Source organism: Myxococcus sp. NMCA1, from assembly GCF_026810205.1.
GTDB lineage: Bacteria > Myxococcota > Myxococcia > Myxococcales > Myxococcaceae > Myxococcus > Myxococcus xanthus_A.
The window spans coordinates 8,208,075-8,265,745 of sequence record NZ_CP113950.1; the positions used below are offsets into that span (position 1 = coordinate 8,208,075).

At 70.8% G+C, this 57,671-nt stretch carries 41 protein-coding genes (2 of these 41 cut by a window edge); 14 read left to right on the forward strand and 27 right to left on the reverse strand.

All coding sequences use genetic code 11. From position 1 onward, the window contains the following. A protein-coding gene (locus OZ403_RS33915) for a protein-arginine deiminase family protein (RefSeq protein ID WP_268782697.1) crosses the window boundary here: on the forward strand, positions 1 to 728 show its 3' end. It extends 1,186 nt beyond the left edge of the window; the window shows 728 of its 1,914 coding nt (coding positions 1,187-1,914); its start codon lies off the left edge, out of view; its stop codon occupies positions 726 to 728. Then, the gene (locus OZ403_RS33920) at positions 725 to 1,648 is read left to right on the forward strand and encodes a hypothetical protein (protein WP_268782698.1); all 924 of its coding nucleotides are present in this window, start codon (positions 725 to 727) and stop codon (positions 1,646 to 1,648) included. The genes OZ403_RS33915 and OZ403_RS33920 overlap by 4 nt, the downstream gene beginning before the upstream one ends. A gap of 2 nt (positions 1,649 to 1,650) precedes the next feature. Here the strand turns inward: OZ403_RS33920 and OZ403_RS33925 are convergent, their stop codons facing one another. From OZ403_RS33925 to OZ403_RS33955, 7 genes are all read right to left on the reverse strand, one after another. Further along, on the reverse strand, positions 1,651 to 2,352 hold the full coding sequence (locus OZ403_RS33925; protein ID WP_140795359.1) for a response regulator transcription factor: 702 nt from the start codon (positions 2,350 to 2,352) through the stop codon (positions 1,651 to 1,653). Then, positions 2,349 to 4,172: a sensor histidine kinase gene (locus tag OZ403_RS33930; protein ID WP_268782699.1), complete on the reverse strand. Its 1,824-nt coding sequence runs from the start codon at positions 4,170 to 4,172 to the stop codon at positions 2,349 to 2,351. Before OZ403_RS33930 ends, OZ403_RS33925 begins: the two co-directional genes overlap by 4 nt. A 9-nt stretch (positions 4,173 to 4,181) precedes the next feature. Continuing rightward, positions 4,182 to 5,513 (reverse strand): carboxypeptidase regulatory-like domain-containing protein, encoded by a 1,332-nt coding sequence (locus tag OZ403_RS33935; protein WP_237081570.1) that lies wholly within the window; start codon positions 5,511 to 5,513, stop codon positions 4,182 to 4,184. A 98-nt stretch (positions 5,514 to 5,611) separates the two neighbouring features. Continuing rightward, positions 5,612 to 6,268, reverse strand: a complete 657-nt coding sequence (gene ddpX, locus OZ403_RS33940) for a D-alanyl-D-alanine dipeptidase (RefSeq protein WP_268782700.1) — start codon at positions 6,266 to 6,268, stop codon at positions 5,612 to 5,614. Continuing rightward, positions 6,265 to 6,957, reverse strand: a complete 693-nt coding sequence (gene queC, locus OZ403_RS33945; protein ID WP_140795363.1) for a 7-cyano-7-deazaguanine synthase QueC — start codon at positions 6,955 to 6,957, stop codon at positions 6,265 to 6,267. The genes ddpX and queC overlap by 4 nt, the downstream gene beginning before the upstream one ends. Then, a complete protein-coding gene (locus OZ403_RS33950; RefSeq protein ID WP_140795364.1) occupies positions 6,957 to 7,562 on the reverse strand; it encodes a hypothetical protein in 606 nt (201 codons plus the stop codon). Before OZ403_RS33950 ends, queC begins: the two co-directional genes overlap by 1 nt. Beyond that, positions 7,553 to 17,131: a flagellar hook-length control protein FliK gene (locus OZ403_RS33955; protein WP_268782701.1), complete on the reverse strand. Its 9,579-nt coding sequence runs from the start codon at positions 17,129 to 17,131 to the stop codon at positions 7,553 to 7,555. The genes OZ403_RS33950 and OZ403_RS33955 overlap by 10 nt, the downstream gene beginning before the upstream one ends. Positions 17,132 to 17,354: 223 nt before the next feature. Here OZ403_RS33955 and OZ403_RS33960 point away from each other — a divergent pair, with 223 nt between their 5' ends. Then, a complete protein-coding gene (locus tag OZ403_RS33960; protein ID WP_268782702.1) occupies positions 17,355 to 19,778 on the forward strand; it encodes a protein kinase domain-containing protein in 2,424 nt (807 codons plus the stop codon). A gap of 1 nt (position 19,779) precedes the next feature. Here OZ403_RS33960 and OZ403_RS33965 read toward each other — a convergent pair whose 3' ends face one another. The 3 genes from OZ403_RS33965 to OZ403_RS33975 form a co-directional block, all read right to left on the reverse strand. Beyond that, positions 19,780 to 20,196 carry a hypothetical protein gene (locus tag OZ403_RS33965; protein ID WP_268782703.1) on the reverse strand — a complete coding sequence of 139 codons (417 nt, stop codon included), beginning with the start codon at positions 20,194 to 20,196 and terminating at the stop codon, positions 19,780 to 19,782. Between the two features lie 68 nt (positions 20,197 to 20,264). Then, positions 20,265 to 21,119: a CHAP domain-containing protein gene (locus tag OZ403_RS33970; RefSeq protein WP_328285480.1), complete on the reverse strand. Its 855-nt coding sequence runs from the start codon at positions 21,117 to 21,119 to the stop codon at positions 20,265 to 20,267. 41 nt (positions 21,120 to 21,160) lie between these two features. Beyond that, complete coding sequence (locus tag OZ403_RS33975; protein WP_442929663.1) at positions 21,161 to 26,707, reverse strand: hypothetical protein; 5,547 nt, start codon at positions 26,705 to 26,707, stop codon at positions 21,161 to 21,163. 172 nt (positions 26,708 to 26,879) lie between these two features. Between OZ403_RS33975 and OZ403_RS33980 the strand changes: the two genes are divergently transcribed. Both OZ403_RS33980 and OZ403_RS33985 read left to right on the forward strand, forming a co-directional pair. Beyond that, entirely contained in the window at positions 26,880 to 27,386 is a 507-nt protein-coding gene (locus OZ403_RS33980; RefSeq protein ID WP_268782706.1) for a GNAT family N-acetyltransferase, read from the forward strand. A 130-nt stretch (positions 27,387 to 27,516) separates the two neighbouring features. Continuing rightward, complete coding sequence (locus OZ403_RS33985) at positions 27,517 to 28,239, forward strand: endonuclease III domain-containing protein (RefSeq protein WP_268782707.1); 723 nt, start codon at positions 27,517 to 27,519, stop codon at positions 28,237 to 28,239. A 2-nt stretch (positions 28,240 to 28,241) separates the two neighbouring features. Here the strand turns inward: OZ403_RS33985 and OZ403_RS33990 are convergent, their stop codons facing one another. Then, complete coding sequence (locus OZ403_RS33990) at positions 28,242 to 29,516, reverse strand: phospholipase D-like domain-containing protein (protein ID WP_268782708.1); 1,275 nt, start codon at positions 29,514 to 29,516, stop codon at positions 28,242 to 28,244. A 141-nt stretch (positions 29,517 to 29,657) separates the two neighbouring features. Between OZ403_RS33990 and OZ403_RS33995 the strand changes: the two genes are divergently transcribed. Together OZ403_RS33995 and OZ403_RS34000 are read left to right on the forward strand one after the other, a co-directional pair. Then, positions 29,658 to 31,991 (forward strand): acyl-CoA dehydrogenase family protein, encoded by a 2,334-nt coding sequence (locus tag OZ403_RS33995; protein ID WP_268782709.1) that lies wholly within the window; start codon positions 29,658 to 29,660, stop codon positions 31,989 to 31,991. A 63-nt stretch (positions 31,992 to 32,054) separates the two neighbouring features. Then, positions 32,055 to 32,540: an ester cyclase gene (locus OZ403_RS34000; RefSeq protein ID WP_140800029.1), complete on the forward strand. Its 486-nt coding sequence runs from the start codon at positions 32,055 to 32,057 to the stop codon at positions 32,538 to 32,540. Between the two features lie 8 nt (positions 32,541 to 32,548). On the opposite strand, the gene OZ403_RS34005 is transcribed toward OZ403_RS34000, so the two are convergent. After that, positions 32,549 to 33,175: a hypothetical protein gene (locus tag OZ403_RS34005; protein WP_174258957.1), complete on the reverse strand. Its 627-nt coding sequence runs from the start codon at positions 33,173 to 33,175 to the stop codon at positions 32,549 to 32,551. A gap of 147 nt (positions 33,176 to 33,322) precedes the next feature. Here OZ403_RS34005 and OZ403_RS34010 point away from each other — a divergent pair, with 147 nt between their 5' ends. Continuing rightward, complete coding sequence (locus OZ403_RS34010; protein WP_140795379.1) at positions 33,323 to 34,759, forward strand: M48 family metalloprotease; 1,437 nt, start codon at positions 33,323 to 33,325, stop codon at positions 34,757 to 34,759. Between the two features lie 40 nt (positions 34,760 to 34,799). Here the strand turns inward: OZ403_RS34010 and OZ403_RS34015 are convergent, their stop codons facing one another. Beyond that, positions 34,800 to 35,639 carry a hypothetical protein gene (locus OZ403_RS34015; RefSeq protein WP_237077700.1) on the reverse strand — a complete coding sequence of 280 codons (840 nt, stop codon included), beginning with the start codon at positions 35,637 to 35,639 and terminating at the stop codon, positions 34,800 to 34,802. A gap of 123 nt (positions 35,640 to 35,762) precedes the next feature. On the opposite strand from OZ403_RS34015, the gene OZ403_RS34020 reads away from it, so the two are divergent. Further along, positions 35,763 to 36,227 carry a DUF3293 domain-containing protein gene (locus tag OZ403_RS34020; RefSeq protein WP_237079976.1) on the forward strand — a complete coding sequence of 155 codons (465 nt, stop codon included), beginning with the start codon at positions 35,763 to 35,765 and terminating at the stop codon, positions 36,225 to 36,227. Positions 36,228 to 36,290: 63 nt separating this feature from the next. Here OZ403_RS34020 and OZ403_RS34025 read toward each other — a convergent pair whose 3' ends face one another. The 4 genes from OZ403_RS34025 to OZ403_RS34040 all read right to left on the reverse strand — a co-directional run bounded on the left by OZ403_RS34025 (position 36,291) and on the right by OZ403_RS34040 (position 39,474). Then, on the reverse strand, positions 36,291 to 36,710 hold the full coding sequence (locus OZ403_RS34025) for a hypothetical protein (protein ID WP_140800032.1): 420 nt from the start codon (positions 36,708 to 36,710) through the stop codon (positions 36,291 to 36,293). 145 nt (positions 36,711 to 36,855) lie between these two features. Then, on the reverse strand, positions 36,856 to 37,467 hold the full coding sequence (gene clpP / locus OZ403_RS34030) for an ATP-dependent Clp endopeptidase proteolytic subunit ClpP (RefSeq protein ID WP_140795382.1): 612 nt from the start codon (positions 37,465 to 37,467) through the stop codon (positions 36,856 to 36,858). A gap of 105 nt (positions 37,468 to 37,572) precedes the next feature. Next, positions 37,573 to 38,973, reverse strand: coding sequence for a class II fumarate hydratase (fumC, locus tag OZ403_RS34035; RefSeq protein WP_268782710.1), 1,401 nt, complete (start codon positions 38,971 to 38,973; stop codon positions 37,573 to 37,575). 99 nt (positions 38,974 to 39,072) lie between these two features. Further along, on the reverse strand, positions 39,073 to 39,474 hold the full coding sequence (locus tag OZ403_RS34040; RefSeq protein WP_268782711.1) for a PspC domain-containing protein: 402 nt from the start codon (positions 39,472 to 39,474) through the stop codon (positions 39,073 to 39,075). 200 nt (positions 39,475 to 39,674) lie between these two features. Between OZ403_RS34040 and aceB the strand changes: the two genes are divergently transcribed. The 3 genes from aceB to OZ403_RS34055 all read left to right on the forward strand — a co-directional run bounded on the left by aceB (position 39,675) and on the right by OZ403_RS34055 (position 43,231). Next, positions 39,675 to 41,300 carry a malate synthase A gene (aceB, locus tag OZ403_RS34045; RefSeq protein ID WP_140800034.1) on the forward strand — a complete coding sequence of 542 codons (1,626 nt, stop codon included), beginning with the start codon at positions 39,675 to 39,677 and terminating at the stop codon, positions 41,298 to 41,300. A 57-nt stretch (positions 41,301 to 41,357) separates the two neighbouring features. Next, entirely contained in the window at positions 41,358 to 42,644 is a 1,287-nt protein-coding gene (aceA, locus tag OZ403_RS34050; protein ID WP_140795386.1) for an isocitrate lyase, read from the forward strand. A 179-nt stretch (positions 42,645 to 42,823) separates the two neighbouring features. Continuing rightward, complete coding sequence (locus OZ403_RS34055; RefSeq protein ID WP_174258958.1) at positions 42,824 to 43,231, forward strand: hypothetical protein; 408 nt, start codon at positions 42,824 to 42,826, stop codon at positions 43,229 to 43,231. A 12-nt stretch (positions 43,232 to 43,243) separates the two neighbouring features. On the opposite strand, the gene OZ403_RS34060 is transcribed toward OZ403_RS34055, so the two are convergent. The 8 genes from OZ403_RS34060 to OZ403_RS34095 form a co-directional block, all read right to left on the reverse strand. Continuing rightward, a complete protein-coding gene (locus OZ403_RS34060; protein ID WP_140795388.1) occupies positions 43,244 to 43,486 on the reverse strand; it encodes a hypothetical protein in 243 nt (80 codons plus the stop codon). A gap of 68 nt (positions 43,487 to 43,554) precedes the next feature. Next, a complete protein-coding gene (locus tag OZ403_RS34065) occupies positions 43,555 to 43,893 on the reverse strand; it encodes a hypothetical protein (RefSeq protein WP_140795389.1) in 339 nt (112 codons plus the stop codon). A 66-nt stretch (positions 43,894 to 43,959) separates the two neighbouring features. Beyond that, positions 43,960 to 44,685: a SitI6 family double-CXXCG motif immunity protein gene (sitI6, locus tag OZ403_RS34070; protein ID WP_268782712.1), complete on the reverse strand. Its 726-nt coding sequence runs from the start codon at positions 44,683 to 44,685 to the stop codon at positions 43,960 to 43,962. Between the two features lie 6 nt (positions 44,686 to 44,691). Continuing rightward, positions 44,692 to 45,363, reverse strand: coding sequence for a SitA6 family polymorphic toxin lipoprotein (gene sitA6 / locus OZ403_RS34075; protein ID WP_268782713.1), 672 nt, complete (start codon positions 45,361 to 45,363; stop codon positions 44,692 to 44,694). Positions 45,364 to 45,411: 48 nt separating this feature from the next. After that, on the reverse strand, positions 45,412 to 46,695 hold the full coding sequence (locus OZ403_RS34080; protein WP_090488457.1) for a TIGR04013 family B12-binding domain/radical SAM domain-containing protein: 1,284 nt from the start codon (positions 46,693 to 46,695) through the stop codon (positions 45,412 to 45,414). An 82-nt stretch (positions 46,696 to 46,777) separates the two neighbouring features. Continuing rightward, complete coding sequence (locus OZ403_RS34085; protein WP_268782714.1) at positions 46,778 to 48,361, reverse strand: serine hydrolase domain-containing protein; 1,584 nt, start codon at positions 48,359 to 48,361, stop codon at positions 46,778 to 46,780. A gap of 328 nt (positions 48,362 to 48,689) precedes the next feature. Further along, the gene (locus OZ403_RS34090) at positions 48,690 to 49,268 is read right to left on the reverse strand and encodes a hypothetical protein (RefSeq protein ID WP_140867777.1); all 579 of its coding nucleotides are present in this window, start codon (positions 49,266 to 49,268) and stop codon (positions 48,690 to 48,692) included. Positions 49,269 to 50,065: 797 nt separating this feature from the next. Further along, complete coding sequence (locus OZ403_RS34095) at positions 50,066 to 51,226, reverse strand: polysaccharide lyase (RefSeq protein WP_268784924.1); 1,161 nt, start codon at positions 51,224 to 51,226, stop codon at positions 50,066 to 50,068. A 256-nt stretch (positions 51,227 to 51,482) separates the two neighbouring features. Here OZ403_RS34095 and OZ403_RS34100 point away from each other — a divergent pair, with 256 nt between their 5' ends. After that, positions 51,483 to 52,508, forward strand: a complete 1,026-nt coding sequence (locus OZ403_RS34100) for an arginine N-succinyltransferase (RefSeq protein ID WP_140795395.1) — start codon at positions 51,483 to 51,485, stop codon at positions 52,506 to 52,508. A gap of 9 nt (positions 52,509 to 52,517) precedes the next feature. On the opposite strand, the gene OZ403_RS34105 is transcribed toward OZ403_RS34100, so the two are convergent. After that, the gene (locus tag OZ403_RS34105) at positions 52,518 to 53,543 is read right to left on the reverse strand and encodes a lasso peptide biosynthesis protein (RefSeq protein WP_268782715.1); all 1,026 of its coding nucleotides are present in this window, start codon (positions 53,541 to 53,543) and stop codon (positions 52,518 to 52,520) included. A 62-nt stretch (positions 53,544 to 53,605) separates the two neighbouring features. Here OZ403_RS34105 and OZ403_RS34110 point away from each other — a divergent pair, with 62 nt between their 5' ends. Then, complete coding sequence (locus tag OZ403_RS34110; RefSeq protein WP_268782716.1) at positions 53,606 to 56,752, forward strand: ABC transporter substrate-binding protein; 3,147 nt, start codon at positions 53,606 to 53,608, stop codon at positions 56,750 to 56,752. Between the two features lie 36 nt (positions 56,753 to 56,788). On the opposite strand, the gene OZ403_RS34115 is transcribed toward OZ403_RS34110, so the two are convergent. Next, on the reverse strand, positions 56,789 to 57,671 hold the final stretch of the coding sequence (locus tag OZ403_RS34115; RefSeq protein WP_268782717.1) for a hypothetical protein. 1,391 nt of this gene lie beyond the right edge of the window; only the last 883 of its 2,274 coding nucleotides appear in the window; the start codon falls outside the window, past its right edge — the gene reads right to left on this strand; it ends in the stop codon at positions 56,789 to 56,791.

Sequence of the window (57,671 nt, forward strand, 5' to 3'; positions counted from 1 at the left end):
TGGGCCGGCTGTTCCGGGGCTGGGGGCCGGACTCGCGGCCGGACTATCAGCCCGACCCCAGCTTCACGAAGATGCTGGAGGCGCAGGCCGTGCAGCCTCCCATCTACGTGGACACCTCGTGGCTGTTCGTGGACCACGTGGATGAGACGTTCACCTTCCTGCCCGCACCCACGCCTCGGGGCTGGATTGCCCTGGTGGCCGACCCGGCGCTCGCGCGGCGGATGCTCCAGGACGCGCAGGCCCGGGGGCACGGAGACGCGAAGCTCTTCGCCGGCCTGTCCTGGGCGTACTCCATTCCCGCGGAGGCGAGCATCGCCGAGGTGCTCGACAACCCCGGACTGATGGACGCCAGCGCCGTGGCGGCACTGGAAATCGACACGCAGCTCTCCATCCTCCGCGAGGAGACGGGACTCACGGACGCCGACATCATCCGCGTGCCCTTCCTCTTCCAGAACGCTTCAGACGGCGTGACGGCGTACCAGCCCGCCACGTTGAACCTGCTGTCGTTGACGCCCACGCAGGTCATCGCGCCAGACCCGCACGGACCGCTCATCGATGGGAAGGACCCGTTCAAGACGCGGTTCGAGGATGCGCTCGGAGCCTATGGCATCCGCGTGCACTGGGTGGATGCCTGGGCGCCGTTCCACATCGCCCAGGGCGAAGTCCACTGCGCCACCCAGAGCGCTCGGCAGGTACCCGACGTGAAGTGGTGGGAGGGTGGACGATGAGACGCGCACTGCTTCGCGGCATCAGCACCGCCACGATGCTGGTCTCCCTGAGCGCGGGTGGGACGGAGACGCCCCGCCCGGGTGATGACTGGAGGGCCGGCTTGAAAGCGAACATCTCCCGGGCCCGCCGGGAGAATCCAGCGGCGTTCATCCGGTTCGACACGGCCGCCGCCCAGGTGGACGCGCTGGACGCGAAGAAGCGGGGCACCCTGGCCGCGGTGTCACCGGGGCTTCGTGCGCTGGGGCCGGAGGCGCTGTGGCCCATGGTGGAGCGGCTCGCCTTCCCGCCTCAGGAGACGCCGCGGCTCCCCTCGCGCGAGTCCGCGCGGCTGGCCTTCAAGGTGGGCCTGGTGGAGGCCACGGGGGCGCTGCGTGACCCCCGCCTGGCCCCCTTGTGGAAGAGCCTTCTCGAAAGTCCGGACACCCAGCCCCAGGTCCTTCGCCCGGTCGCTGGAGCGCTGGCACGCCTGGAGACATTGGACGCGGCGAACACGCTCATCGCCATGTCGAAACAGAAGGACGCCCGGGGCGAGGCCGCGATGGAGGCCTTGGGCCTGTGCCGGCGTCTCGTGGCGACACGGGCGTTGGCGGATGCACTGGACGCCCGGCCGGAGCGCGAAGTCATGCGACAGTTGGCCAAGGCCCTGGGGGATGCCGGGTCCGCGTGGGCATGGAAGACGTCCGGCGTGAAGGCGCGCTCGGAGGAAGGCGCCATCCGCCGCGTGGCGGCCGAGGCGCTGGTGCGGGCGTACCTGGACACGGACGGTGACGTGCGGCGCGCCGTCTCCAGCGCCCTGCTGCGCGTGGATGCGCCCCAGACGCCCACGCTCATCGACGCGGCCCGGCTGAGCGCCCCGCCCTCCCAACAGGCGGCGCTGGACGCCCTGGCCGACCGGCTGCGCCACAGCCCGCTGCGCTGACGTCAGGCCGCTTCGATTTCCATCCGGTACCCCACACCGCGCACCGTCTGGATGGCGAAGCGGGACGTGCTGTTCCAGCCCAGCTTCTTCTTCAGGCTGGAGATGAAGTTGTCCACGGTGTGAGGGTCCACGACGACGTCCCGGCCCCACACCGCGTCCAGGATTTCGTCGCGGCGCAGCACGCGCTCGCGCTCCCGCACCAGGAACGCGAGCAGGTCGAACTCCGTCCGCGTCAACTCCACCGCGACTCCAGCAGGTGTCTCCACCTTCCGGCGGTCCAGGTCCATCCGGAAGCCCGCGAAGCGCAGGCCCTTCACCGGAGCCGCGCCGGAGCGGCGCACCAGCGCGCCCACGCGCGCCAGCAGCTCGCGCAGCCGGTAGGGCTTGCCCAGGTAGTCCTGCGCGCCTGATTCGAAGCCCCGCACCACGTCATCCTCCAGGGTGCGCGCGGTGAGCATCAGGACGGGCGTCGCCACGCCTTCTTCGCGCAGCGCGCGGCACAGCGTGTAGCCGTCACCGTCCGGCAGCATGACGTCCAGCAGGATGAGCTGGAAGTCGCGCCGGCCCAGGTGCTCGCGCGCCTCCCGCACGCAGGTGGCTTCCTCCACCGCGTAGCCGCCCTGGTTCTCCAGGTTGTCGCGCAGCGCAAGCCGCAGGTTGGCGTCGTCCTCCACCAGGAGGAGCGCCGGAACGGATGAGGTCATGTCGTCACCGTATGAGGAAAGCGAAGCTCGAAAGTGGTGCCCTCGGAGCTGGAGGCAGCCACGCGCAGGGTGCCGCCGTGCACGCGCATGATGCGGCGGCACAGGGCCAGCCCCAGACCACTGCCGGGTGCATCGTGTCTCTGCCCCGGCAGGCGCACGAACTCCTCGAAGGCGCGCTCCCACTGCGCCTGGGGAATGCCCACGCCGTTGTCGGAGAAGCGCACGCGGCCATCTGACAGCGCCTCGATGCGCAGGCGCACCGGGCTGCGGGTGTTGTAGGCACAGGCGTTGCGCGCCAGGTTCGAAAGCAGCAGGCGCAGGAGCTGTCCGTCCGCGCGCAGGGAGAACTCCCCCACGTCCGCCTCCAGCTCCACGGGCACCTTGGACCAGAACTCCAAGTCCCTGCGCAGCTGGGCCACCAGCTCGTCCAGGCGCACCGGCTCCAATTTCGGGACCCAGCGCCCCTTGTCGATGCGGTTGAAGGACAGCAGGTTCTCCACCAGGAAGCCCAGGCCGTCCGCTTCCCGGACGATGCGCGCCGGGTAGTCGCGCGCGTCCGTGCCTTCCGCCAGGCGCCACTCCAGCGTCTCCGCCAGCAGCCGGATGGAGGCCAGTGGCGTGCGCAGCTCGTGCGACACGGTGGCCACGAAGTCGCTCTTCAGCTCCACGAAGCGCAGCTTGCGGTGCTGAGCCACGAAGGCCAGCGCGGCGATGCCCAGCGCCAGCACCGCGCACGCGGCCACCATGCCCGTCTTCAGCCGGTAGCGCCGCTCCAGCGCGCCCTGGGCCCGCGCCCACTCCGGCGTGTCCACCGACAGCGGCAGGTCGGCCAGCGGCAGCACCTCCGCGTCCGCGAGCAGCCGCACCTGTCCGTCCGCTTCCAGCAACCCGCGCTCGCGCATCTCCCGTGTCAGCGACTGGAGCAGCGCGCCCGAGTCCACCGCCACGCCCCGCACGTGATTTCCGCCACGCGGCTCCAGGTACCACCCCGCTCGCACCAGCGCGGGGCCCGGAAGCGTCCTGGGCAACGGCAGCGGCTCGGAAGCGAGCTCGGCGGCGCGGGCCTCGAAGTCCGCCGCCGGCACGCCTGCCTTCGTGGAGAGCGCCACGATGCGCTCGCGCAGGAAGTCGAAGTCCTCCTTCGTGAAGCGCGCGCGGCGCAGCAGGAGCAGCCGCTGCAATCCATCCAGGCGCCCGCTGCGCCCGTCCGCCAGGCCGTCACGCACCAGCGCGTGCATCAACTGGGGCACCGGGTCGCCCCGCTCCGCCAGCGACTCCAGCACCACCAGGAAGCCCGGCACATCGCGCGTGGAGGCCAGCACGTACTGCGAGCGGTGTTGAAGCAGCGCCATCAGCGCCACGGTGGACGCGCGGCGGTCGCCGCGTGACAGCGCCCGGTCCACCTCGCGAATCAGCGCGAGCCGCTCCGCCCAGGGGTCCTCCGCCTCGTCTGCCCGCTCCGTGCCGGCACGCAGGCCCGCGTAACGCGCCTTCGCCAGCGCGTCTTCGCCGGTGTCGTGGAGCGCCAGCCGAGGCAGCAACTGCGTGCCTCGCTCGCGCAGGTAGAGCCCCGTTGCCGGGGCGAGCGGATCCAACGCGGCGGCCTCCAGCGAGGGGCGCGCCGCTTCCAGGCGGTCTCTCAGGGACTGCGCCAGGGAGGCACGTGCGTACTGCTCCAGGGCCTCCCGACGGGAGTCGAGCGAGGCCTGCGCGTCATCCCGCTCGGCGGCGAAGATGCGCTGGAGCGAGCCCAGGCCCCAGGCCAGCCCGGCGAAGCCCAGCAGGAGCGCGATGAGGGTGGGCAGCAACCGGCGGAGCATCGGAGCGGCTCAGTTTCCCAGGGAGGGCACGTCGTCGAAGTCCGAGCTTCCACTGGGCATGAGGCGCTCGAAGCGCTCCTTGCGCGTGTCCAGCGACTGGGCTTTGCGAATGAGCGCCCCGAGCTGCGCCACGTCCTTGCGGGCTCGCAGCGGCTCGCCGATGCCATCCCACAGCGCCAGCAGCCGGGGCCAGTCAAGGGCTCGCGTCCAGAAGGAGCCTCGCAACTTCTCCGCGAACGCGGAGGCCACGTAGGCCAGGCGCGTGGATGGGGCGGCGCGGGCATAGTCGGAGCGCAACGTGCTGGAGGGCATCAACATCTGCACCCGGCGCCAGATGCTCGAGTTGCTCTGCTCGTAACGCACCCGGAGCATCCCGAAGGCGATGGAGGGCCCACGCAGCTTCACCTCGTGGATGGTGGTGACGGATTGGCCGGCGGCCAGCGGGAACAGCGCCGTGTCGTCTCCCGGGTCGAGCGGCTCCGGGTTCGGAGACAGGTACTCGTAGCCCAGCAGCCGGTAGCGGGCGACGGCCTGCCGGCTGAACTCCACCTGGACGCCCACCTCGCGGACCGGTTCGCGAGCCTTCACCGTGATTCGCACCACGTGGTAGCCCTTGCGGCTGGGCGAAGGAAAGCCCTCGACGTAGAGCAGGAAGGGGCCATACGGCTCGCCTTCGTCCCCTGAGTTGAAGCTGTTGATGAAGGCCTCCGTCCGCACCGCGCCCTCCGCGGGGAAGACGTCGCGGGACAGGTGGTCGCGCGCCACCGCATAGGCGCTGGTGTCCACGGCCACGGGGAACTCCGAGACGCGCGACTCCTCCGTGTCGATGGTGGGGTTCACCCCGAAGCCCCGCGTCTCGATGCCAGAGCCCGGCTTGCCCAACGACGCGCGATAGACGGTCTGCCACGCCCCATCCGGCACGAGCACGGGCAGGTGCTGCAACGCCCAGGCGGGTGCCCGCCCCCGGTCATCGTCCACCGGCGCGGGGGCCAGCACGGAGGGGCGCGTCAACAACGCCGCCAAGAGCGCCACGTCCACGGGGGGCGCATGCCCGGCCTTCACCGTGATGTCCGTCCGGATGAGCGCCTGGAAGGACTCCTTCTCGAAGCGGAGTGAATAGACGCCATCCTCCAGTTGGGGAAAGCGGAAGGCGCCATTCGCGTCCGTCACCGTGGAACGGGGCTCCGGCAGGACGGGCGAGGTCGCGGTGACGCGCACCTCCGGAATCGCGCTTCTGTCACTGGCACGCACGACGGTGCCGGAGAGGCCTCCGGCCGCCAGCGCAGGCGCGGACAGCACCAGGAGGACGACACAGAGGGCATTGCAGAGGGTGGGCTTCATCGTGGGTGCCATCCCGGGCCACGCACGCCGTGACCACCCTGGGGAGGTGCCTGCAGCGTGCCGCACGCGGGCCCTCCGTTCATCATGGTTTCATCATGTCATGGCGAGGAGAAGGGCACGTCCAGCACGGGGCGCGTCTTCGCGTCCGGCAAATCGTAGTGCCACCACTCCATGCGGTTGCGCTTGAAGCCCGCGCCTTCCATGGCCTCGCGCAGGATTTCGCGGTGCTTGCGCGACGCCTCGGTGCCGCCCTCGTACCCATGGTGCGCGGCGCGGCTGAAGGTGTCGAAGGGGGTGGGCATCTCCACCTCCTTGCCTTCAAGCGTCGTCAGCGTGAGGTCCACCGCCCCGCCCCGGTTGTGGTTGGAGCCGGTGCGCGGGTTGGCGACGTAGCCGGGCACCGGCATGATTTCCCACATCTGGTACTGCACCGCGCGCGGCCGGTAGCAGTCGTACACCTTCAGCCGGTAGCCCTGGGCACGCAGCACGTCCGCGGCCTTCTTCAGGCGCTCGGCCGACTCGGGCAGCAGCAGGCAGCTCGCCGTGTCCGGGTACACCTTCCGCTTCAGGAAGTTGTCCGCCGTCGCGTAGCGCAGGTCCACGACCAGGTCCGACACCACCGTGGTGGCGTCCACCAGGGAGGCCGCGGCCTTCGGCGTCGACGGGGCCTTCGGCGTTCCCGCGTCGTTGGCCAGCGCGGGCCCGGACGACAGGCCCAGCGCCACCACCACGCCCCAGCCCAGGCGCGGCGTCACGCGGACTCCGTGTAGCGCGTGGGGTCCGGAACGCCGGCTTCCTCGAAGCCCTTCTTGCGCAGCACGCAGCTGTCACAGCGCCCACAGGCGCGGCCCTGGGTGTCCGGGTCGTAGCAGGAGTGCGTCAGGCCGTAGTCCACGCCCAGCTTCACGCCTTCACGGATGATGTCCGCCTTCGTCAGGCCGGACAGCGGCGCGTGCACGGTGAAGCGCGCACCCTCCACGCCCGCCTTGGTGGCCAGGTTGGCCATCGATTCGAAGGAACGGATGAACTCCGGGCGGCAGTCCGGATAGCCGCTGTAGTCCACCGCGTTGACGCCGATGTAGATGTCCGTGCTGCCCACCACCTCCGCCAGCCCCAGCGCCAGCGAGAGGAACAGCGCGTTGCGCGCCGGCACGTACGTCACGGGGATGCCGTGGCTCATCTCATCCGAGGGCCGGTCCTTGGGCACCTCGATGTCCGCCGTCAGCGCGGAGCCGCCCACCTGCCGCAGGTCGATGGACACCACCCGGAAGTCCGTCACGCCCATGGCGGCGGCGACCTTCTTCGCCTGCTCCAGCTCCACGGCGTGCCGCTGTCCGTAGGCCACCGCCAGGCAGACGGGCTCGAAACCCTTCGCCTTGGCCATGGCCAGGCACGTCGTCGAATCCAGGCCGCCCGAAATCAACACCACCGCGCGCTTCACCATCAATCCCTCCGCTCTCCCTGCACGGTGTACACCGTGGTGCAGGTGGTCGGCTGGCAATTGCAGTTGCGGGTCCCCGGCAAGAAGATGTCCGTGAGGGAGCCGCACGCCAGCGACACGTCGTAACCGTTCTCCGTGGGGCCCGGCACCGAACCGTCGGGGATGCCGCCGTCGAACTGGCGGCAGTCCCGGCTGAGGCTGCGCGCCTGGCTGTCGCTGAAGAGCGTCACCCGCAGCGTCTCCTCGATGGCGGAGTCCTCGCAGCCCGTGCCACAGGACGCGCGGGGCGCGACGGCCTTCAGCGTGGACGTGGCCACCTGCCCTTCATAGCCCGCGTCCCGCGAGTAGCCCTGCACGGTGAAGAAGCCCGTGCCCGCGTCCGTGTCGCGCGAGAAGGTGCCCTCGAAGAGGAACACGCCGGCGTCGTTGGTTTGCGCGAAGTCCGGCACCGAGGCGTCGCACGTGGTGCGCGCGGCATCCAGCCGGGCCTCGAAGCGGAACGAACCGAGCACCTGGTCACCCGGGTACACCGGTTCGGAATAGCAGGCCATCGCCACGGCGACGGCCGTGACGGGCAGGGCGGCGAGAGCGAGACGCTTCACGTGCATGGCGGCGCCACGCTACACGGCCAGGCGCCGTCCAGCACGCAAAGGGCCAGCGCCCGGAAGGTGTCGCCACGGGCAAGCACGGCGCCTACATCCACCTGCGCCGGGTCCCCTCCGCGCACCTCCGCGTCGAGCCGCGCCAGGACGCGCCCCGCCGCCAGCGAGGCCGGCACGGCGCGGAAGGCCGCCACCGCCGCCACTTCCATACCCGGCACCGGACCGGGACGGGCCAGCTTGACGCCGCTTTCACCCAGCGCCAGCGCCAGCGCGCACAGGTACCCCAGCTCGGAGGCGCCGAAGCAGGACAGCGCGCCCGCGCCCAGCACCAGCACGTCGCCGCTGGCCAGGTACGCCTCCACCCCGCCCACCGGGTCCATCACGAGCTGCAGCGAGCCCGCACCCAGCGAGGACAGGACGGGACGAAGCGCCGCGGCCAGCCGGGGCAGGCGCTCGGCCGTCACCGGCACCGCGCCGGCGGGCACCGGGTGCTCGAAGCCCGAGGGCACCGGCAGCGCGGACACCGGAGCCTGCGGCGCCGCCGCGTCGCTGGAGGACAGGGCCGCGCCCACGCCGTCCGCGCGCTGCGAGTCCTCCGTCCGGCCCAGCGCCCGCAGGGCCTCCGCGTAGAGCGTCCACCCATCCACGTCCAGCGGGTGCTCCCGGAGCAGGTGCGGCCAGATGCGGACGGCCAGGGACACACCCTCGGGCACCGTGGAGAGATGCTCGGCGGCCATGCGGGTGACTTCAGGGGACAGCTCGCCAGCGTCGAAGAGGCGCGCGGCGAGCCGGGCTCCAGGCGACACCAACTGTGCGTCCAGGTAGCCGCGGAGGATGGCCTCCAACACCGCGGGTTCGTCGGTGAGCCGCTCACGCAGGCGCAGGGCCTCGCCGGTGAGGCCGCGCTCCTCCGCCAACCTCGCGCGGCGGGCCAGCCGTTCGTCCGTCTCCGGCAACCGCTCGAGCTGCGCGGCAGCGTCCGCCACCATGCCCAGCGCCTCGTAGGCGTCCGCCAACCGCTCGCGGTAGGTGTTGCCGGACTCGGCGCCCGCGGCCTGCTCCAGCCGCTCCACCAGCGACACGAAGACAGCGGGCTCCTCGCCCAGGTCCACCAGCGACAACAGGTGCCGTAGGGAATGGAGCTGCGCGGGGTCGTCCTTCAGGGCCTGCTCGAAGGCTTCGCGTGCCTCGGGCAGCTGCTCCAGCGGGCTGAGCAACAGCTCGCCGCGCTCCAGGTGCAGGACGGCGCGAGCCGCCGCGTCCGACTCTTCGTCGGCCAGCTGCGACAGCGTGCGCACGCAGGCCTCGTAGCGGCCCAGCTCCAGCTCCAGCGCGTGACGCTCGCGCAAGAGCGCCTTGCGCCGCGAGGGCCAGCCGTCCGCCGCCATGGCCAGCGCTTCCACCCGCACCGTGCCCGGCTGCGCATGCACTTGCGCCAGCACCGCCTCCGCCAGCGCCTCCGGGAGCTTCTCCAGGGTGGGCAGCAACAGCGTCAGACGGGCCGCGAAGCCCGGCTCGGGCGCCAGCTCTTCCAGCGCGCGCAGGCGAGGCAGTACCGAGGCCGCCGCCGAGCGGAGCACCTCGTCGCGCAGCGCCACCGCGAACGCGGCGTCACGCGCGGCGGACAGGCCCGCGAGCTCCAACAACCCTTCCGCGTCGCCTTCCGCGCGCAGGCCATCCGCCAGGGCCGAGGCATGCGCGGGGTCCGCGTCCGCCAGCGCGGCCAGGGCCCACAGCGCCTCGCGCGTGCGCGCCGCGTCGCCCGCCTGCGCGGCCATGGCCAGCGCGTCGGTCAGGTCGCCCGAGGCCATGGCGGGCGCGAAGCCCACTTCCAGCGCGCGAGCGAAGGCGCCCAGCCGGCCGAAGCGCTCGGCCAGCTCCGAGGGCGCGAGCATGTCCGGCGCCTCGGTGGCGATGCGCTCGAACACCTCCAGCGCCTCACCATGCTCGCCCGCCTTCTCCCAGAGGCCCGCGGCCTCCAGCAGCAGCGGGGGGCGCTCCTCCGGCGCCGCCAGTCGCGCGGCCTGAAGTAGCGCACGCGCCGCGCGAGGCGCCTCGCCCGACGCGCGGTACAGGTGGGCCACCCGCAGGGCGGCGTCGACGTCCGGATCCACCGAGGCGGCGTCCTTCGCCGCCTTCAGGGCCTCCGGCAGCTGTCCGGCGGCCTCGAAGCCCCGCGCGGCCGCCATGAGCAGGACCTGCCGCTCGCGGCCAGAGGCCAGCTCCGCGCGCGCCACCTGCACCTCGGCGCGGCGCGCGGGCGCGTCCTTCAGCAGCGGCTCCAGGGCTTCCAGCGCATCCGCGTAACCCGCGCCCGAGGCGCCACGCGCGGCCACATCCTCCAGTGCCTCGCGCGCCACGTCCTCGCGGCCCGCGGCACGCGCGAGCGCAGCCAGCTCCAGCCGCAGCACCGCGGCCTCGTCGGCGTCCTCGACGCGCGGCACCAACTGCTCCAGCGCCTCCTGCAGCCGCGTGGAATCGCCCCGCTGACGCAGGCCCACCACCAGAGCCTGGAGCGCGGTGAGTTCCTCCGGCGCGGCCTCCGCGGCGCGCTGGGTCAGCGTCCAGGCCGCGTCTTCATCCGCCAGCGAGTTGGAGGCCACCGACGCGGCGGCCAACAGCAGCTCCGCCGCGCGACGGCCACCCGCTGCCTCCGCGCCCGAGGCGTACACGTCCAGCAGGTCGCCATGACGTCCCAGGGCGTGCAGCCCCGCCACGGCCCGGTCGATGACGGACGCATCCGCGGGACGCAGGCGCGCCAGCGGCAACAGCGCGTCGATGGCGTCCTTCGGGTCGTCGAAGAGGTCCGCCGCGCGGCGGTAGAGCACCTCGGCGGTGGCGGCGTCCTCCGCATGGCGCGCCAACTGGAGCGACGCCCGGTAGAGGCCCGGCGCGTTGCCCGTGCGCGAGTGCACCTCGGCCAGAAGCGACAGCGCCTCGCGGCCGCGCTCGCCTTCCGGCTCCAGCGCCACCACGGACTCGAAGGCATCCGCCGCGTCGTGGAACGCGCCCGCGCCAAGCGAGGCATGGCCCAACCGCAACCAGGTCCGCGTTCGCACCGGCACCGGCAGCGCGTCGCCTCCCACGTCCAGCAGGCGGCGGTCATAGGGGCGCGCGGCGACGGGGCCTCCGCCCTTCGCGGCCAGCTCGGCGCGCGCGGACAGGGCGTCCACGTCGTCCCCCGCCAGGGAGAGGTATTCGTCGAAGGCCTCCGCGGCCAGCAGCGCCTCGCCCGCGTCCAGCAGGCGAGAGGCACGCTCGCGCAGCAGCGGCAGGGCCTCCGACGTGGACAGCGCCGCGGCGCGCTGGGACAGCAGGTCCGCCAGCCGGCGCACGTCCCCGGCCGCGCGCTCGCGCACGTGCTCGAAGGCCTCCGCGCTCGCGGGGCTCAGCTCGAAGGCCTGGTCCTCGCACAGCAGCGCCCGCTCGCGGGCACCGGCGGCGCGGAAGGCACGGGCGGCGGACAGGTAGCTCTCCGCGGCGCCCGCGGCATCCTGGCGCTGCGCCCTGCGCAGCATCAGCTCGGCGAGCGCCTGGTGGTCCTCGGCCTCCTCCAGGAAGGCGAGGTGCCGGGCGAAGACGGGCTCGCGGAACGGGTCCGCCTCCAGCAGCACCGCGTCGAACTCCGCGGCGTCCGCGTGGCGCTTCACCTCGTGCAACAGCTCCGCCGCCTGCGCGGTGAGCTCCAGGTCGTCCGGGCGCGCGCCACGCGCCGCGATGAAGGCCGCGGCGGCGGCCTCCGGGCGCCCTGCCCGGTCGCGGTACAGCACGGCGGCGCGCAGGAACAGCTCCGCGCGACGGGCAGCGTCGGGCTCGCCTTCCGCGCACTCCTCGTACCAGGCCGCCAGCTCCGCCAGCCGGCCGTCGCTCTCCAGGAGCTTCTCCAGCAGGCCCTCGGCCTCCGTCAGCGCCCGGTCCTTGCGCAGCGCCGAGCGCAGCAACTCCTCGGCCTTCGCCACGTCCGACAGCACGCCCAGGTTCAGCCGCGCCAGCCGCAGCAACACGGCCGCGGCCTCGCCCGCGTCATCCAACAGCGGCAGCGCGCGCTCCAGCCAACGCGCCTCGGCCTCCGCGTCGTCGCGACGCTCGGCCAGCGCCGCTCCCAGCTTCGCGGTGCCCAGGTCCACGGCCAGGGCGAAGGCGCGCTCCAGCGCGACCTCGGCGCCGGCGGGGTCCAGCTTCACGTCGCGCAGCAGCTTCGCCCGGTAGCGCTCGCACGCGGCGGCCTCGGACTGCTGCCCCCGCGCCTCCAGCAAGTCGCGCGCATCCGCCAGCGCCCGCAGCGCGTCGTCCGCGCGGCCCAGGTCGACCGCGAGCCGGGCCTCTTCCTGATAGGCCTCGAGCGCCGCGTCCGGGTCCCCTGCCTCGAGGCTGAGGGTGGCCACCTGGCGCAGCTCGGCGAGCAACTCCAAGGTGCGGCCAGTCTCCCGGTGCAGCGCCGCCAACCGGCGACGCAGCGGCAGCGGCTCCGACGCCAGCGACGCGGCGCGCGCCAGCAGCGAGGCCGCCACACCCGCGTCCGCGAGCACCTCGCGGGCCCGCGCCGACAGCTCGACGAGCCGCTGCACGGTGTCCTCGGACGGCGCCAATGCGTGCGCGTGGGTGACGCGCACCTCGAAGGCGCCGCGCGGGTCATCCTTCTCCAGCAGCGCGGCCAGACGCATTACGGCGGCCTCGCACAGGGGCCGCTCGGCGAGCAGCTTCCGGTACGCGGCCGCCGCGCGCTTCGTCTCTCCGGTCTGCTCGGCCAGCTCCGCCAGCCGCAGCCACGTGGACTCCGCGGCCTCCGGCGCGCTGTGAAAATCCGCGGCGGCGGCGAGTGCGTCTTGCAGCGGCAGCGCCTCGATGACCGCGCCGCGCAGGTAGAGCAGCTCCGCCAGCGACGCCAGCTCCGCCCCCTGCGCGGGGACCAGCGAGTGGGCCTTGCGCGCCAGCTTCAGCGCCTTGTCCAGGTCGTGCGCGCCGCGCGCATGGCCTGCGCCCTCGCGCAGCAGCAGCGCGGCGTCCTGCGCCGTGGCGCTCTCCGCCGCGGTCTCCAGCAACGCCGCGGCCTCGCGCAGCTCGCCACGCTCCGCCACCAGCGAGACGAGGCGACGGCGAACGGCGGCATCGGACGGGGACAGGCGCAGCGCCTGTCGCAGCGCGGCCTCGGCGGGCACCGGCTGCGACAACCGGTCCAGGTAGAGGCTGGCCAGCTCGGCGTACATCGCGGCCGCCTCGGCGGGCGCCACGTGGGGGGCCTCCGTGGAGAGCAGCTCGGCCAGCGCGGCCCAGTCCTCCCGGGCCCGCAGCACGCGCTGGAGCGCGGCGGTGGCCTGCGCGTGCCGGGGTGCCAACGCGAGCGCTGCCTCCAGGCTCTGCCCCGCGTCCTCCAGGCGGCCGCTGGACTCCAGCAGCGCGGCGCGCGCCAGCAGCGCCTCCACGCGGCGAGGCGCGGGCCCCTGGAGCGCCGCTTCAGCGAGCGCGGTGGCCTCGTCCTCCGGCTTGCCATCACGGCGCGCCAACTCAGCAAGGGAGAAGAAGGCGTCACACCGCTCCGCCGCGGACAGGTCCAGCGCGATGGCCGCGCCCAGGGCCTCGCGCGCGAGGACGCGCTCGTCCTTCTCCACCAGCGTGGCGGACAGGGCCAGCAGGCGCTCGCGAGCGCGGGTGGCGAGGTTGGCGTCAGCGGACACGGCGCGGCGCCAGACGTCCAGCTCCGCGGCCTCGTCGCCCGACTCGCGCGCCAGCTCCGTCAGCGCGAGCAGCAGCGATGCGGGACGACGAGAACCCTTCGCGGCCTCCGAGAAGTCGTCACGCGCGGCGGACACCCGGCCCGCGGCGCGGTGAAGCACGGCGCGCCGGGCCAGCAACTCCGCGCGCGCCTCGCCCGAGGCGGCGGCCACGAGCGTGCTCAGCAACTCCAGCCGCTCCGTCTCCTCCTCTGGCGTGCCGGTGCCGGGCGGAGGCAGCAGGTCCAGCAGCGACTGCGCCGCCCAGGTGTCGTGCGGCTCCTCCAGGCGCAGGCTGCGCAACGCGTCCACCGCGGTGGTGGCGCGCCCCAGGCCCAGCGACAGCTCCGCCAGCTCGCGGCGAGCGGCGCGGCGGGGCTCGCCGGACAGGCGCGGCCACAGCTCCACCAGCAGGTCCGCCAGGGCCTCGCGCGCACCGGCCTTGCGATGCAGCGACGCCAGCTCCACCCGGGCGTCCAGGTCTTCCGGCGCGCGGGCGCTGTACTCGGCCAGCAGGCGGCGGGCGGCATCCGTGCGGTTCGCGCGCACCGCGGCGGTGGCGGCCTTGCGCGTCAGGGCCACGCGCTCGCTCTCACGCGGCGCATCGCTGTCCGCGGGCGGCAGGGCCAGCACCGCCTCGAAGTCCTCCAAGGCGGCGCGGGCATCCGTGGGCAGGCGCAGCTCACCCCGGCGCTGGCGCGCGGGCGCATAGCTCGCGTCACGCTCCAGGGCGTCCGCGAGGAAGGCCTCCTCGCGGCTGGTCCCCGCGGCGAGCAGCGAGGCGCGGAACAGCAGCTTCGCGCCAGCGCGGGCCTCGGGCATCAGCGCAGCGCGGCGCGCGTACAGGCGCGCGGCCTCCAGCTTCTCGCCTCGCTCCAGCTCCAGCTCGGCCAGCGACTCCAGCACCTCGGCGGCCAGCGGGCCCTCGGGGCTCGCCTCCAGCGCGGCAGTCAGGCGCATCAGCGCGGCGGCGTTCTCCCCTCGCTCCAGCAGCGCGCGAGCGCTCTGGAGGAACAGCGGCGCGGCCTCCTCGGCGCGGTCGGCGCCCATCAGCGCCTGGGCGCGGTTGGCCCACAGCTCGGCCAGCGCCTGCGACTCCCCGGCCTCCGTGTAGAGCGCTTCCAGGCGCGCGGCCAGGGCATCATCCAGCCGGCGCAGCGGGAAGGCCTGCGCGTAGGCGGCGATGGCGCCTTCGCGGTCACCCAGCATCTCGCACGCGCGGCCCAACCGGGAGCGCACGTCCGCCAGCTTCTCCGGCGCCGCCGTGCGAGGCAGCGTGGACAGCAAGGTCTCCAGCGCGCGCCGCGCATGCTCGGGGCGCTCGCAGCGCAGCGACAGGTCCGCCAGGTCCAGCAGCACCGCGGCGTCCGGCGCCAGCCGCGCGGCCTTCTCCAGCGCCACCAGCGCGTCACCCACGCGGCCCAGCCGGGCCTCCAGCACTCCGGCCAGCTCACGCAGCGCCGCCGCGGCCAGCCGCTTGTCGCCCTGCGCCTCGGCCACCCGCGCGCGCACCTCCAGCGCGTCGGCGAGCCCCGCCATGTCGGCGCGCTTGCGCTGCAACGCGCACAGCTCGCCCAGCGCGGGCAGGTCATCCGGCTCGGCGCGCAGCACTTCCTGGAGCGCGTGGACCGCTAGGTCCAAATCGAAGGCCAGGTCGCGCGCGGCCACCGCGAGCCGGCGGTACTTCTGCGCGCGCTCCTTCAGGTCCGTGGCGAGCCGCGCCAGCGAAGACAGGCACCGCGTCAGCAGCGCGCCGTCACGCCGGGCCTCGGCCAGCGCCAGCAACGACTCCAGCGCGGGCCGGTGGTCGCCATCCGCCTCCAGCGCCAGCAGGAGCAGCCGCTCCGCCTTCTCCGGCTGTTGCAGCTTGCCCCGGTACAGCTCGCCCGCCTCGGCCCAGGCCGCCGCGCGCTTGCCGGGCGCGTCCTGGAGTGCCGCGGACTTCTCCAACGCCTCCGCCAGCTCCTGCGAGCGGCCCGTGGCGCGGAAGTACGGAATCAGTTCCTCCAGCGCCACCGCGTCGCGCGGGTCCAACGCCAGCGCGGACTCCAGGTGCTCGCGCGCCCGCGCCGGGTCACCCAGCCGCGTGCGGTACAGCCGCGCCAGGGCGTGGTGGCTGGCGTGCGCGGCGTGGCGCACCCCTTCCGAGCGCGGCGCCGGCCCCGCCAGCTCCAGCGCCTGCTGGTAGCCCGCGAGCGCCTCCTGCAACCGGCCCAGTCCCTCCGCCACGCGCGCGGCGGCGAACAGCGGCTCCGGCTCACCGGGCAGCAGCGACACCGCCTCACGGAAGCGCAGCAGCGCGTTCTCCGGCTGCTTCAGTCCTTCGTCCCACACGCGGCCGGCCATCAGGTCGGCATGGCCCACCCGGTCCAGCTCGTGGCGGCCCATGGCCACCTCGCGCAGACGGTCCAGGGCCTTCAGCGCGCGCAGGTGCTCGCCACCGCGATGGCACAGCTCGCCCAACAGCAGCAGCGCGTCCGGGTGGTCCGGCGCCAGCCGCAGCGCGGCCTCGCAGTGCAGGCGCGCGCCGGCGATGTCGTCTTCCGTCTGCGCGCACAGCCGGGCCAGATGCACGTGCGCATCGGCGGCCTCGGCCGGGTCGCGAGCGAGCGCCGCCAACCGGCGATAGGCCCGCACCGCGCCGGCCCTGTCACGGGCCTGGTCCGACGCACGCGCCAGCGCCTTGAGGGAAGGCAGGTGGTCGGGCTTGAGCCCCAGCAGTTCGTGCAGCGCCTTCACCGCCACCTGCGGCGCGGTGTCTCGCGAGCAGCGGGCGGCGGCCTCGGCGGCGAAGAAGGCCGCGGCCTCCTCCGAGGTCCGGCGCGCGAGCGCGCACAGCGCCAGGTAGCGCTCGGCGGCGCGGGCACCTTCGCCCCGGCGCTCGCGCACCACGGCCTCGCCCCAGAGCGAAGCAGGGCTGCGGTCCCTGCGGCGTTGCAGCGTCGCCGCCACGTCCAGCGCCAGGTCATGCGCTTGCGGGTCCGCCACCATCAGCGACAGCAGCCGCTCGGCGGCGAAGGGGTGCGCGTCCTGCGCATCACCGGCTTGGAGGTACGCCTGACGCGCGTCAGCCAGCCGGCCCTGCGCGATGAGCCCTTCGGCATCCGCGAAGGCCCGAGCGCCCTCGAGCGCGAGCAGCAGCTCCTCGTCCGGAGGCGACGGCGGCGGCAGGCCCCCCGCGGAGAAGCGCAGGCGCAGGCCCGTGCTGGAGACCTCCGCGGCCGACAGGCGCGCGGTGTCCAGCGTCGGCATCTTGTAGCCGCGACTCACCGCCGCCAGCTGGCACAGCACGGGCAAGACGCGCGTGGAGAACCCCGTGGCCCCGCGGACCTCGACATCCGGCACCAGCGCCAGCGCGCCCACTGCCGCGGACAAGAGCCCCGGCACCTGCACGGACGGCGTGGAGGAGAAGCCGTAGAGGCGAACATCGTAGAGGTAGACGGCGAGCCGCTCCCCATCCGCGTCGAACGCCACCTTGAAGGTGAAGGGCGTGTGCTCCGGCGCGGGCAGCCGGCCCTGGCCTTCAAGGTAGCCGGGCCGGAAGTGCAGGCGCAGGTCCTCGATGCCGGCCAGACGCCCGGCCAGCTCCGCCACCCGGCGCGTCACCAGGTCCGCGTCGACGGACAGCTCGAGGAAGCCGAAGTGCAGCTTCTTGCGCTGATAGCGCGTGGCGCCGGCGCTGACGTTGAAGGGGAAGCTGACGTCCGGAATCTGGAGCGCGAAGTCGGAGATGCGCAGTCCCGGCAGGACCTCCAGCGCCGGGAAGCCCACGAACGCCCTGCGGTCCAGCAGGCGCAATTCGGGGGCGGCGGCGCGCGCATCCAGCGCCGTGGCGGGCTTGGGAGAATCGCTTTCGGTAGCCATCGCGGGAGCAGGGACGTTAGCACGGGCTCCAAGCCCTCGAAATTTCTGGCAAACCCCCGCTTGTGGGGCAAGCAACGAAGCGTGATGGCTCCCTGAATCCAGGGTGAAGGAACGGGCTGCGCCCTGGGCCGAAGTCGGACAAGATGCGCCCCGCGTGTTGGCCCCTGACTCCCTTGTCCTCGACGGTCGCTTCCGGGTTCTCCGTCCGCTGGGTTCAGGCGGAATGGGTGAGGTCTACCTTGGCGAACAGGTCTCCCTTGGCCGCAAGGTGGCCATCAAGGTCCTGCACCATGACCTCCACGCCCAGGCAGGCATGGCGGAGCGCTTCAAGCGCGAGGCACGCCTCCTCTCCGCCGTGGAGCACCCCGCCGTGGTGCGCATCGTCGACTTCGGCGAGTCCGGCGACCACGCGTGCCTCGTCATGGAGTTCGTCGAAGGTGAGAGCCTGTATGACGTGCTCACGCCGGGCCCCATGCCCCCGGGCCGCGGGCTGCCGCTGCTCCAGCAGCTGGCGGAGGGCCTGGCCGCCATCCACGACAAGGGCATCATCCACCGCGACCTGAAGCCGGAGAACGTCTTCATCGCCAAGAGCGCCCGGGGCGAGCAGGCCCGGCTGCTGGACTTCGGCATCGCGCGGCTCGTGGAACCGGACGCCTCCAGCAGCGTCAGCCAGGTGGGTGTGGTGCTGGGCACGCCGGAGTACCTGTCGCCGGAGCAGGCCGTGGGCGCGAAGGTGGACACGCGCAGCGACCTGTACTCGTTCGGCGTGCTGACCTACCGCGTGCTGTCCGGGCGGCTCCCCTTCGACGGGCCCCTGCCGCGAAACTTCCTGTCGCAGCACGCCTCCGCCGCGCCGCTGCCGCTGGACCGCGCGGCTCCCACCCTGTCGCGCTATGTGGGCCTGCTGTCGCTGGTGATGCGCCTGCTGGAGAAGGACGCGAGCAAGCGTCCCCAGAGCGCGCACGAACTGGCCGACGCGTTGGCCGCGGCGCACTCCGCCCTCTCCGCCTTCACGCCCGGCCTGGGCACCCCCGCCTACGTCCCGCAGCCGGGAAGTGGCGCCGCGCCCTCCTCGGGCACGTCGGTGTTCGGCACCGGGAGTGCCACGGGGAGCAGCTCGGGTCCCACGGGCACGGCGGCCTTCGCGGGAGTCGCTCCAGCGCCGCAGGCGAGCAGTGGTACCGCCGCGTTCGGCGTGGCCTCCAGCGGCGGCTCGGCCTCGGGCGCCCTGCCGGTGGCCTCCCCGCGCACGGGGACGTCGTCCTTCGGACTGAAGTCCTCCGGCGGCGTGGCCGCGGTGACGGGCGGCAACGCGTCGGTGGTGAAGCCACAGAACCTCACGGTGATGCTCACCGACATCCAGGGCTTCACCGAGCGCACCAGCCGGCAGACGCACGAAGAGAACGCGCGGATGCTGGAGACGCACGACAAGCTGCTGATGCCCCTGGTGAAGGAGCACGACGGGCGGCTGGTCCAGAAGCGCGGGGACGCGTTGCTGGTGGTGTTCCGCTCCCCCACCGCGGGCGTGCTGTGCGGCATGGCCATGCAGGACCGGCTGTGGCGCCACAACCAGACGGTGCCGGAAGTGGACCGCCTCAACGTGCGCGTCTGCCTGCACGCGGGCGAGGTGCTCGCCACGCCGGACTCCGTGCTGGGCGAGCCCATGGAGGTCATCGAAGCCGTGGAGCATGTCGCCAGCGCGGGTGAGGTCACCTTCACCGAAGCGGTGAACCTGGCGCGCAACCGCGCGGAGGTCACCGCCGAGCCCTGCGGCGCCATCACCCTCCCCGGCCGCGACGAGCAACTCCAGCTCTACCGCTGCCAGCGCGCCGCGGAGGGCCCGCCCTTTGGAGACCGCTTCGCCTCGCAAGGCAGCCGGGGCAACGCGCTCGCGCCCCTGCTGGCGAAACTCCAGGCCGTGAAGCTGCCTACCGGCATGGGGGAGATGCTGCGTCAGCGGCCGCGCGAGGCGGCGCTGGTCGCCGGCGCGGTGGTGCTCCTGGGCGCTGGCGCCGCGTGGCTGGGCCAGCGCAACGACGCCGGCACCCGGGCCTTCGCGCTGCTGGAGGATGGGAAGCTGGACGAAGCCCTGGCGCTGATGGACAGCGCCACCGACGAGGAGAAGGAACTGCCCTCGCTGAGGCGCGCACGCGCGGCGGCGCACCATGCCAAGGGGCACCACATCAGCGAACGGACCGCGCTCAGCCACCTGAAGGAGGAGGAGCTCGAGGACGTGGAGCCGCTCATCCTCGACGGCCTCGCGGAGGACTACGGCAAGGAGCCGCTCACTGTCGTGGGGAATGCCCTGACCCGGCTTCCGAAGGACCGCTTGCGCGCCCACTACGAGGACCTGGCCGCGGAGGCGTACTCCCTGCGCCAGTGGGGCGCGCTGCGCTACCTGGAGTTCGCGAAGGCCGCGGACGGGGTGAACCTGGTTCGCGCCTATAGCGAGGCGCTGAACTCCCCGGACTGCGGCATCCGCACCCAGGCCGCCAACCGTCTCGCGGGCCTGGGTGACGCGGATGCCATCCCCGCGCTGGAGCGCGTCACCTCGCTCCCCAAGGCGAAGGGCCTCCTGGGCAGCAAGGACTGCGGCCACGAAGCAGCGGCGACCGCCATCAAGTCACTCAAGCAGAAGAGCGACTGACTCAGTCATCCCGCCGTGCGTGCCCCTTCTTCTTGCCGCGCCCGCGCCCGCGCCGGTCATCGTCGTCGTCATCGTCATCGTCGTCGTCCCAGTCATGTCGGCGGGCCTTCACCTTGTCATCCACCCGCAGGAGGCTGCGTGAGTACGCATCGAAGTCCAGGTGCAGGTGGCCCCTCGCCCTCCGCGTGGAGGCATGGAACTTCACCCGCCACACGTCCCGCCCCTTGCGGTCCGCGTCCTTCAGACGGCACTCATAGCCACGCGAGCGGCATTGGTTGAAGCCCAGGTTCACCGCCTCCCTGTACGTCATCGCCACCGGACGCTGCGGAGGAGGCGGTGGAGGCGGAGGAGGTGAGCGGGTGTGCAGGACACAACCCGAAGCGAGCATCAGACAGCCAATGACAAGGGCGAGTCGCATGCCACCCATGACGCATCAGCGCGGCACATCTTCAAAGCCACGCAGGGTATGAGCCAGGCACTGGAAAGTTACAGCCCTTCAGGCGACGCGAAGGCCGCGAACAGCTCACCGGCGAGATAGGCCCGCGAGCCCTTCGCGGCGGGACGGATGTAGTCGTTGACCACGGGCCCGCCCTGCTCCAGCTGGTGCCTCGAGGGGAATGACAGGTTCAGCCGGCCTCGCGCGACGCCCTTGCCGCCCCGGTGGATGAAGGTGACGGTGCCATGGGCATCCACGGCCTCCACCACACCAATGTGTGTCATGCCGTCGTTGCGGCGGCCATCGCGGTTGCGGTCATACGTCTCACGGAAGAAGACGAGGTCTCCGGGACGCGGCGGCTGGTGGTGGACAGAGCCGACATCCACCGCGCGGCGGAAGATGGCGGAGACGGCGTTCTCTCCCGCGCGGAAGCCGTGCGCCACCAGGTCGATGCCGGCGGAGCGGTACGCCAGGCGCACGAAGCCGGAGCAGTCATCCGGAACGCCGCGGCTGACTCGGCGCAGGCTGCGCATGCCCACGAGTTGGAGGGAGCGCTGGACGATGGAGCGCGACATCTGCGTGGGCGCGAGCACCACGTCCCAGAACCGGCCGGTGGTGCTGGCGGGCCCCGTCACCTGCTCGGCCGCCCGCAGCGTGGCCTCCAGCACGCCCGCGCTCACCCACTGCGTCGCCACCACGGTGGGCGCCACTTCGGCGGTCCCCAGCTCCACCGCCGTGACTGGCACCGGCACCAGCTTCGCGAGGCCTCCTGGCGCGGCCACCGTCACCGCCTCCGTCGTGGCGACAGGCTCCGTGGGGCGCGGCTTCACGGTGGCACACCCCACGAGCATGCTGAGGGGGAAGACGGCAAGGAGTGAAAGGCGGAGCGACATGAGGGGCCGCATTCAAGACCACCTCCCAGGCCGTCCGCCAAGAACTCCCGGTGTCAGCCCTCCCAGGTCGCGAGCATGGCTCGCACCCGTGCATACCTCTGGAGCAGCGCCGCGCGGTGCGCACTGAGCATCACCATGGAACCAATGACCATCAGTCCCAGAACGAACAGTGAGGCCGCGGCAATCCGGTGGTCCCGCATGCCGAAGCGCACCAGGTTGGCGGCGATGCACGTCACCAGGAACGCCGTGCCCAGATACATGTAGGAGCGGATGCGCAGCGCGATGCCACACGCCACGCCCACCACACAGAGCGTGACGCACAGGAGCATCGAAGCGCCATCATTGAACATGAGCGGCTTCCAGGCACCCGCCACGTAGATGGCGGTGACGGCCAGCGCACGCAACCGGGCATAGGTCTCCACCTCGATGGCCTCGCGGAACACGCGCAGCAACGCGAGCAGGGAGAGCCCCGCGGGGATGACATAGAACTGCGCCTCTCCCGCGCCCGTCCCCTGCCACACCAGCAGCAGCGCCGCGTTGAACGCCACCACCGACGTCAGCGACGCCAGGCCCCGGTGCCGCGGGTGCGTGGCCAGCGCGGCGAAGTGAGCGGCATACCCCACCATCAACGCCGCCACGTGAAGGGGCTCGCTCCATGGAGCGGAGAGCAACCCCGCCAGCGGGAAGAGGTATGCGCCCAACAAGGCGGGGCGTCGGAAACACGCCAGGGAGGAGCCCTCGCGCTGCACGAAGAAGTAGAGGCCGGTGAACAGCGCACCGCCCACCAGGGCCGCCAGGCTGTCGCCGGGGCCCGGGTGCGCCCCCATTCCCAGCATGCGGACGGAGAGATAGCCCAGCGCGAGCACCACCTGCGCCATGTAGGCGGACGCCTCTTCCTTCTCCGTGACCGCGCGGCGGACCAGGGCGAAGAGCAGCACGCCCAGCGCCACGCTCGCCACCAGGCCCTCGCGGAGCGCGCCCAGCGACGTGTCCACGAGCGCCAGCCCCGCCATCACCTCGAAGAGCGCCACCCCGGCGAAGCCGTGCCCCACGCTCAGGCGCCGCGACTTGCTGGCCACGAAGAGCGAGAGGGCCGCCAACAGCGCGCTGGCCGCTCCGAGGTACGGCAGGATGAACGCCGCGCCTCGGCCGCTGGAGTACACCGCGCCCAGGTACAGCAGCCATCCGTGCACGGCGGCGAGCGAGGCCAGCCACCCCACCACCTCGCGCTCGCGACGCCGCCACACCACGGCCCACGCCGCGCCCACGCCGAAGAGGAACGTCAGCGGGGTGCCCACGTGCTCCAGTTCGCGCAAGCCCGCGAGCGACAGCAGCGCCAGCACCCAGCCGCCATGGTGCAACGAGGCGCCCACGCGCACACCGCGAGCGTCCACGAGCGTCCCGATGAGGCACAGCGCCAGCCCTGTTCCACTGACGACCGCGGGCACCCACAGCGGGTCCACGGCGGCGACGAGCGAGGCCCCCAGCAACGCGGTGGCCACGTTGGCCATCCACCGCGCCCTCGCCACCATCAACACACACGCCGTCACCGCGGCGCCCACCGCCACCGGCAGGGGCAACGAGCCAGGACCTGACAGGAGCAGGCGCTCCAGCAGCAGCGCGCCCAACGCACCGGCGCTGCCCACCCACAGCGGCTCGCTCCAGGTCGCCTCCAGCGGCGGCAACACCTTCGCGAAGGCCTGGGTGAGCGCGCGCTGGATGCCTCCGGACTGGCACACGGCGGACGCCACGGCCGCGCCCAGCACCACGGCGATGACGGACAGGCCCGCGTCGAGCCCTCGCTCGAGCAACGCGTTCACACTGACCGCGCCCATGGGCGCCAACGTCAACGCCCAGATGGCGGGAGCCAGCAACCAGCGCTGAGACAGCAGGAACGCAGCCAGCGCCAGCACACCCGCCAACGTGGCCAGATGAGACGGCGTGGGCGAATCAAGGGCGGGCAGCGCCGCGAGGATGAGCGCCGTGACGACGGCGCCGGGCCGCAGTGCCGTGTCCGGCGCGCTCCGGAAGAACGCCCACACGCGAGCGGGCCCATGACTCTCCGCGATGGCCAGCGCGAGCAACAGGCCGATGACGATGGGACGGGCCGCCGGGAAGAAGAGGAGGACCAGCGCGGAGCCGCACACGCGCAAGAAGGGACGCGGCCCAGGCATCAGCGCCAGGGACGCCGACAGCACATAGAGCGCCGTGGGGACATGGTACGGCCTGAGCGCGACGAGGAGCACGGGCAAGGCCACCACGGCGAGCCATCCCTGCATCCACGATGACAGGGCCTGGCGAGGGGCCTCCTCACGCGAGCGCAGCAGCAGCGATGCCGCGGCGGGGACGTGTGCCACGACACGCACCAGCGCCAGGCTCAGCAGCGGAAGCGTCTGAACCCACCAGGGCAGCTCGCCCCCCACCACCACGATGCCCACGAAGGCATACGGGACGGAGAGCGACGCGAAGAACGGCTGACGATTGGCTCGCGTCCAGAGCAAGGGCAGCACGCAGGTGCCCACGAGCAGCAACGGCAGCCCCGCGTCGTCCCACTTCACCACCGCGACACCCAGCACCACGGCGGCGGACAACGTCGCCGCCAGGGCGAAGCGGTGACCACCCGTCCCCACCCGCAAGACCGCGGGGACCTCCTCCAGCACGGCCAGGAGACTCAACACCCCGGCGAGGCACAACAACGGCACGGCGCCGAAACTGAACGTCGCGGTGAGCGCATAGAGCGAGGCCACGGCGACACTCAGCCCCGCGGGCAATACGCGCGCGGTGAGCAACGCCGCCAGCGCCGCCCCCAGCAGCAGGGGCGCATGCTCCGACGAACGCGCGCTCAGCAAGGCCGTCAGCGGGAAGACGAGCGCGATGAGCCCGGCGACCGTCGCGCTGATGCTTCGGCCCCACCGCGCCGCGGCAACGGAAGCCCCCAAAGCCCAGCAGCAGAACAGCGCCACGGATAGGCCCGGCGACATCCATCCACCCCATGGCGAATAGATGCGCGGGATGTCGTGCACCAGCGCCAGGGCAGACATGAGCACGGCGAGGGGACGCACCACCGGGAAGGTCCTCGACGCCACGGCCACCGCGCCCGCGGACACCAGGATGACGCCGGCCAGCCCTGGCGCCCGGGCCAGCACGCCCCAGGGAATCGCGAGCACCGCGTAGAAGACGCCTGGCAGGCCCAGCCACCGCGTCAGCCCACCCCGCATCCCCAGCAACGAGAGTCCGAGCGCCACCGCCGCGAGCGTGGGCGCCACCGCCGTGGACGAAAGCTCTCCCGCCCATCGTGGAAGCGCGGCCGCCGCCAGCACGGACGCCAGCGCCATGAAGGAGGCGCGCTGGAGCCCCCAGGCAGCGAGCACCGCGGCGGCGCCACACAGGGCCATGCCCGTCACGGCCGTGAAGCCGTCGCCGGCAATCAGGCCCATGAGGAACCCCGCCGTGGCCACCACACCCACGACAGCGCCCAGCAACCCGCGCGTGCGCGCGGTGCACAGCATGCTCACCGCGGCGAGCACGAGGGCCAGCGCCCCCGACGCGACCGCTCCGCCGGACGCCCCCAGGACGGCGTAGGCCTGGAAGGGAAGGAACAGCGACAGCCCCGCCCCCACCACCGTCAGGAAGAAGCGCTCCACCAGCAGGCCCAGGACGAGACACAGCACCGCCAGCGCCAGCGCGCTCCAGAAGGAGGGCCGGGCGTCCGGTCCCGACAGGCCAAAGAAGACGAAGAGGGGACTCGCCACCGCGGTGGCGCGCAGCAGCACCTCCGCCAGCGCGAGGTCCCGCGCATTGCCCGTACGCTGGCCTCGCCACAGCCGCGAAACGGCGAACAGCGCGCCCGCGAGGATGAAGGGCAGCGCGGACAGCGCTCCGAATTGCAGGGGCAGCGGCTCGGTGACGTAACCGAACTGAGCCTTCACCGCATTGATGATGCGACGCACCGGCCCGGGAACGAGCTGGGAGAAGGAGGCATAGGCGAAGTACGTGCTCGCGTAAGCCGCGTAGCCCCACCGGATGCGGGCGACGCCGCCGCGAGCCAGCGACAGCAACGTCCACGAGATGACCGCCGACGTGACGAAGAACGCCGGCGCCGGAGCCAGTGCCGCGGCGATGAGGCAGGTGGCCTGGAGTGACACCGCGCCCATGGACAGCGAATCCGCGCCCCGCTCGGCATCCAGGGTGCGGAAGCGCAACGCGGTGGCCAGGAGAAAGGCGCCGAACGGGGCATAGGTGCCAACGGAGACCGCCACGTCCGCGCCCGCCAGCGCGACGTGCAGGCGCACGAAATAGAGGAGCAGCAAGTACAACGGCGCGGCGAGGACGAAAACGAGCGCGGTGCCCTCACGCGGCGCTGGTGGCGGACGCGAGGACAGGAGGAAGAAGAGCGCGCACGGCAGGACGTTGAGCCACAGCGCCAGGCTGCCCAGCCCCGTGGCAAGCGGCGCCAACCCCATCATCAAGGTACTGACCACGAGCGCCAGTTGGATAAGGGGACGGGACGTGGAATCGAAGGCCTCCAGCGGCTTGCGCGCCAGGAAGGCCGCCACTCCCGCCCATGCCAGCAACGCGGGGATGAGCCACACCGTGCCGACGCCTCCCAGTTGGAAGACGTCCCCCAAGCCCATGGGCCCCAGTGCGATACCAGCGAGCGGAGCCACGGCCGTACCGATGAGCCCCAGGATGTACCCAGGATTGCGTAACGCCTCGCGCCTGGCGAGGTACGCGCCCCAAACGGTGAAGCCCGCGGAGCAACTCGCCGTCAGCCCGAACACCGTGAGCGAGCGGAGGCCGGACGACATCCCCACCCAACTCTCGAACACGAGGTAGAGGGCACTGGAGAGGATGAGGAAGGCCCCGATGAACCACATGAGGCTTTGGTAGAGGAACGGCCTCCACACGCGATTCCAGGTGGAGGTCTCCTCGACGAGGCGCGCGGTGAGGCTTCGCGTCGGCGGCGGCTCCGCGTAGAGCTCCGCCGGATTCGCGGGTAGCGGCATCCAGGCAGGCGGGGCCTCGGGAAGCGGGTCATCCGACTGCACAGCCTCGGGCGCCGCGTCCACCCCGGTATCGGTCTCCGGTTCGGACGGGTACGACGGCGCCGCGACGTCCTCCTGCTCCGACGAAGCAGCCGCCTCTGCCTGGTGCATCTCCTCGGTGAGCCCCGGCGCCTCCACGGCAGGAGGAACCTCGACCACCGGTTGTACGGACGCCGCCTCCTGCGGCGCGGCAGGCTCCTGCATCAACGCCGCGGGAATGGACGCCGCGACGTCCACATGCACCGAAGCCACAACGGTGGCCACCTCCGCTGAGCCCGCTGGGGGCAACTCCGTCAGGACCGCGAGGAGGATGCGTGCCTGCCGCTCATACCGCTCCGAGATGAAGCGCCGGACATTGGGAGGAACCTCGGAGGGCGCCCACCGCGTCAGCTCATCCAGCAGGAATTGAACGTGCGTGAGCTCTGCTTCGATGACCTCACGCGAGCGCCCCGTCATCCGAGCGCCACACAGCGCACACCACAAGTCCTTGCCACGCCGCTCTTCGCGGCAGTCAGCGCAGTACATGCATCCCCCTCGATACAACGAACATGCCATTCAAGAGGCCGTCGCGTACAGGCACAGCCCGAGGAAGGGGCGCGCGTACACGCTGCATCACACCCGTGACACCTGTGCATCCGGCTGCACAACCCGTGCGTGAGTATAAACGCAGCCGGCGGCCCCCTCCCCGCCGCTGGCCCCTCGGCCCCGGCTGTGAAACGTTGCGCGCATGAGCACGGAAGAGCTGACGCTGCGACGCATTGAATCGAGGGATGACGCGGCGGTGGCCGGCATCATCCGGACGGTGATGCCGGAGTTCGGCGCGGACGGCCCTGGCTTCGCCATCCACGACCCCGAGGTGTCAGCGATGAGCGCCGCCTACGCCCGGCCCCGGCACGCCTACTTCGTCGTGGAGCGGGCGGGGCGTGTCATCGGCGGCGGTGGAATCGCCCCACTGGAAGGCGGAGACGAGGGCGTCTGCGAGCTGCGGAAGATGTACTTCCTCCCCGAAGCCCGAGGCCTCCGCCAGGGCGAGCGCATGCTTCGACGCTGCCTGGAGTTCGCACGTGAAGCAGGCTTCGAGCGCTGCTACCTGGAGACGCTGGCGGGAATGCAGCAGGCCCAGAAGCTCTACCGCCGCATGGGCTTCGAGCCGCTGTGCGCGCCCATGGGCAGCACGGGCCACTTCGGCTGCGATCACTGGTACGCCCGGGATTTGTCAAAGCCGCTCGACTGACGAAGACGGACGGCCCCCTGCCCTGTCAGCGGCCCTTCGTGCGGCCCAGGGCCTCGTCGCGCCCGCGTCCCCAGGTTTGGGGACGGGAGGCACCACATGACGAGCATCCATCCCGCGGAGGGAACGCGCCATGCCTGACCGGCGGGCGCCCACGAAGCCCGGCCGCGTCGTGGAACCACCACCCCGGCCGGACAAGAAGCCCTTCGACATCGACGAAGTGCTCGGCCGCATCCGAGAGGCGGTGCGCCACTTCGCGGACGCGGCGATGTTCGCGCTCGCGGCCCGAGGACATGACACGCTCTTCGAACAGCTCGTCGCCTGCATCCTCTCCATCCGCACCCGCGACGAGGTGAGCCTGCCCGTCTCACTCACGCTCCTCCAGCGGGCCTCCACGCCGGAGGCCCTGGCGCGCATGTCTCCGGAAGACATCGACGCCCTCATCCAGCCCGTCACCTTCCACGAAGCGAAGGCTTGGCAGCTTCACGCCATCGCCACGCGGACGCGGGATGAATTCGGAGGCGCGCTGCCGTGTGATGCCCGGGTGCTCCAGTCCTTCAAGGGCGTGGGCCCCAAGTGCGCGCACCTGGCGCTGGGCATCGCCTGCGGGCACGAGGCCATCAGCGTGGACATCCACGTCCATCGGGTGACGAACCGCTGGGGCTATGTGCAGGCGCGCACGCCAGAGGCCACCATGGAGGCGCTGGAGGCCGTGCTCCCGCGCGCCTGGTGGGTGGACCTCAACCGGCTGCTGGTGCCCTTCGGCAAGCACGTCTGCACGGGCACTCGGCCGAAGTGCTCCTCGTGCCCGGTGCTGAGCTTCTGCCGTCAGGTCGGCGTGACGGACGCGCGCTGACGCTACCGGTCCTGCCCCACGAGCTGCGTCGCCCGGCGGGCCAGCCGCCGCCAGGGGTTGGTGCGGCCCCCATTCTCCAGCGTGATTTCCTTCGAGTGCCGCAGGTCCTTGGCCCAGCACCGCGCCAGCTTGCGGACGAAGGACGCGTCGTGGATGACGAGCGAGCCCTCCTTCAGCTTGTTGAGCGACAGCGAGTCCATGTTGGTGGAGCCCACCACGGCGAGCCAGTCGTCCACGAGCAGCGTCTTCGAGTGCAGCATCGACGGCTGGTACTCCCAGATGCGCACGCCCGCGGCCAGCAGCCGCTCGTACGTCGAGCGCTGGGACGCCCTCATGATGGGCACGTCATGGTTGGGCCCCGGCCCCAGGACGCGAATCTCCACGCCCTGACGGCACTTCTCCTCCAGCTGCTCCAGAATCGCGTTGGGCGGTGAGAAGTACGCGTTGGCAATCCAGATGCGCTCACGCGCGGCGCCAATCACGATGCGAAGCATGCGCTCCGCGTCGGTGAGGCCCAGCTTGCCCGCGCTGTCGATGAAGCCTGCGGCGCAGGGGCCCGCGGGTTCCGCTTCCGGAAAGGCGCTCGGTGGAATCAACCCGCCACCCGACTCCTGCCAGTGCCGGGAGAACGACAACTGCATGCGGCGCACCTCGGGGCCCTCCACGCGGATGTGCGTGTCGCGCCACTCGTCCGGCTTCAGGCCGTCGCCTTCCCACACCTTCCAGATGCCGAAGCCACCCGTGTAGCCAATGCGCCCGTCGACGATGACGAGCTTCTGGTGGCTGCGCCCCAGCAGACGGCCCAGCACCTTGCCCGCCAGGAGCCGGTAGTAGTGGACCTCCACCCCGGCGCCCGTGAGCACCTTCTCCACCTTCTGGTCGAAGTCGCGGTCGCCGCGAATCTCCTCGCTGCCCACCGGGTCCACCACCACGCGGCACGCCACGCCCGCCCGGGCGCGCTCCACCAGCGCCTCCACGACACGGTCCGACAGCTCACAGGGCCGCCAGATGTACACCAGGACATGGACGCTGCTCTGGGCGGCGCGGATGTCCGCCAGCATGCGCTCGAAGACAGCGCTGTTCTCCAGCAACTCCAGCGCGTGTCCGGGAGTCAGCCCCACGCCCGTGGACTGGTACAGCGCGAAGGAGAAGGCCTCCGGCCCCGGCGGCAGCGTGAAGGGCCCGTGCATCTCATGTCGCGCACGCTCCACGCCGCCCGAGAAGCCCAGCGCCCCAGGCTTGGGAATCAGCGCCTCCAGCTCCTGCATTTCATCCATACGGGCAAGCTAGGGATGCCTCCCTCCGCTTGGAATGCCGCGCCTGCTCGCCTGCCTCGGGCCCGACGCACGCTTCCCGTTGCCGCCCGGCGGCATGCTGGCCACACTGCGCCCGTCCTCAAGCCCCCAGGAGCGCCAACCATGGTGGATGACACCCGACCGACAGCCCACGAGCTGCTGTCCCTTCCTCGACTCGCTCCGCTCGTGCCCATGCTGTACGTGGCCTGGACGGACGGGGAGCTCACGCCGGAGGAGATTCGCGCCATGGGCTCCGCCGCCCGCGCGCAGCCCTGGCTGGACCTGCGCGCCAACACCGTGCTGGCGCGCTGGCTGGACCCGCTGGTGCCGCCCAGCCCCGGTGAGCTGGCCCAGGTGCGCGAACACATCCGCCGCACCGCGGAGCGCCTGTCCCATAGCGAACACAACAACCTCGCCGAGCTGGGCGCGCGGCTCGCCCAGGTGGGCAACGGCGACGAGGGCCTCCCCGCGCCCATGCCGGAGCTGACGCGCGCGCTGGCGCAACTGGAAGCGTCCCTGGGCGTCTCCGGCAGCGAGGCCGTCCGCTCGCTCGTCCCCGCCGCATCGCCCAGCCGCGCCCATGAGGGCACGCCCACCTCCTTCGACCCGGAGGCGCTGCGCGCCGTGCTGGACCGGACGTACCCGGAGACGCGCGCCCAGGTGCGGCAGTGGCTGGCGGACCCGGCCTTCCGCTACACGGACACCGGCGACACCGCGAAGTACCGCGACAAGGTGCTCGCCTGGCTCAAGGCCATGGCCGACCAGGGCCTGGGGCGCATCGCCTTCCCCGCGGACAATGAGACGAGCGCGGACCTGGGCGCCTTCGTCACCGCCTTCGAGACGCTGGCCTATTTCGACCTGAGCCTCGTCATCAAGGCCGGCGTCCACTTCGGCCTCTTCGGCGCCAGCATCCTCTTCCTCGGCACCGAGAAGCACCACCGGAAGTACCTGCCCCAGGTGGCCTCGCTGGAGCTGCCCGGCTGCTTCGCCATGAGCGAGCTGGGTCATGGCTCCAACGTCCGGGACGTGGAGACGGTGGCCCGCTACGACGCGGAGGCCGGCGAGTTCGTGATTCACACGCCCACGGAGACGGCGCGCAAGGAGTGGATTGGCAACGCCGCGCGGCACGGGCGCATCGCCACCGTGTTCGCGCAGCTCGAGGTCGGTGGCCGGGCGCTGGGCGTCCACGCGCTGCTGGTGCCACTGCGCGACCCGGCCGGGAAGGTGCTGCCCGGGGTTCGCATCGAGGACTGCGGCGAGAAGATGGGCCTCAACGGCGTGGACAACGGCCGCATCTGGTTCGAGCACGTCCGCGTCCCGCGCGAGAACCTGCTGGACCGCTTCGGACAGGTGAACGCGCAGGGCGAATACACCAGCGCCATCACCGGCGACTCCAAGCGCTTCTTCACCATGCTGGGCACGTTGGTGGCGGGCCGGGTGAGCGTGGCCGCCGCGGCGCTGAGCGCGGCCAAGAGCGGGCTCACCATCGCCGTGCGCTACGGCGACCTGCGGCGCCAGTTCGGCCCCGCGGGCGACCAGGAGTTCCGCCTGCTGGACCACCAGGCCCACCAGCGGCGCCTGCTCAAGCCCCTGGCCAAGACGTACGCCATGGACTTCGCGCTCGAATACCTGGTGGAGCGCTACGTGAAGCGCACCGAGGAGGACGCGCGCGAAGTGGAGTCGCTGGCGGCCGGCCTCAAGGCCTACAGCACCTGGCACACCACCGCCGTCCTCCAGGAGGCGCGCGAGGCGTGCGGCGGCCAGGGCTACCTCGAAGCCAACCGGCTGGCGGCGCTGAAGGCGGACACGGACGTGTTCACCACCTTCGAGGGCGACAACACGGTGCTGATGCAGCTGGTCGCCAAGGGCCTGCTCACCGGCTACAAGCAGCGCTTCGAGGACGACCGCGTCTTCGCCGTGCTGAAGCTGCTGGCGGACCGGGCCACCCGCGTGGTGGACCGCAACCCCTTCGCCGCGCGGCGCACCGACAGCGACCACCTGCGCGACAACGACTACCACCTGCGCGCGCTGCGCTTCCGTGAAGAGGAGCTGCTGGAAACCGTGTCGCGGCGCCTGCGCAAGCGGCTGAGCGCGGGCGTGGAGGCCTTCGAGGCCTTCAACCAGGTCCAGGTCCACCTGCTGGAGCTGGCACACGCCCACGTGGAGCGGCTGGTGCTGGAGCAGTTCCTCAAGGGCGTGGCCGACGTGAAGGACCCCGGCCTGAAGACGGTGCTGGGACGCCTGTGCGACCTCTACGGCCTGTCCTGCCTGGAGTCCGCCAGCGGCTGGTTCCAGGAGCACGGGTGGCTGGAGGGCACCAAGGCGAAGGCCATCCGCAAGGAGGTGACGCGGCTGTGCGCCGAGCTCCGCCCCGACGCGGTGGCGCTGGTGAACGCGTTTGGAGTACCCGACACCTGCCTCGCCGCGCCCATTGGCTTGGGCCACCTGTCGCCATGAGGTGAACGTTTGAGGCAGGCGGCACTGCCCGCCTGCCTGCCCCATGCACAGCATCGTGGGGCCATGACACGACACACGACGATTCTGCTGTGCGCCCTCGGGTGGCTGTCGGGCTGCGCCACGATGTCTCCCGTGGAGCGCGCGGCCGCCCTGGAGGCCCAGAACAAGCAGCGAGTGCAGCAGCTCACCGAGGAGCTCTACAACCTGCGCAAGCTGGACCGCATCCCGGAGTTCATCGCCGAGGACTTCGTGGACCGCTCCCAGGGCGCGCCCCTCAACGCGGTGGGGCCCGCCTTCATCCGCCAGCAGGCGGAGGCCAGCTTCCAAACGTTCCCGGAGCTGAAGTTCGACATCCTCCACCTGGTGGCGGACGGCGACCTGGTGCTCGTGCACTGGAAGGCCACCGCACCGGCCCCCCAGCCCCTCCTGCTGCGAGGGCACTCCCTGTACCGGCTGCGCGACGGCAAGGTGGTGGAGTCCTGGGACATCTCCGACCGCCTGTCGCCGCTGCTCCAGCGTGGCTACAAGGTGGTGCCGCCCACGCTGTAGCCCTCGGCTCAGCCGCCGGGCGCGCGGAACACCGCGCCGTCCTGGCCTTCCACCACCAGGCTGGCGCCATCCGACGGCGACACCCGGAGCGCCACGCGCGGCAGCCCCTTGCGGTCCCTCAGCACCAGACCGGGAGAGCCATGCTCGTCCGCACCCAGGATGGCCCGGGGCCGTCCGTCCGCGTCCGACAGCTCCAGCCGCGACGAGCCATCCACCTGGAGGCCCACCGCGAACAGCTCCCCTCCTCCGGGCTTGGACAGCGTCAGGCGCGGCGCCTCGTCGGAGTACACCATCAGCTCCGCCAGGGACTGGCCCTCGGCGGTGGAGAAGCGCAGCCGGGGCGAGCCGTCCTCGCCCACGCCCAGCAGCGCCCGGGGCCGGCCCTCGCCGTCGCGCAGCACCAGGCCCGCGTTGCCCTGCGCATCGGTATCCAGCGTGGCCCGCGTCTGCCCGCGCGCGTCCGTGAGCACCAGCCGGGAGGCCACCAGCGTTCCGGAGGACAGGTCCTCGCCCCGGAGCGCCGCCGCGCCCAGCCCCAGTCCCGCCAGCGCGAGCGCGGTGAACGTCAGCCCCTGCCACCGCCGGCAACTGCGCTCCAGCCGCGCCATCCGTGCTTCGAGCGAATCCGAATCCATTCGAACGCCTCCTCGCGAAGAGAAGCTAACGGAAGCGGGCCCGGTGCGCGCGCCCGACTGTCCAGCAGTGACGGCCCGTCCACCCCCGCCGTGGTCGCCGTGCCGCCGCTGACCTATTTGCGCATCCATCACTACCAGGAAGGCCCCATGACTTCACGACTCCGGCTGCTGCCGCTGCTGGCCCTGCTCTCGCTGACAACCTGCGTGCGCAACCCCGCCACCGGCAAGCGAATGCTGTCGCTCGTCTCCCAGGATGACGAGATTGCCCTGGGCAAGCAGAGCGCGGAGGAGGTGCGCGGGTCCATTGGCCTCATCCAGGAGCCCAAGGTTCAGGAATATGTCGCCCGGGTGGGCCTGCCCATGGCGAAGGCCTCCGAAAGGCCGGAGCTGCCCTGGACGGTCCAGGCCGTGGATGACCCGGTGGTGAACGCCTTCGCCCTCCCCGGAGGGCCCGTGTTCGTGACGCGGGGCCTGCTCACCGCGCTCAACTCCGAGGCGGAGCTGGCCTCCGTGCTGGGGCACGAAATCGCCCACATCACCGCACGGCACTCCGTGGAGCAGCTGTCCCAGGCGCAGCTGGCCCAGGCCGGCCTGCTGCTGGGCAGCGTGCTCAGCGAGGACGTGGCCCGCTTCGGGGGCCTGGCCGCCGCCGGTCTCCAGCTGCTGTTCCTCAAGTACGGCCGCGACGACGAGCGCCAGGCGGACGAACTGGGCTTCAAGTACATGCTGAACGGCGGCTACGACGTGCGCCAGGCGGCCAACGTCTTCGCCACCCTGGACCGCGTGGGCAAGGCCGCGGGCGGCCAGAGCCTCCCCGCGTGGCTGTCCACCCACCCCGACCCAGGCGACCGCGTGAAGACCGCCCAGGAGCGCGCCGCGAAGGCCAACGTGGACTTCAACCAGCTCAAGGATGGCCGGGAGGAATACCTCGCCATGCTCCAGGGCATGCCCTACGGCAACGACCCGCGGCAGGGCTTCTTCCGGGGCAACGTCTTCATGCACCCGGGCCTGCGCTTCCAGCTCACCTTCCCCCAGGGGTGGAAGACGGCGAACCAGCCGCAGCAGGTGGCGGGCATCAGCCCCCAGGAGGACGCCATCGTCGGGCTGGTGCCCACCGGCAAAATCGCCCCACAGGAGGCGATGCAGCGCTTCCTCGCGCAGGAGGGCATCCAGCCCGTGAGCGCCGCGCCCACCGGCTTCCCCCAGGGCGCCAGGTTCTTCCAGGCGCAGACGGAGCAGGGCGTCATCGCCGGCGTCACGGCCTTCGTGTCCCAGGGCGGCACCACGCTCCAGCTCCTGGGCTACACCGGCGCGCAGCAGCTCCCCGCCTACGAGGATGCCTTCCGCGCGACCTTCTCCAGCTTCGGCGCGCTGACGGATGCCTCGGCGCTGGCCGTCCAGCCCGCGAAAATCGAGCTGGCGAAGGTGACGTCGCCCATGACGCTGCAGCAGTTCAACGCGCAGCACCCGTCCACCATCTCCGTGGAGGAGTTGGCCATCATCAACGGCGTACAGCCCGGGGACACGCTGCCCGCGGGCCGTACGGTGAAACGCGTGACGGGCGGGGTGCAGACCACGCCCTGAGCCGTGCTCCGGCACGGTGCGCCGGAGCACGGTGCGTGCCTCAGTAGTCGACGTCGCCGTCGCCACGCTCCGGCGCGCGATAGCTGTCGTCGCTCCGGTCCTGGCGGCGGTCCGTCTCCTCCACGTAGTCGGTGGGGATGATGTCGGGACCGCGCCGGACCGGCCGGCCCGCGCCAAATAGGAAGCCCAGCTTGAACTGCGCGAAGCCGCCGCTGAAGCCCGCGATGGCCTCCGAGTCCGTGTTGGTGGTGTTCACCTCGCCCACGACGGGAAAGGAGATGCCCACTTCAGGCATCAGTCGGAAACCCTCGGTCACGCGAAGCGCGTAGCCCACCGAGGCGCCGACGCTGAGGAGGTTGACGGCGGCGCCGTCATTGCCCACGTCACCGGAGACCCGCGTCCAGATGGCGCGAGGCCCCAGCACCAGCTCCGAGCCCCCCGTCGTCTTGAAGCCCACCAGCAACGGGACGGCGACGTTCAGGTAGCTCGACGAAGCTTTCTCTCCGTCCACGGTCGTCCCCGAGCTGAAGGACGCGCCCGAGATGGACGGCGCCAGGGAGATGGCCAAGGCTGGGTCACCGGGCTGGGTCAGCAGGAACTTGGTCTGCAACTCCGCCAGGGAGGACCCCAGCCGGACGCCCAGGTCCACGCGCTCCGCTACACCATAGCGAAGCGCCACGTCGAAGTGGGGCACGTACCCCGCCGCCGATACGTCTTCTTTCGCGCTCAGGACGGCCGCACCGAGGACGCCCGGCTCAATGCCAACCTGGAAGCGCCCCGCCCCGAGTGTGTCCGCCGTCTGGACGTGGCTCACCGACGCGCAGCCCGTCCCCAGAACACCCATCAACGCAGACACGACAGCAACAGAACGACGAAACATGTTCCCCTCCGAAGCCTTTCATTCCGTTCCGGAACGAAGCGGGGGCATGGACGTCGAACGGAATCGAACATTCACATTGGATTATCCGAAACCCGATTTTCCCCGGAGGACACGCGGCGCATCATGCGCGGTATGAGCCTCCACGAACGCGAGCGGTTGGCGACGGCCTACGCGGCGACGCGCTACGTCATCCGGCCCCATCCCAGCACGGGTGGTGTCGAGCAAATCCTGCGGGCGGGCGCCTTGCACCCGGCGCTGGACGCAACGCTTGCGGCGCGCGGCCACCGCGAGTGGGCCTTCCTGACGGCGTGGAATCCCGGCTCGCAGCGGCGGAGCGACGAGGAGAACCGCCGCGCGCAGGCGCGGATGGTCGCGCAGCTCGTCGCCGGGGGTTGGGGGGCCGCCCCCGCGCTGGGGGAGGCGGATGACGGCAGTTGGTGCGAGCAGAGCCTCTTCGTCCCCGGGCTTCCCCGCGAGGAGGCCGGACGCTTCGGCCGCGCCTACGGGCAGGTCGCCGTGCTCGTGGGACGCACGGGAGGCCAGGCGGAGCTGCTGTTCTGCGAGGAAGCCCGCTCACCCGCCCCGTGAAGCACGCGGACAGGGTGCCCCCGCGCCGCCCGTGGGGCCGGGGGCGCGGGGCGACGCCCACGCTCAGGGAATGGGGCCCCGGGGCTGACCGGCCGCCGGGACGGAGCCACTGCCCCCCAGCGCGGTGTCACCCGGGTTCTCCGGGATGACTTCCAGCTCGCGGGCATTGATGACCCTGCGCGCCAGCTCGTCGAACTCGACCTCCAGGATGCGGCCGGGTTGGTCCGCGAGGCCGAAGCGGATGCGCCAGAAGTTGGGGCGGATCTCCACCGCCTCCCCGGCCTCGGCCAGCACCAGTGAGTTGTTGCGGGCGTATTCCTCGCCGGCCTGCACCACGTCCCGGGCGCCCAGCTCCGTCTGCACGGCGGCCGAGCTGGGAGGGACAGGGGGGCGGCCGGTGGGCCCCGTCGCGCAGGCCATGGAGGCCAGGATGGCGCCGGGCAAGAGGAACCGGGGGACGATGCGAAATCGGATCGGCGTCATATGCCCATGGTGAGCACGCCGTGTGCCACCTGCAGGCAGGGAAGCCGGAAACGTCCAGAGCTGGACCTGTGTCCGGCGCGGCGCTTGAGCGGCACCCCGCCGGGAGAGCGCCCCGCCCCGGCATGCGTCCGGGGCGGGAAGGGCCCTACTTCGCCGGAGCGGGCGTCGGGGCGATGGCGCGCTGCTTCTCCACCACCTCGTCGATGAGGCCGTACTGCCGCGCGTCCTCGGCGCTCATGAAGTAGTCGCGCTCGGTGTCCTTCTCGATGCGCTCGACGGTGTGCCCCGTGTGCTTCACGATGAGGCCGTTGATGTAGCTGCGCAGGCGGAGGATTTCCTTGGCCTGGATGTCGATGTCCGTGGCCTGGCCCTGCGCGCCGCCCAGCGGCTGGTGAATCATGATGCGGCTGTTGGGCAGGGCGTAGCGCTTGCCCTTCGCCCCCGCCAGCAGCAGCAGCGCGCCCATGGAGGCCGCCTGCCCCACGCAGATGGTGGACACCGGACACTTCACGTACTGCATGGTGTCGTAGATGGCGAGGCCCGCCGTCACGGAGCCACCCGGCGAGTTGATGTAGAGGTTGATGCCCTTGTCCGGGTCCTCCGACTCCAGGAAGAGGAGCTGGGCAACGATGATGTTGGCCACGTCGTCGTTGACAGGCGTGCCCAGCATGATGATGCGGTCCTTGAGGAGCCGGCTGTACAGGTCGTACGCCCGCTCGCCGCGGTGCGTGGTCTCGATGACGAAGGGGACGTTCATGACGCCCCTACCCTAATCGCCCTTCCGCCGCCGCGCCCGTCCCTTCTTCCCGGAGCGTACGCTGCCCCACGCTTCGACGCCGGGGCCCCCTGCCGCCCTGGGGACCTACCCCTTGTGGCCCGTCATGTCCTCCGGGCGGACCCACTGGTCGAACTGCTCGGGCGTGACGAGCCCCAGCGCCACGGCCGTCTCCTTGAGCGTCGTGCCGTCCCTGTGGGCCGTCTTGGCGATTTTCGCCGCGTTGTCGTAGCCGATGTGGGGGTTGAGCGCCGTGACGAGCATCAGGCTGCGCTCCAGGTTCTCCTGGATGCGGGGCCGGTTGGGCTCGATGCCCACCGCGCAGTGCAGTCGGAAGCTGCGCATGCCGTCCGCCAGCAACCGGCAGCTCTGGAGCAGGTTGTGGGCGATGAGCGGCTTGAAGACGTTGAGCTGGAAGTTGCCGGACGCGCCGCCCACGGTGACGGCGACGTCGTTGCCCATCACCTGGGCGCACAGCATGGTGAGCGCCTCGCTCTGGGTGGGGTTCACCTTGCCCGGCATGATGGAGCTGCCCGGCTCGTTCTCCGGGATGATGATTTCCGCCAGCCCCGACCGCGGCCCCGACGACAGCCAGCGCACGTCGTTGGCCACCTTGAAGAGCACCGCCGCCAGCCCCTTCAGCGCCCCGTGCGCCTGCACCAGCGCGTCGTTGGCGGCCAGCGCCTCGAACTTGTTGGGCGCGGTGACGAAGGGGTAGCCGGTGAGCTGGGCCAGCTCCTTCGCCACCCGCTCGGCGTAGCCCTTGGGGGCGTTGAGGCCGGTGCCCACCGCGGTGCCGCCCAGGGCCAGCTCCAACAGGTGCGGCAGGGTGCGCCCCAGGTGGCCCTTCGCGTGGTCCAACTGCGCCACGAAGCCGCCCAGCTCCTGTCCCAGCGTCAGGGGCGTGGCGTCCTGCAGGTGGGTGCGGCCCACCTTCACCACGTCATGGAAGGCGCGGGCCTTCTGCGCGAGCACGTCGCGCAGCGCCTCCAGCTCCGGCAGCACGTGCTCGGTGATGGCGGCCACGGCGGCCACGCTCATCGCGGTGGGGAAGACGTCGTTGGAGCTCTGCCCCTTGTTGACGTCGTCGTTGGGGTGGACCTTGCGGCCCTCGCCGCGCTCGCCGCCCAGCAGCTCCGAGGCGCGGTTGGCGAGCACCTCGTTGGTGTTCATGTTCGTCTGCGTCCCGCTGCCCGTCTGCCAGACGCTCAGGGGGAACTCCGCGTCGTGCTGGCCAGCCAGCACCTCGTCGGCGGCCCGGATGATGGCCTCGCCCTTCTCCTTCGCCAGCGAGCCGTTCTCCACGTTCACCCGCGCGGCGGCCTTCTTCACCAGCACCAGGGCGCGGATGAGGGCCAGCGGCATGCGCTCGGTGGAGATGGCGAAGTTCTGGAGGCTGCGCTGCGTCTGGGCGCCCCACAGCCGGTCGGCGGGGACGTCGATGGGGCCGAAGGTGTCTTTCTCCGTACGAACGTTCTTCGTGCTCACGCGCGGGGCTCCTTGGAAAGAAAGGTGGGCCCCCTCGAATAACAGGCCGGAGCCTTCAGGCAGGGCTCCGGCGTGATTTTCTTCGTTGGACGCTGAGCACTACACCCGGCGCTCGACGCGCGGCGTGCTCTCCGAATTGCCCAGGCCGGACAGCCAGTTGTACGTGCGCCGCAGGGGCGCGATGCCCGTCGCCGACGGCGGCGTGAAGGCCCACAGCAGCAGGTACACCATCAGCGCGGTGCCCCCGGACACCGCCAGCGCCACCACGAAGCCCACGCGAATCAGCGCCGCGTCCACGCCCAGCTCCCGTCCCAGCGCCGCGCACACCCCGGTCAGCAGCCGCCCATCCACGCCCCGGTGCATGGGCTCCGTGCGCGCGCCGCAGCGCGGGCACCTCCGGACCTCCAGGCTCACTTCCTCCGTACAGGTGGCGCAGCGTCTCTTGGCGTCCATCACGTCTCCCTTCCGGGGCCGCTCCCACTTGGCGTCCACGGCCCTCATTCCTACCTACGCGCCTTGGTGCTCCCCATTGCATACGCCCTGGGGACGATCTGTTGATTTACAGATTTAACACGCAGGCTGTTGACACAGTTACAGGCAAGCAGGCAAAGATTCACGCCGCACTTCCTTTCTGCACTCTCAGGACTCATTTTCCGAGCCGTTCCAGCAGATTTACAACGCACCTAGCCAAAGGAGCTCAGATGTCGGACCAAGCCCCCGCTGTGAAACCCCCGGCGTTCGGACCGGGAGTGGTGGTGAAGGGGACCTGGCACCCCGACTACGCCGAGGTCCTCACGCCCGAGGCCCTGGAATTCGTGGCGAAGCTGGCCCGCAACTTCGGCGAGCGCCGGCTGGCCCTGCTGGAGCGCCGCAAGGCCGTCCAGGCGGCCTGGAGCAAGGGAGCGCGGCCCCACTTCCTGCCGGAGACGAAGGCCATCCGGGAGGGCGACTGGACGGTGGCTCCCCTGCCCGCCGACCTTCAGGACCGCCGCGTGGAGATCACCGGCCCGGTGGACCGGAAGATGGTCATCAACGCGCTGAACTCCGGGGCGAATGTCTTCATGGCGGACTTCGAGGACGCCAACAGCCCCACCTGGGACAACGTGGTGCGCGGGCAAGTCAACCTGCGCGACGCGGTGCGCGGCACCATCTCCTTCACCGCGGAGAACGGCAAGCACTACGCCCTCAACCCGAAGCGCGCCGTGCTCTTCGTGCGGCCTCGCGGCTGGCACCTGCCGGAGCGGCACATCGAAATCGACGGCAAGCCCATCTCCGGCTCGCTGCTCGACTTCGGGCTCTTCTTCTTCCACAACGCCCGTGAGCAGCTGGCGCGCGGCACCGGCCCCTACTTCTACCTGCCGAAGATGCAGAGCCACCTGGAGGCCCGGCTGTGGAACGACGTGTTCCACCTGGCCCAGTCGGAGCTGGACATCCCGCGCGGCACCATCAAGGCCACCGTCCTCATCGAGACGCTGCCCGCCGCGTTCGAGATGGACGAAATCCTCTACGAGCTGCGCGAGCACTCGGCCGGACTCAACTGCGGCCGCTGGGACTACATCTTCAGCTTCATCAAGACGCTCCAGTCGGACACCCGCGTGGTGCTGCCCGACCGCGGCCAGGTGACGATGGACAAGGCGTTCCTCAACGCCTACTCGCAGCTGCTCATCCAGACCTGCCACCGCCGCAACGTGCACGCCATGGGCGGCATGGCGGCCTTCATCCCCATCAAGGGGGACGCGGCGGCCAACGACGCCGTCATGGACAAGGTCCGCGCGGACAAGCTGCGCGAGGTGAAGAACGGCCACGACGGGACGTGGGTGGCCCACCCCGGCCTCGTGGAAATCGCGCGCGACATCTTCGACTCGCACATGAAGGGCCCCAACCAGCTCTCCAACAAGCGCCAGGACGTGAAGATTGGCGAGGCGGAGCTGCTCAAGGTGCCCTCCGGCACGCGCACCGAGGAAGGCCTGCGCCACAACATCCGCGTGGGCATCCAGTACACCGCCGCGTGGCTGGGCGGCCTGGGCTGCGTGCCGCTCTACAACCTGATGGAGGACGCAGCCACCGCCGAAATCTCACGCGCCCAGGTGTGGCAGTGGATTCACCACGGCGCCACCCTGGAGGACGGCCGCAAGGTGACGCCCGCCCTCTTCCGCGACGCGCTGGGCGAGGAGATGGCCCGGCTCGACAAGGAGGGCGCCAAGGAGCGCTACGGCGCGGCCCACCTGGAGCGCGCCCGCGCCCTCTTCGAGCAGCTCTCCACCGCCGGCACCTTCGAGGACTTCCTCACCCTGCCTGCCTACGACGCCTTGGAAGCCCAACGCTGAACCCTTCGCACCTTCGCAGCAGCAACCCACCACTTTTACCGTAGCGAGGAGCCCACGATGTACGACGCCACGCCGACGACCGCCGATGCTTCCCCTCACGCCAAGCTCCACGCGCAGCGTTTCGAGGGCATCAAGCGCAACTACACCCAGAAGGACGTGGAGAAGCTCCGCGGCTCCATCACCGTCAGCCACACGCTGGCGGAGCTGGGCGCCAAGAAGCTCTGGGAGCTGCTCCACACCGAGGACTACATCAACGCGCTCGGCTCGCTCACCGGCAACCAGGCGGTGCAGATGGTGCGCGCGGGCCTGAAGGCCATCTACCTGTCCGGCTGGCAGGTGGCGGCGGACGCGAACTCCGCGGGGCAGATGTACCCGGACCAGAGCCTCTACCCGGTGGACAGCGTCCCCACCGTGGTGCGGAAGATCAACAACGCCCTGCGTCGCGCGGACCAGATTGACCACGCGGAGGGCCGCAAGGACCGCTACTGGTTCGCGCCCATCATCGCCGACGCCGAGGCCGGCTTCGGTGGCCCGCTCAACGCCTTCGAGCTGATGAAGGGCATGATTGAGGCGGGCGCCGCCGGCGTGCACTTCGAGGACCAGCTGGCCAGCGAGAAGAAGTGCGGCCACATGGGCGGCAAGGTGCTGGTGCCCACCAGCCACTTCGTCCGCACCCTCAACGCGGCCCGGCTCGCGGCGGACGTCATGGGCGTGCCCACGCTGCTGGTGGCCCGCACGGACGCGGACAGCGCCAAGCTGCTGATGAGCGACGCGGACGAGTACGACCACGCCTTCATCGACAAGAAGTCCGGCCGCACCGGCGAAGGTTTCTACCGCCTCAACGGCGGCCTGGACTGCGCCATTGCCCGCGGCCTGGCGTACGCGCCGTACGCGGACCTGGTCTGGTGCGAGACGAGCACCCCCGACCTGGCCCAGGCGAAGAAGTTCGCCGAGTCCATCCGCGCCAAGTACCCGAACAAGCTCTTGGCCTACAACTGCTCGCCGTCCTTCAACTGGAAGAAGAACCTGGACGACGCCACCATCGCCAGGTTCCAGCGCGAGCTGGGCGCCATGGGCTACAAGTTCCAGTTCGTCACCCTGGCCGGCTTCCACGCGCTCAACTTCGGGATGTACGAGCTGGCGCGGAAGTACAAGGACCGCGGCATGGCGGCCTACAGCGAGCTGCAGCAGGCCGAGTTCGCGGCGGAGAAGGACGGCTACACCGCCACGCGTCACCAGCGTGAGGTGGGCACCGGCTACTTCGACCAGGTGGCCGAGGTCATCTCCGGCGGCAACGCCAGCACGCTCGCCCTGACGGAGTCCACCGAGGCCCACCAGTTCTAGGCGACGGCGCCTCTTGAAGTCTTCTGAAGGCCGCGGCTGACGGGGAGCACGCCCGTAAGTCCGCGGCCTTCGGGCATTTTTGGCCTTCCGCGCAACTTCGCGGGGCCGCTGGGCGATAATGGGGATTCGAGAGGTCCGACACGTGCGTGGTGCGCGTCCCGGGCCGAGACGGAGCCGCCATGAACCGCATCAACTCCTTCACCGGTCCCATGATTCAGCCCGCCACCACGCAGGCGCAGACCCGCGCCGCCAGCACGAGCTTTGGCGCGCTGGTGAACCCGATGGCCCCGGCCAACCGGCCTGGGGATCCGCTGATGGTGTCGGGGGGCGCGGTGGTCGCCTCGGCGCTCGCCTCGGTGGGCAGCTCGCCGAACAACGGCATCCTGAACTCCTACCTGTCCGCCGTGGGCCGCGGGCCCATCTCCGAGGACGGCTCGCGGGGCCCGGTGTCCCAGGCCCCGGCCGGCTCGGAGCAGGCGCAGCAGGAGCAGGTCCTGATGGAGCTGGCGGAGATGTCCGCCGCGACGCTGTCGAACTCCATCCTGCACATGGGCAACAAGATGAAGGTGGACATGGACCGCGAGTAATCGCGGTGGGGCTCAGCCCTTCTTCTTGTCGCTGTCCGCGTTGTAGGCGTCGCGTTGGCCTCGCTGCAGTTCGGGGCCTTTCTTCCACGGCAGGTCGACGTCCGTGCGTTGACCGCCGTTCTGTTCGGCCACGTCGTTGAGGAACTCGGCGCGTCCCTCGGCGGGGACGCGCTCGCCGTCCACATCCGGGTCCTTCTGCTTCTTGGGGTCGAGCGGGATTCCCGCGCCACGCTTGAGATAGTCCTTGGGGTCCATGCCTTCCAAGGTGGCGACGCTGCCCGTCCGCGCGCAGAGGGCGGACAGGCGGGCGGGCGGTGGGTGGCTCAGTTGAGGTACTTGGGCCGGGGTGGCTCGGCCGGCTGCTGCTTCATCATCTCCAGGCCCTGCCGGGTGAGGACGAAGCGAACGACGCCGGAGCCCCGCTCGGTCTCGATCTCCGCCTCGAAGGCAGGCCCGGCGATGCCGCCGAAGGACACGTCCTTGCGCAGGTTCACCACCCGGCCGCTCACCATGTCCCCGGCCACCTCCTTGGCGCCGTCACCGCGCTGGTGCAGCTCGAAGGCCGCCTGGTGCAGCGTCATCGCCAGCGAGGGCGACAGAGGCTGGTTGCTGAAGAGGACGGAGATGAGGAGCCAGTAGGGAGGTGCCTGGTCGGTGGACATCGCGTCCTCATCCTAAGCGCCCGGCGGAACGGAGGCCCGTGGAAGTGACGGCCCGCACGCGTGTGCCTAGCGGGTAGGCAGCTCGCGGAAGGTGATTCCCTCCAACTCCAAGCGCTGAACGGCCTCCTTGAATCGCTCGGTGCCCACCATCACGGTCGCGAAGTTGCCCACGCGGAAGACGTCTCGGTCCGTGGGCAGCGAGGCTGCGTCGAGAATGGGGTCGTCTGGTAGCGACATTCCGAGCCGGCCACAGGTGCCGCAGGGGGGATGCTGATCCGGCGGGTAGCAGTCCGGGTGCAACTGTCCGCGCAGTTCGACTTGAGGCTCCAGATATTCGGGCGGCGACTTCTGACGGAAGCGCAGTTCAGCCTTCCGACTCGAAAGCCCTAGAACACCTTCGGCGTGGAGCCCTTCGAAGGCGTCTCGGCGAAGCAACAGCAGATAGCTTCCCTGCCACGTCAGGGGCCCCAGATCGCCACGAGCGGGGCCAACCAATGGGCCGAACGCCGTACCAGGAGGTAGGGCGACACCTGGAGGGGCCAGAGGGCGAACCAACTCGCGGAGACGCACGAACTCGGTGAATGGCTCGGGCCTGGCCTTCAGGAACGCGTCCTGCTCTGGCAGCGCTGACAAATCGACAGCAGGGTAATTATGGCCGGTAGAGGCCCAGGTCACACTACAGCCGGGGCACTTCGCCAACCCAGGCAGGCTCCATTTGTGCGCGGCATTGAAGTCCCCTTTGTAAGCGGCCAACGCTGTCCAATCCTCCAGGAGCCAGAAGTAACGGGGCATGCATCCTCACGTTCCGGGCTGGGAATAATAGGGCCGAATGGGTCCGCCCATGAGCTGGAAGCGATAAATGAGTTCCCCTGCGTACTTGAAGATCTCTTCAGGCGACGCACTTGGGTTACGGCCCCTGAAGTCGCGCCACGCCTGATTCCACGCGCCACCACGATTGCCTCCCTGGTGAATCCTGAGGTGGAGGTCTCTCGGTATCGGCATGGTGTAGTCGTGAATCTTGACGCCTTGCTGCACGAACCAGCCAGCGAGGTCCTTGGCCTGGGGAAAGATGTGGTGCTTCTCCCAGCGCCCGGGCAGAAGCTGATGTGATGGCGGGATGATTCGCTCAGGCGCCCCGTTCCAGTTGGGGAACACCATGACAGCGCCCCGAGGCAACTGCTGCCCGATGCCCCAATTCCGCCGGGGGCCTCGGCCCGGTGTCGCGGCAGCCGCAGGTGGCCGAGCGGGAGGGGAGCGCGCCAACTCCACCTCTCCAGGCAGGTCCGCGCAGCGGTAGAAACCGCAGGCGTCGCCCAGGCACAGCAAGGACACACACTGGTCCTCGTGCGGAGTCCAACACTCCAGCTCCGCATCGTCCCAGGCCTGCTGAATGGGCGGCTTGACCGAGGTGGAACACCCCAGCCAAAGCACGGCGAGCACCGGAAGCCATCGGAGCAGACAGGTTCGCATCCCGCGAAGTCTAGGCTTCAGGTCTGTCTTGCCCGTGCCACCCTGCCGCTAACCCGCGCGCGGGCGGCGGCGTGAGGCAATGCCCTCGGCGAGCGCGACCTGCTGCTTCCAGTGCCCATACAGGCGCCCCTGCGAGGCCAGCCGGTCCAGCTTGCGCTGTGTCGCCTCATCCACCGACCCGGGCGGCGCATCACGGAAGGGCGTCCCTGGCAGCGGCATGAATGTATGCCCATGCACGCGCGCGCCCAGGCCCGCCAACTTCTCCATCAGCGCCACCGTGGCATCCACGTCCGCGGGCTCCTCGCCGGGCAGCCCGAGGATGAAGTCCACGTTGGGCACGAAGCCACACTCCACCGCGATGCGGGTGGCGCGCACCACCGTCTCCACGTCGTGTCCCCGGCGGGTGCTCTGAAGGATGCGCTCGGAGCCGGACTGTCCGCCGATGATGAGGTTGTCGTTGTGGACGTAGCGCTTGAGCAGCGCCAGCGCCTCGGGCGTGACGTGCTCGGGGCGGACCTCTGACGGGAAGGTGCCGTAGTAGACGCGCCCATCGGGCGCCATGGCCTCCTTCACGGCGGCAAGCAGCGCCTCCACCGCGTCCAGGTTCACCGACTCGTCGGCGGTGCCGTAGGACATGGAGGTGGGCGTGATGAAGCGGATGTCTCTCCGCCCCGAGCGCCGCAACTCCCGCGCCCAGTGCGCCACGTTGGCCACGGAGCGGTGGCGGAAGCGCGCCTTGCTCATGAACGGCGTCTGGCAGAAGCGGCACGCGTAGATGCAGCCGCGCGTAATCTCGATGGCGCCGTACTGCCCGTTGCGCGCCGCGAAGGGCGGGAAGTCGTCCAGTTGCACGCCCTCCCCTCGGCCGTGCTGCACCAGCTTCCCGTCCTTCAGATACGCGACGCCGTGCGTCTCACGCGGCTCCTCGCCGCGCAGCACCCGGCCGAGCAAGGCGCGCAGGGAGTACTCACCCTCGCCCACCGCCACCAGGTCGAAGCCCGCCTGAAGCGTCTGGAGCGTCTCCGCCGTGGCGTGCACGCCGCCGGCGATGCACAGCACGTCCCGTCCCTCCAGCCGCTCACGCACCCATGCCAGCTCCTCCGCCGCCGGGGCGAAGCTGGCCGAGTAGAAAGACCACGCAGCCACCACCGTGTCTCCGGCGTCCACGCGCTCGCGAATCGTGTCCAGCAGCGTCTCGCGGCTGCGCGGAAAGTGCAGCGTCACGTCCGCCAGCGCCGGGTCCGACTCCACGGCGCCCGCCAGCACGGTGAAGGCGTACTTACCCGGGTACTGGTAGCTCAGGACGAGCGAAACGCGGCGAGATGGCTGCATGCTGGAAGCGCTTTATGCCACAGGGCCGGCGGCGCGAGCACACGGGCAGGCAGCCGGGCCCGCCGCGTGCGCCCTTGGCCAGTCAGGGAGAAGGCACCAGCGAGAGGGCCAGCGTGTTGAATGCAGGGAACTCCATGACGTCCGGAGGAACCCGCCCGTCCGGCACAGCCATGCGCACCACCACCAGGTCCTGCGCTGGCACCACCAGCAGGAGCTGCCCGAAGGAGCCGCGCGCGGAGTAACCCCGGGGCGCGCCCTCCACCTGCGTGCGCAGCGGGATGCGGGCGCTCTTCTCCATGAACTCCATGACGCCCTTCATCCCGCCCAGCCGCTCGGAGAGCACCTGCATGAAGTCCCCGGAGGGAATCGGCTTGTCCACCACGTCCCGCAGGCGGGACAGCGACGCCTCCGGCATGCCGTTGCGACGCGCCTCGTTCACCATGTCCTGACCCAGCACGCGGAACGCCTTGTCGTAGACGAGCCACCACAACAAGCCCGCCGTGGGGGTGTGGGCCTGAGATGGCGCGGCGGTGGATTCCTGAATCCAGGCCTCACTCAGGATGCGCTGCCCCTGCCAGACGCCCCGCTGGAGCATCAACTGGCCCACCTTGGCGAAGTCCACGGGGTGCAGGCGCAGGCCGGACATGCCCAGCGGATTGCCGGACGGGTCCTTCTGCCAGAACACGTCACGGATGCCGAGCGGCTCGAAGAGGCGCCGCATGAGATAGGCGTCCAGCTTCTCGCCCGAGGCGCGCTCCACCACGCCCGCGAGCAGGTTGGTGGCCTTGTTGTTGTAGAAGAACTGGCTGCCCGGGACGTCCACCACGTGGGCGTCCAGCGCGTATCGGACGAAGTCTCGCGACTCGTAGATGTCCATCGCGTTGGCGTTCGCCGCCAGCCCCGAGGTGTGGCTGAGCAGGTGCCGCAGGGTGACCTTCCCCTTGAGGCCGTCCTTCCACTCCGGGAAGAGGGTGGAGACGGGCGCGTCGACGGAGGCAATCTTCCCCTCGTCGATGAGCAGGCCGATGGCCAGCGCCACCACGCCCTTGGTCGCGGACATGGACTCGATGCGCTGCGTCTCCCCACCAAAGTACCACTCGCCCACCACCTTGCCGTGACGGAGCACGACCAGTGCCGACGATCCCGCGTCCTCGGCTGCCTTCACGAAGGCCGCCAGCGCCGGCTCAGACACTCCCGCCTCCGCGGGCGTCGTCGTCTCCAGCCCTGCCCCCACGTTGCCCTCGGCGCGCGCCTTCAGCGCGTTCTCCCGGGCCCGAGCCACCAGCGCGTCGTAGCCGGGCATCCTCCGCAGCGGCGCCAGGGACTTGTCGTGCAGCAAGTCGCCCAGTGAGCTCATCCCGCGTTCGACGGCGCGCTCCAGCCAGGTGAACGCCGCGGCATCGTCACCGGTGCCCAGCGAGGCATAGGCGGCGTACCAGGCCACGTCGTCCGTCTGGTGGCCGCCGTCCCACAGCCGCTGTATCTCCGAGAGCGCGGAGTCGAAGTGCCCCGCCTCCATCGCCATGCCCGCCCGTTGCAGGGCCTCGCGCAACTGGGATTCGGGGTCCACGGGCGCCTGCGCCACGGGAGCCGGAGGCGTGGCGGCCGGTTGCGCGTGGGCACAGGCCAGCAAGGTGCAGAGCGGAAGGAAGAGGTGGTATCGCATGGGCGCTCCAAGGGACGTGTTCTGTTCGGACAACGTTCCTGGAAGACCGATATTGCACGACACACGCGCCAGGGCGAGGGACGAAGCGGGCGCCCCCGGCGCACCCGGTCCATGAACGCGGCCTCGACGCGCCGCAAGCCCACGATGAGCGAAGTCGCGCCGTTCGGGCCGCACCACGACCGAGCCGAGGAATGGCGGCCCGCAGCCCAGGGGAACAACGCCCCCCTGGGCTGGAGCAGCGGCTTCCGGTGCCGCTTCGTGAGCGGGACGCTACGTCAATGGCACCCAGCCCAGACGAACAGCGCGCATCAGGCCGCGCCCATCCACTTCACGAACGAATGACAATGAAGGGGTCGAAGTAGAAATACTCGACGGTCGCCCCGTCCCTCGTCAGTCCGAACACCAATCCGTACTGGAACTCACCGCTCACGATCGTACTGGCATTGAACGTGACGTACGGGATGTAGCTGGGCGTCATGCTGGCCTTGAGGTCCTGGTCGATGAGCGGATTGTTGGCCCAGTAGCTCCAGGACGGGGGCGTCTGCGTCCACTGAGCGTCTCCGGTGCTGAACTCGATGAAGTCCGGCACGGGGCCCCGATCCATGTCGAAGTTGGGGATGTCGATGGGCCGCTTCGAGGAGTCCTTCATGCTTGCGACCGTGAGCTGGGTGCCCTGGAACGAATGCGCGATGATGCCGTTGGGCGCGAGCTTCACGGACGTGAGGTGGCTCTTCTCCTCCGTGTAGATACGGATGTTCTCCCCCTTCGCGACGGGCACCTTGTACTCGGCGTCTTCGGGCTTGTCGTTCAGGACGAACGGGGGATGTCCGACCGCGACCGCGGTGTTGACGGAGGCCCCACCCTTGGGAAGGGCACTGGAATCAATCAGGAAGACGATCTTCGCCATGTACGCACCAGTTCTTTCGTGTGGTTGATGTCTATTACTGCTGAACCCTCACATCGGATTCACGGCAAGGGGTCCATCCCGCCTGACGTCAACCAGAGCAACTCATGTGCCAGCAATTGCTCTCCCCTCGCTGCGTCTGAAATCCACATGGAGGCCGGAGTTCCGCCAGGCGACTGACGCGTCAGCCGCTGTCACCGCCACTCCACGCATTTGTGCAAAACATTGCTCCGTGCGCGTCCGAATCCACCCCAATCACAGACGCAAATCCACCTCCATTCCAGCAGCAGCATATGGAATCAGGGGAAGGAGTGGACCCGCCCCACCCGGTCGTCACGTCCCGCGGCAAGGCACAGGTGCGTGATGACGCACGACGGGATGGATACGTAGAGGAAACCCCGGAGGCCCACGTTCCGGCGGAACGGCCCGCACGAGGGACGTGGCGGGCGAATCCGCGAGACCTTCCCGCCGAACGACAGGCACGGTCCTGACCTGTCAGGTGATGGGATTGGCTGCTCGCGCGAAGAGAGCTGACACGCGGCACTGCTGACACGTCAGGCGCGCCATCAACACGTCAGACTTCCAAGAGAGGCGGCATCGGCACCGTGAATCATTCGGCTGCGCCACGTTGGGCCTCCCACTCGAACGAGAGCGGCACACCGCCTCGGAGCCGGGCAGACCTTCTCCGGCAAACCAACGTCGCCGGTGGGTACGAGCGCTCAAGACACGTAGGTCGAGACTCGCACCGCACACTTCCCCACGAAGGCGCGCGAGCCCACGGCCCGCGCGCCCCTCGTGACTCAGCTCCGGCGACGGCGGTGACCCGCCAGCCCCATCAGGCCCAGCAGCGCGAAGGCCGCCGCGGAGCCACCGCTGCTGCTGCACCCCGACTGTGCCGCGACACCCTCATCCGGGGAGATGCCTCCAGGCGGGGGCACGTTCGGCCCAGGCTCCGTGCCCGCGTCCCAGGCAGGCGTCCCCGCGTCCGTCTCCGGCCGCGGCTCTTCGGCCCCACCCGCGTCCACATGGTCCGGGTCCACGCTGCCCGCGTCCACGGGCGAGCCTGCGTCGATGGGCGAGCCTGCGTCGATGGGCGAGCCTGCGTCGATGGGCGAGCCTGCGTCGATGGGCGAGCCTGCGTCGATGGGCGAGCCTGCGTCGATGGGCGTCCCCGCGTCCACGGGAGGCGGCTCCGGATTCTGCTCGAGCACGTCCGACAGCGCCGTCGCCTGCATGAAACCATCGTGGTAGACGACGCCCACCGGCCGCACCGTGTCGCTCCGGTAGAGGCCGAGCTTCAGGTAGTTGCGCTGCCCCGAGTACATCGTCATCGCGCCGCGCTTGGGCAGCACCCGCTCCTTGTTGTGCCACAGCTCGACGAAGCCCACCTTCGGGTCGGACGACCACTTCGCGTGCAGGATGAACTCGTGCCACACGCCTCGGGTGAGCTTCGTGCGCCAGGGAATCTCGCTGGTGCCTGGGAGCGACAGCCGGATTTCCTCCCCCTTCACGTAGAACTCCACCGGCGGCGAACCACAGCACCCGTCGTGGTGCCACTGGGTGAAGAGCTGCCAGGTGTCCACGCTGGGGAAGTCGTTCGCGAACATCACCTTCCAGCGGTAGTAGTACTCCGAACCCACCGGCTCGTTGCTGATGTAGACCAGTTCGTTGCGATTCCCGCTGGCGTTGATGGGGTCGTCGCCCTGATGCACCGTCGCCTTCAGCGCGTACTTGCCCTCGGCCACGGGTGACGTCACCACCTGTAGCCGGTTCGCGTTCACCATCTGCGCGCCGGAGTACTGCGAGCGGTCACCCGTCTCGAAGTCCCCCCGCCACACGACGCCAGCCATGGCGAGCCCGGGGACGCACCACATCACGAGCCATACGGGGATAAAGGCTCTCAAAATACATCCTCGCAAAGGTTTGGAATGCAACGACCAGCACACCGTACCGCAAACCATTTCCTGCTTCATTCCCCCGCGAAATCCTTCCCGCTGGTCCGGCAAGTGGGCAGGCGGGCATGCAAGGCCTTGAATGTTTCACGCCATGTTTCACGTCGAGCGCAGGGCGGCTGACACACTCCGGGCGTCCTGGCAAGCCGACAGCAACACGTCGCGTCATCAACACGCCGACCAACCTTCAAGCTGACTGGCGGCAGGTGTGGGGTATAGTCCGCACTTTCCGGCGCTCCGTTCCGGGGGCGCCCCGAGTGTCCCCATGCTTGTCCTGCGTGACGTCCAGAAGACCGACCTGCCCGGGCTCAAAAGGCTCGCGGCCGTGCTGAACACGGTGAACCTGCCGAACAACGAGGAAACGCTGTCGGCCATCGTGGACACGTCGGTGAAGAGCTTCGCGGGCAAGGTGAAGAACCCCTTCGAGCGCGAGTACCTCTTCGTGCTGGAGGACGTGCGCAACAGCCTCATCATCGGCACGTCGATGATCATCGCGCAGCACGGCACCTATGAGGCTCCGCACATCTATTACGAGGTGAGCGAGCGCGAGCACTACTCCGCGTCCCTCTCCCGTCACCTTCGCCACAAGGTCCTCTCCATCGCCTACAACTACGAGGGCCCCACCGAGGTGGGCGGCCTCGTCGTGGACCCGCCCTACCGCGCCACGCCGGACAAGCCCGGCAAGCAGCTGTCCTACGGGCGCTTCCTCTTCATCGCCATGCACCGGCGGCTCTTCCGCCCCCGCGTGCTGGCGGAGCTGCTGCCGCCGCTGCTGCCGGACGGCCGCAGCCTCTTGTGGGAGGCCTGCGGCAAGAAGTTCACCGGCCTCACCTACCAGGAGGCGGACCGCCTCAGCCGGCAGAACAAGGAGTTCATCAAGGAGCTCTTCCCCGCCTCGGACATCTACGCGTCGCTCTTCCCCGCGCGCGTGCAGAAGGTTCTGGGCGAGGTGGGCCCGCAGACGCGCGGCGTGCAGCGCATGCTGGAGCGCATCGGCTTCAAGTACATGGAGCGCATCGACCCGTTCGACGGCGGTCCCCACTTCGAGGCCGACACCGCCGACATCTCCCTGGTGCGCAAGTTCCGCACGCTCAAGGTGGCGGAGGAGGACTTCGACCTGGAAGGAGATGACGTCCTCGTCGCGGTGGAGAGTGACTCCGGCCGCAACCGCTTCCGCTCCGTGCGCTGCCAGGCCCGGCTGGAGAACACCCAGGCCTTCCTGCCCGCGCGAGCCAAGGAGGTCCTGGACGTCCAGGCCGGCGCGAAGGTGTCCATCATCCCCTTCGAATAACCCACTGCCTCACGGCCGGCGCACCACCCGGTGCGCCCCGCGCAGCAGCGACAGCCAGCGCGCCCCCGCCTCCAGCGCGGGGCCCTGCGCCTCCGCCAGGGCGATGGGCAGGTGCGTATGCGGTGACACCTCGTCCAGGGACGTCGGGTCCAAATCCAACGTCCCGCCCGTCGCCAGCGCCACGCGCACCCAGGCGTGGGGCCGTGCCGGCCCGCCGTCCACCACCAGCAGCCCGTGCACCAGCGCCACCTTCACGCCCCGCGCACGGGCCCCCGCGGCGAAGCGCAGCGCGTGCGCCAGGCACCCACCCGCCTCGCCCTCGCCGTCCTCGCTCCAGTCCGCGCCACCGGGCGTCTTCTCCGGGAAGGCCGCGTGGACCTCGGCCGCCAGCGTCCGCGCCGCCGCCGCCATCCACGGCGTCAGCCCCGCGAGCCGCGCTGGCACGTCGAGCGGCGGCTCCAGCGACAGCGCGCCTCGGGCCCCCTCCACGGGCAGTCCGTCCGCGAAGAGCTCGGGAGGCGCGCGCAGCCGCTCCCCAGGCGCGGCCACGGTGAAGCGCGAGTCGCCCACCTCCAGCACCTCCATCCGGCCGTCCGCCCCGTAGCGGGCCTGGAAGGCCGTCCCCAACAACGTTCCCTCCACGCGCCGCTCCTCCACCCGGGTGACGCAGTGCGGGCCCTCGCGGCCCGTCAGCTCCTCCCGCCCCACGACACACCCCACGGCGGGCACGCCCTTCCAGAGCCACAGCGCCTGCGGCACCGCCGACGAGCCACGCACCCGCCCCTGGGCATCCACCTCCAGGGACTGTTCCCGGCGGCGCGCTCCCGCCTTTCCGGCGCGGGTGTGCAGGTGCTGGCTGACGTAGGTAAAACGGCCCGGCTCCAGTTTCAGCGTCACCGTGCCTACCGGCACGCCGCGCCAGGCGAAGACGTAACGCGTGGAATCCGCCTGGAACGCGGGTGGCGTGCCAGCGCTACCGGGACTCTCTGGCTTTACCGGGAGCGTCAGCAGCAGCAGGGCAAGCAGGGTGGCCACGGGCCCAGTGTGCGGCGTTTTGAGGACCGGCGCGAGAAGGCGGAGTAGCGTTCCACTCCTTCATGGGCGCCAAACGGTACCTGTTCACGTTCGGCCTGGCGGCAGGGCTGGTCTCCGCGCTTCTCCTGGGGGGGATGCTGCGGGCCGTCTCCGGGGGGCCGCTTTCGAATGCCACCTGGGCGGTGGTGCTGCTCGCCACGCCCGCGCTCTATCTCGCGGGGGGATACCTCGCGTGGTTCCGCTGGGCGGCGCAGCGGCGGCGGGTGCGCCGGCAGGTGATGGCGCGGCTGGCGGAGGGCGACCTCACCACCACGGTGGGGCCGCGCTATGAAGGCCACGAGGACGTGCGCCGCCTCATCCTGTCCCTGCGGCGCGCCCTGGCGCAGGTGCAGCGGGTGACGGCCAACCTGCACCGCACCAGCACGGACGTGAGCGGGCAGGCCCGGATGCTGCTGGAGGCCGCGCGGCGGCAGGGCGGCGCGGTGGAGCGCACGCTGGAGGCCGTCAGCGGCATGGGCGGCAGCCTCCAGGTGGCCGGCAAGCGGGTGCACCAACTGGAGGTCTTCGCCGTCGACACCACCGGCGCGCTGCTGGAGATGACGGAGCGGCTGGAGCAGGTGGTGGACTCGCTGGCCCAGGTCAACACCTTCGCCCACAACACCACGTCGCTGATGCAGGCCATGGCCGAGCGGATGGCCAACATCGCCGCGTCCGGTGACGAACTGGGCCGCTTCGCCAGCGAGGCCGAGGACTTCGTCGCCGCCGTGGAAGGCGGCATCGATTCCGTGCGCCGCCGTGCCAATGAGACGAACCAGTTGGCCATCGCCGTGACGGCCACCGCCGAGCGCGGCGAGGTGCTGGTGGGCGACAGCGTCAAGGGCATGTACCGGGTGGAGGAGACGGTCCGGAAGGCCGCCGAGCTGATGGAGATGCTGGGCACGCGCTCGACGGAAATCGGCCGCATCGTCGACGTCATCCAGGAGATTGCGGACCAGACCAACCTGCTGGCCCTCAATGCCGCCATCATCGCCGCCCAGGCGGGCGTGCAGGGACGGCCCTTCGGCGTGGTGGCCAACGAGATTCGCAACCTGGCCGAGCGCACCACGCGCTCCACCCGCGAAATCGGCGCCATGGTGGCGGGCGTGCGCGACGCCGTACAGACGGCGGTGGCGCTGGTGCAGGAAGGCCGCGAGCGAGCCACCGCCGGTGTGGCCCTGGGCGACCGTGCCGCGGAAGCCCTGGTGGAGATTCGCACCATCACCCAGCGCACCTTCACCGCCGTTGAAGCCACGGTGGCGGAGACGCAACGGCTGGAGGCGCAGGGTGCCACGGTCGTGGAGGCCAGCCGCCGCGTGGCCCTGCGGGTGGAGAACGTCACGCGCATGGCCATCGAACAGTCCGGCCACGCGCGCGAGCTGCTGCGACAGACGCAGGAGATGGCCCGCGTGGGCCAGGGCGCCTCGCAGAAGGCGGAGGCCCAGGCGCGCACCGGGCGCGACCTCTCCGAGTCGGTGGTGCGGCTGAGCGCCGCCCTGGAGGAGCTGCGCTCCGCCAACGTGGTGCTCACCAAGGCCGACGCCTCCATCCGCGAGGAAATCGCCCAGGTGCGCGAGGACGCACACCGGGTCATCCGCATTGGCGACGGGCTGACGCGAACGGTGGACCAGTTGGGCCACGAAGCCGAGGGCCTGGAAGCGGAAGTGTACCACTTCAAGCTCCCCACGCCCCACTCCGGCGGGACGCTGCGCGTGGGCATGCACCAGGCCGCGTCGCTGCGGAACCGCCAGGCGGTGGACCCGCTCTTCAGCGTGGAGAACCAGGTCTCCGAGCTCACCGCGTGCGTGTTCTCCACGCTGGTGCGCAGAGAGGACGGCGGGCTGGAGCCCGACCTGGCCGAGCGCTGGGACGCAGACCCTTCCGCGCGCCGCTACCGCTTCTATCTGCGCCGTGGCGTCACCTTCCACGACGGCACGCTGCTGACGGCGAGCGACGTGAAGCGCCACCTGGAGCGGCTGCTGGACCCGGCGCTCCGCTCGCCCGACCGGAGCCTCCTGGAGGACGTGGAGGGCGCGCCGGAGTACGCCGCTGGCATGGCACGCGACGTGTCCGGCCTGGAGGTGCTGGACGACCACACGCTGGAGATTCGCCTCCGCGAGCCCAAGGCGTTCTTCCTCCAGTTGATGGCGCTCACCGCCACCGCGGTGGCCCGGACGGACGCCAACGGGCGGCTGGTGGGCACCGGGCCGTTCCGGCTCCTCGCCCTGGAACCCGAGCACGTGGTGCTGGAGCGGAACCCCTCTTACTGGCGCTCGGGCGTACCGATGGTGGACCGGCTGGAGTTCCTGCTCGCCGGTTCTCGCAAGGAAGCGGTGACGCTGCTGCGCCAGGGGGCGGTGGACCTGGTGTCATTCCTCGACACGGAGCATGTGGAGTTGCCCGGCCTGGAGGCCTTCCAACTCGCCGCGAGCACCACGCCCTCCACGGCCTTCGTGGTGCTCAACCACCGGGAGGCGCCCTTCGACGACGTGAGAGTCCGGCGCGCACTCCGCGCGGGCATGGACATCCAGGCCATGGTGAGCCAGTTCCACCCCGGCGCGCGCGTGGCTCGCTCGCTGACCCCACCCGAGCTGCTGGATGACGCGGACATGGGACCCGCGCCCGTACCGGACGTGGCCCTCGCCGAGCAACTGCTGCGAGAGGTAGGCCTGCGCAGGCTGCGGCTGACGCTCCACCGTCCCACCGGCAATGACCACTCCGCGGAGGACGCGGTGCTCTTCCGCCCGCTGCTCCAGGCCGGGCTGCTGGAGCTGCGCTACGTGGAGATGTCGCGCGAGGAATACACCGCCCAGGTGACCGAGGGCCGCCTCCCCGCCTTCCGCAGTCGCTGGCTGGCCGACTACCCGGACCCGGACACCTTCCTGTACTTCCTCCTCCACTCCAACGCCCAGACGGTGTTCCCCATGGGCTACCGGAACCCGGAGCTGGACCGGCTCACCGCCGAGGCCCGCGTCTCCATCGACCCGGAGCTGCGCCGTCAGCTCTATCTGCGCGCGGAGCAGCTGTTCCGGGAGGACTGCCCCCTCATCCCGCTGTACCACGACCGCGCCCACGCGGCCGCGACCCCCGCGGTCCAAAGTCTGCGGCTGCACCAGACGCCGCCCCAGGTGCGCTTCGACGACCTCTGGGTCGACCCGAACGCCTCCACCTGAGACAGCCCAAGGCACGGGTGGCGCGCGACGCCGGCATCACGGAGATTCGATTCTCATCCGCGAGGCTCCACCATGGCGCTGCGGCCAGCCGCGGTCTTCCGTCGTGAAGTCCCGCCCCAGGCCGTACGACTCCAGTCGCCACACGCCATCGCGGTTCAAGACGACATACAGGTGCTGCCCCAGGAACGCGGCACCCGCCACCTGCGGGCGACTGGGAAGCGGGCAGCTGCCGACTCGGGCACCTTGAGCAAAGAACTGTATCCATGCCTGGTGGCCCTCCGGCAGTTCGGCGTCAGCGAGCACCCCCACCACGCCCCCTTGAAGCAACGCGGCTTCGTACACCGTGCCCGGTGCCACCTCATCCGGAAGCGCATCCACCTCCCACACCACGTGTCCGGACTCCGGGTCCACGGCGCGAAGCACGACACGCTCCTCCCGCGCCGTGCAGGGAACGCCGTCCGTGCGCGCACATGCCCGTGCGAAGAGATGGCCAGGCTGTCCATCCGAGGGCAGTAGCGCTGGCTCCGCGATGGGCACCCGCACGCTGGCGCCACCGCCCCCTTCCGAGAGCATGACGGGCACGCCGCCATCCTCCGGCACAAAGGCTCGCGCTCCCACCAGCAGCCGCCCACCCGCGATGGCCAGTGACGCACCTCCATCCGGAACACCGCCATCCAGCAGCGCGCTCAACTTCAACTCCGTCCCCCCACTGCCATCTGCCACTCCTGGCGACACCTTCGAGAGCGCGCTGGCATCGAAGTCAGGCCCGGCAGGCTGCCCGCTGTCCCGCTTCGCGCCGTCGTCAGCTCCGGCGGTTGCGAGCCTCGCGCTTCGGGCGTCGAGTTCCACCCGCGCCAGCCGTCCATCCACCGTGTAGAGATAGGCCGCCCCCAGCACGTCCAGCCCCAGCCGCGCCTCT

Coding starts and splice junctions, on each gene's coding strand:
- OZ403_RS34100 (WP_140795395.1), top strand. CDS start 51,483: ATGCTTGTCCTGCGTGACGTCCAGAAGACCGACCTGCCCGGGCTCAAA.
- aceB (WP_140800034.1), top strand. CDS start 39,675: ATGTCGGACCAAGCCCCCGCTGTGAAACCCCCGGCGTTCGGACCGGGA.
- OZ403_RS34055 (WP_174258958.1), top strand. CDS start 42,824: ATGAACCGCATCAACTCCTTCACCGGTCCCATGATTCAGCCCGCCACC.
- aceA (WP_140795386.1), top strand. CDS start 41,358: ATGTACGACGCCACGCCGACGACCGCCGATGCTTCCCCTCACGCCAAG.
- OZ403_RS33990 (WP_268782708.1), bottom strand. CDS start 29,516: ATGGATGAAATGCAGGAGCTGGAGGCGCTGATTCCCAAGCCTGGGGCG.
- OZ403_RS34025 (WP_140800032.1), bottom strand. CDS start 36,710: ATGACGCCGATCCGATTTCGCATCGTCCCCCGGTTCCTCTTGCCCGGC.
- OZ403_RS33950 (WP_140795364.1), bottom strand. CDS start 7,562: ATGCACGTGAAGCGTCTCGCTCTCGCCGCCCTGCCCGTCACGGCCGTC.
- OZ403_RS34060 (WP_140795388.1), bottom strand. CDS start 43,486: ATGGACCCCAAGGACTATCTCAAGCGTGGCGCGGGAATCCCGCTCGAC.
- OZ403_RS33975 (WP_442929663.1), bottom strand. CDS start 26,707: ATGGCATGTTCGTTGTATCGAGGGGGATGCATGTACTGCGCTGACTGC.
- OZ403_RS33920 (WP_268782698.1), top strand. CDS start 725: ATGAGACGCGCACTGCTTCGCGGCATCAGCACCGCCACGATGCTGGTC.
- OZ403_RS34020 (WP_237079976.1), top strand. CDS start 35,763: ATGCGCGGTATGAGCCTCCACGAACGCGAGCGGTTGGCGACGGCCTAC.
- OZ403_RS33960 (WP_268782702.1), top strand. CDS start 17,355: ATGGGTGAGGTCTACCTTGGCGAACAGGTCTCCCTTGGCCGCAAGGTG.
- OZ403_RS34085 (WP_268782714.1), bottom strand. CDS start 48,361: ATGCGATACCACCTCTTCCTTCCGCTCTGCACCTTGCTGGCCTGTGCC.
- OZ403_RS34090 (WP_140867777.1), bottom strand. CDS start 49,268: ATGGCGAAGATCGTCTTCCTGATTGATTCCAGTGCCCTTCCCAAGGGT.
- OZ403_RS34110 (WP_268782716.1), top strand. CDS start 53,606: ATGGGCGCCAAACGGTACCTGTTCACGTTCGGCCTGGCGGCAGGGCTG.
- OZ403_RS34040 (WP_268782711.1), bottom strand. CDS start 39,474: ATGAGGGCCGTGGACGCCAAGTGGGAGCGGCCCCGGAAGGGAGACGTG.
- OZ403_RS33925 (WP_140795359.1), bottom strand. CDS start 2,352: ATGACCTCATCCGTTCCGGCGCTCCTCCTGGTGGAGGACGACGCCAAC.
- OZ403_RS34005 (WP_174258957.1), bottom strand. CDS start 33,175: ATGGATTCGGATTCGCTCGAAGCACGGATGGCGCGGCTGGAGCGCAGT.
- OZ403_RS33955 (WP_268782701.1), bottom strand. CDS start 17,131: ATGGCTACCGAAAGCGATTCTCCCAAGCCCGCCACGGCGCTGGATGCG.
- OZ403_RS33980 (WP_268782706.1), top strand. CDS start 26,880: ATGAGCACGGAAGAGCTGACGCTGCGACGCATTGAATCGAGGGATGAC.
- OZ403_RS33995 (WP_268782709.1), top strand. CDS start 29,658: ATGGTGGATGACACCCGACCGACAGCCCACGAGCTGCTGTCCCTTCCT.
- OZ403_RS34065 (WP_140795389.1), bottom strand. CDS start 43,893: ATGTCCACCGACCAGGCACCTCCCTACTGGCTCCTCATCTCCGTCCTC.
- OZ403_RS34010 (WP_140795379.1), top strand. CDS start 33,323: ATGACTTCACGACTCCGGCTGCTGCCGCTGCTGGCCCTGCTCTCGCTG.
- clpP (WP_140795382.1), bottom strand. CDS start 37,467: ATGAACGTCCCCTTCGTCATCGAGACCACGCACCGCGGCGAGCGGGCG.
- OZ403_RS33935 (WP_237081570.1), bottom strand. CDS start 5,513: ATGAAGCCCACCCTCTGCAATGCCCTCTGTGTCGTCCTCCTGGTGCTG.
- OZ403_RS34015 (WP_237077700.1), bottom strand. CDS start 35,639: ATGTTTCGTCGTTCTGTTGCTGTCGTGTCTGCGTTGATGGGTGTTCTG.
- OZ403_RS34080 (WP_090488457.1), bottom strand. CDS start 46,695: ATGCAGCCATCTCGCCGCGTTTCGCTCGTCCTGAGCTACCAGTACCCG.
- sitI6 (WP_268782712.1), bottom strand. CDS start 44,685: ATGCCCCGTTACTTCTGGCTCCTGGAGGATTGGACAGCGTTGGCCGCT.
- queC (WP_140795363.1), bottom strand. CDS start 6,957: ATGGTGAAGCGCGCGGTGGTGTTGATTTCGGGCGGCCTGGATTCGACG.
- OZ403_RS33930 (WP_268782699.1), bottom strand. CDS start 4,172: ATGCTCCGCCGGTTGCTGCCCACCCTCATCGCGCTCCTGCTGGGCTTC.
- OZ403_RS33965 (WP_268782703.1), bottom strand. CDS start 20,196: ATGCGACTCGCCCTTGTCATTGGCTGTCTGATGCTCGCTTCGGGTTGT.
- OZ403_RS34095 (WP_268784924.1), bottom strand. CDS start 51,226: ATGGTTTGCGGTACGGTGTGCTGGTCGTTGCATTCCAAACCTTTGCGA.
- OZ403_RS33970 (WP_328285480.1), bottom strand. CDS start 21,119: ATGCGGCCCCTCATGTCGCTCCGCCTTTCACTCCTTGCCGTCTTCCCC.
- OZ403_RS33985 (WP_268782707.1), top strand. CDS start 27,517: ATGCCTGACCGGCGGGCGCCCACGAAGCCCGGCCGCGTCGTGGAACCA.
- OZ403_RS34000 (WP_140800029.1), top strand. CDS start 32,055: ATGACACGACACACGACGATTCTGCTGTGCGCCCTCGGGTGGCTGTCG.
- sitA6 (WP_268782713.1), bottom strand. CDS start 45,363: ATGCGAACCTGTCTGCTCCGATGGCTTCCGGTGCTCGCCGTGCTTTGG.